The organism is Azonexus sp. MM2026_4, assembly GCF_055901855.1.
The window spans coordinates 1,242,972-1,299,435 of record NZ_CM148380.1 but is presented as its reverse complement, the minus strand read 5'-3'; the positions used below and the strand labels follow the sequence as shown (position 1 = coordinate 1,299,435).

Here is a 56,464-nt window from a genome sequence, read left to right as displayed (position 1 = left end):
ACCGCTGCCGCCGTATTTGCGGGTCATCGAGTTGTCGGCCTGCTCGAAGGCGGTGAACAGTCGCCGCTGCGCTTCCGGGGCGATGCCGATGCCCGTGTCCTCGACTTCGAAGCGCAGGGCCACGTTGCCGTCGACGACGTCGCCGGCCTGACAGCGCACGGTGACCTGGCCGTGGTGGGTGAATTTGATCGCGTTGCCGCTCAGGTTGAGCAGGACCTGACCCAGGCGCAAGGGGTCGCCGATCAGCGACAGGCTCCTGATCCGCTCGCTGACTTCGATGTGCAGCGCCAGCCCCTTTTCGGCGGCACGCAGGGCGGTCAGGCTGTGCAGGTTGTCGAGCACGCTGCCGAGCCGGAAATCGGTCTCCTCGAGCTTCATCCGGTCGGCTTCGATCCGGGAGATGTCGAGGATGTCGTTGATCACGTGCAGCAGGTGCTTCGAGGCGCCCTCGATCTTGCCCAGTTGCTCGCGCAACTGGCGGTCGCCGGTCTGGCGCAGGATCATGCTGGTCATGCCCATGATCGCGTTCATCGGCGTGCGCAGTTCGTGGCTCATGTTGGCGAGGAAGGTGCTCTTGGCGCGGCTGGCGTCCTCGGCGCTTTCCTTGGCCTGGATCAGGGCGGCGGTGCGTTCCTCGACCAGCGCTCCGAGATGGTCGCGGTGACGGTGCAGTTCCGCTTCCGTGCGTTTGCGTTCGCTGATGTCGCGGAAGGCGCTGACCGAACCGCCGGTTGCCCGGCCGACCGGGTCGCGGAGCGGCCGGGCGGCGATCTCGACGTCGACCAGGCTGCCGTTGCGATGCCGGAACAGCAGTTCGCCATGGAAGGCGCGGCCGTTGCGCACCGCCTCGAACAGCGGGCACTGGGCCAGCGGCAGCGGGTTGCTGCCGTGGTTGTGGAAGATGTCGTGGCCGATGGCGCCGATCACTTCCTTGGTCGAATAGCCGAGGATTTCGGTGAACGCCGGGTTGACCATCGTCACCCGGCCGCCGCGGTCGAGCACGTAGATACCGTCGGCGATCGTGTCGGTGATCGCGCGCAGCCGTTCCGCCTCGCGCGCCTGGCGTTGCCGCATGTGCCAGAGACGTGCGGTCAGCGCCGAAATGATCAGCAGGCCGAGGACGCTGACCAGGATCTGCCACTGGTAGCGCTGCCAGACGTCGCGCATGCGGAAATCGGCTTCCTCGTAAGGCGGCAGGCGCAGGGCGCGGGTCAACTGGTCGATGTTCTGGTAATCGCCGGGAATGGTGAAGCCGTGGATGCCCATCGTCTGCGCCACCGCCATGTCCGGCGTGATCAGCAGCAGCGCCCGGTTGATGCGCTTGACGACGTCTTCCGGCACCTTGGGCAGCGCGGCGAAGGCCCATTCGGGATAGAGCCGGGTCGAGGTGACGAAGGGGAAGCCGGCGAACTGCTGCCGGTTGATGACGCGCAGCGCGTCGGGCTGCAGCTTCCCTTCACGCGTCAGGCTTTCCAGGATGCCGGTGCGCACGAAGCCGACCTCGGCTTCGCCGGCCAGCACCGCGCGGATCACCTTGTCGTGGCTGCCGAAGGCGATCAGTTCGGCGTCATCGGGCAGTTCGATGCCGGCCAGGTGCAATTCGTAGGCCTGCGTCTGGTAGCCGCCGAGGAACATGGCGCCGGCGCCGGGTGTCGCCAGCCGGGTGCCGCGGATGTCCTGCAGGCTGCGGATGGCGCTGTCGCTGCGGGTGACGATGACGCCGCCGAGCTGGGCGGTGGCCAGGCCATTTTCCAGAGTCTGCAGGGTGGCCATGGCGCCGGAGAGGCGGTTGCCGTGGCGCAACTGGATGTAATGCGCCGGGTTGGTGAACACCAGGTCGATGCGCCCGGCGGCGATCGCCGCGTTCATCTCGGCGTGGTCCAGGTATTCGACGCGGACGACGTGGCCGGCGGTGGCGCCGCTCAGGTAGACGCCGAACATGTCGAACTTCTCGGCCATCACGGGTTTCGGGCGGTAGGCGAAGATGCCCAGGGTCAGGGTTTCTTCCGCCTGCCCGCACAGGGGCAGGGCGGCCAGGAACAGCGCCAGCCAGAATTTCATCGTTCTCCCGTTTCGCCGTTTCGGCTTGTCGATTCGCCTGAAGGCCTTGGTTTTGTAGGGGTATTGTAAGCCTGTTGGCTGCGCCGGGGTGTCCGTATAATCGGCCGACCATGATCGATACCCTGTTCCTGCCGCTGGCGCTCGCCTTCATCATGTTTTCGCTCGGCCTGGCGCTGCGCGCGGACGATTTTCGCAGCGTCGTCGTCCATTGGCGGGCGCTGCTCATCGGCCTCGCCGGCCAGATCCTGATGCTGCCGCTGCTGGCCGGTGGGCTCGGTGTCGGCCTCGGTCTGTCGCCGACCATGCTGCTCGGCCTGATGCTGATCGCCGCCAGTCCCGGTGGCGTCAGTTCCGCCTTCCTGACCCATCTGGCGCGCGGCAACACCGCGCTGTCGCTGGTCGTCTCGGCGCTCAGCAGCCTGCTCGCGGTGTTCAGCCTGCCGCTGGTGATCAACCTGCTGCTCGGCTGGCAGGCGAGCGCTGTAGACGCCGCGCCCTTCAGCCCGGGCGACATGCCGCTGGGCAAGCTGCTCGGTGGCGTCCTCGTCGTCACCACGCTGCCCATCGTCGTCGGCATGCTGCTGCGTCTGCGCTTCAAGCTGATCGGCGAGCGCGGCGAACGCATCGTCGGCCGGCTGGCGACCGGCTTCTTCGTCGCCATCGTCGTCGTCACCTTCGTTTCGCACCGCGCCACCATCATCGACGGATTCCCCGAAGTCGGCACCGCCACCGTTCTGCTCAACCTGCTGACCATGCTCGGCGGCGCCTTGCTCGCCTGGGCCGGCGGCCTGCAGCGCCGGGAAACGATCGCCATCAGCCTGGAATGCGGCCTGCAGAACGCCGGTCTCGGCATCTTCATCGCGCTGGCCGTCTTCCAGCGCCCGGAGCTGGCGGTGCCGAGCGTCGTCTACGCGCTGACGATGAACCTCGGCGCCTTCATCTTTCTCGCCATCGTCCGCGCCCAGCGCTCCCGCGCCGGCCTCGGCGCGGCCTGATGCCAAACCCGGAAAGCCTGTCGCTGTCAAGGTCTTGGCGTTTTCCGGAAAATCGGTAGAATGCGCGCCTCGCACACGGAAACGCGGCAGTAGCTCAGTTGGTAGAGCGATACCTTGCCAAGGTATAGGTCGAGAGTTCGAGACTCTTCTGCCGCTCCACAGCCTTTCCGTTCCGGCGTCCTTAGCTCAGTTGGTTAGAGCGCCACGTTGACATCGTGGAGGTCGATGGTTCGAATCCGTCAGGACGCACCACTGCGGTGGTTTTCCCACTTTTTCCCGATTTCTCCGCCGGCCGGGCTGCTACGATGCGCGCCATGAGTCTCTATCAGGACATCGCGGCGCGTACCGAAAAGCTGATCGGCGAGGGCATTCTGCGTCCGGGCGAGCGCCTGCCGTCGGTACGCCAGGCCTGCCGCACGCACGCGGTGAGCCCGATCACCGTGACCCAGGCCTATGCCTTGCTGGAAAGCCGCGGGCTGATCGAGGCGCGGCCGAAATCCGGCTATTTCGTGCGCGCTCGCCTCGGCCAGAAGCTGCCGGAACCGGCGATGACGCATCCGGCCGGCGGTGCCACCGAGTTGCAGGTCAGCGATTTCATCTTCCAGATCCTCGACAGCGTCCGCGATCCGGGCATCGTGCCGCTCGGCTCGAGCTTTCCGGCGGCAGCGCTGTTCCCCTTCGACAAGCTCGGGCGTTTCCTCGCCGGGGCCGCCCGCCGGCTCGATCCGCAGTCGACGCTGAGCGACCTGCCGCCGGGCAACGAGGAGTTGCGCCGGCAGATCGCGCTGCGCTACCTGGCGCAGGGCGCCTCGGTGTCGCCGCAGGAGATCGTCGTCACCGCCGGCGCGATGGAAGGCCTCAACCTCTGCCTGCAGGCGGTGACCCGGCCGGGCGACCTGATCGCCGTCGAGTCGCCGACCTTCTACGCCGGCCTGCAGGCGAGCGAGCGCCTCGACCTGCGCGTCATCGAGATTCCCAGCCATCCGCGCGAGGGCGTCAGCCTGGCGGCGCTCGAAGCGGCGCTGCGCCAGCATCCGGTGAAGGCCTGTCTGTTCATGCTCAACTTCGCCAACCCGACCGGCAGCCTGTTATCCGACCCGCGCAAGCAGGAACTGCTGCAACTGCTGCGCTGCCACCAGGTGCCGCTGATCGAGGACGACGTCTACGGCGAGCTCTATTTCGACCGCCAGGCGCCCTTGTGCAGCAAGGCCGCCGACAGCGACGGCCTGGTCATGCACGTCGCCTCGTTCTCCAAGTGCCTGGCGCCCGGCTACCGGCTCGGCTGGGTCGCCGCCGGCCGCTACGCCGAGGTGATCCGCCGGCAGAAACTGGCGACCAGCCTGGCGACCTCGGTGCCCGTGCAGATTGCGCTTGCCGATTACCTGCGCCAGGGCGGCTTCGACAAGCACCTGCGCCAGTTGCGGCGGCGTCTGGCCGAGCAGGAGGCGACGCTGGTCGCCGCCGTCGAGCGGCATTTCCCCGACGGTACCCGGCTGGCCCGGCCGCAGGGCGGCTATTTCCTGTGGCTCGAACTGCCGCCGCAGGTCGATGCGCTGCGCTTGCACCGCGAGGCGCTGGCGCGCGGCATCAGCGTCGCGCCGGGGCCGATCTTCTCGGCCAAGCGCGAGTTCGCCCACCACCTGCGGCTGAATTTCGGCCATCCGGTTGGCGACGCCCAGCTGGCGGCAGTGGCGACCCTGGGCCGCCTGGTCGCGGCCGCGCTGTAGCCGCAGCATCGCACTGATCAGAGCACAGGTTCTTATCGAAGTTGACCACTGAGTCGCATCAACTTGACCGGCTCGAATCGAGCCTAAGCGGAAATTGACTGTTTCAGAAAGCGGCAGTCGAACGCTCTGCTCGCGGGCCGCCCTGGAGCGAAGCCGTCGGTCTCCTCGAAGCGCGGCTTAGGCGTCACCTCGATGAACCTGTTTGGCGTTTGGTACCGACATGGTGCGGACCTTTACCAACTGAGCTTCGAAAGTAGTAGGAACCGCCAAAGATCATGGACCACCCGAATTTCTCGTCGATTTCCAACCGGCCTACGCCTCCGCGTTGCACGAAGTGGTGGAGGTCGTTTACTTCGTCCTTGTACTGCGGGTTCACGCCGTCCCCTGCGATATAGTAAAGAACGAACAGGGGGCAACATGGATCGCCATCGGGTAAGAATATGTCGCTGAAGGAATACGCGACGCACTGCCAGAGGAGATCCCTTGCTTTTGTGTCGTGTTTCTTCTTGTCAGTTGCATTGAAGATTTTCACTTCAACGACTGCGAACCCATCGTCAAAGCCTCGTTCGAGTAGGTGAGGTCGTGGCTGCAAAACAAGATCGTAATGGACGGATTCGCCACCGTGTTTGTGGCGTCCGCTCCAATGCTCGTGAACGAAGAAGTCGGTTCCGAGCGTTACGGAAAGTGTCTTTCGATACTGGGCTTCACTGTCGGCCATCTATGACGCCCAACGATGAAAGTAACCGGACGCCGCGCGGGGCGGGCAAAGGAAGCCTAAAGGCGGGTGTTCGGCGGTGCGGTTGACTGGACGGTTAGCCGTGATGGCCCACATGGTTTTTTCGCCAGTAAAGAAAGACCACATAAACAAGCACGAGCAAAATGCCAAGCCATGAAGGCGCCCACAGTTGCTGGGCAATGGAAGCTGGGATATCAAAGCCACTGCCTTCACGAACAGAGCAAACATGAATGCCCCGAATTGTGGTTTGTGAAAAATAGGTTGGAATGAACTGAGCACCGAGAATCAATGTTGCGACATGCGGTACAGCCAACAGACTGTAAGGCCGCCCCAATTTTGAGCCGGCAGCAGCAACAGCAAGGCCGACCAAGCCAATTGGAGCGAGCACAAAGAGGCCAGCAAGCCAAGGGTCATCGTCGCCTTGGGTACAGGTGCCAAAAAGCGGCCCCGCAATACCGATCAGCAAAGCCAGACTCAATAGCCAACCAAAGATAGTCCGTGCGCGCATGGCAAGACGACTAACAGCCATTTACGAGCAAAGATGCCAAAGGCATTGTCAGTAATACGGACACGATTGGATCGTCGCTAAGGTTTTGAATGACATGGAGATTATCCGATGTCGGTCTCTTCATCAACCAGCAATCATACGGACAGAGTCGATGTCCGGTATGAGGCTGGTTCTTGATGGTCTGCTCCTGGCCGGGTGCTGCCAGAGAGCTTCTGGTCACGATGACGATATTGCGTGGTCAGCCGGGATAAGTTTGGGCGGCCAACGCCATCGAGATTCCGCAGTAGCCGCCTAGAGCGTCGCCCAGCGGGCGAATTCGGCTCCGAACCGGGCGAGCAGCATCAGCGCCACCGGCACCGCCAGCACGAAACCGGCCAGCACGCGGCGGATGAACGGATGCGCCAGCGGCGCTTCGAGGAAGCAGTGGCAGATCAGCCACCCCTTGACCCAGACGATCGCGGCGACCAGCCAGGGCAGCGCCGGCGAGCCGTGCAGCCAGCGGCCGAGCAGCAGGCTGGCGAAGGTCAGGGCGAGCAGCGCCAGCCAGGCCAGGGTCGGCGCCAGCAGGCGCGGGGCGGGGGCGGTCTGGGTCATGGTTCAGGCGAGCACGTAGAAGAAGGGAAAAAGCACCAGCCAGATCAGGTCGGTGGCGTGCCAGTAGCTGGCCAGCGCCTCGAGCCCGCCGTGGTCGTCGGCGTCGTAGGCGCCGGCGAGGTGGCGGGCGAGCACCCAGAACATGCCGAGGATGCCCCAGAGCGCATGCACCAGGTGGTTGAAGGTCTGGTAGTAGTAGACGGTGAAGAAGATGCCGGATTCGCCGTTGATGCCTTGGGCGAGGTTCCAGCGGATCTCGAGGAACTTGGCCAGCGGGTAGCCGAGCGCGACCAGCAGGCCGCCGCTCAGCCCGTGCAGCGACTGCCGCCGGCGACCGGCGCGGATGGCCTACACCGAGCAGGCGATCAGGAAGCTGCTGCTGAGCATGAGCAGCGTGATTGCCGTGCCGGCGGTGCGCGACAGGCGCTCGGCGCCCTCGGCGAAAGTCTCGGGGAAATGCGCGCGGGCGACGAAGTAGACCGTGAACAGCACGAGAAACTCGACGAACTCGCAGCAGATGCCGACCCAGATTCCCTTGTCGCCGGGGATGCGTCCGCCCGGCGCGGCGTGTGTGGCGAGGGCCGCGCTTGCCATGATCTTGCGTTCCGGATTGCGATACCGCCATCGTGCCATCGCCGGCGGCGGCGCACAGGGACAGATGGCGCGAATGGCGATCGGTACAGGGGGCTGGTAGGTCAATCTGTGCCTATAACAAATCGCAGTTTCTGAATCTGTTCCTGTCTGGCGGCCGGTGGTCTACTGGCGGCCGTCAAACACCGAGGAGCGGGAGCATGAACAAGCCGGTCAGCAAGGTCAGGGAAGCCAAGCTGGAGTTGTATCGCAAGCACGGGAAGATCCACGCCCGCTCGGTCGAGGGCCGTTTCAACCGCTGGCGCTGGGGCATGGTCTGGTTCACCCAGGCGATCTTCTACGGCCTCTGCTGGCTGCCCTGGGAGAGCGCGAGCGGTTCGCGGCAGGCGGTGCTGTTCGACATCGCGCACGAAAAGCTCTACCTGTTCGACCTCGTGCTCTGGCCGCAGGATGCGCTGCTGCTCGCCTTCGCGCTGATCCTGGCGGCCACCGCGCTGTTCCTGACGACGGCGCTGGCCGGCCGGCTGTTCTGCGGCTTCGCCTGCCCGCAGACGGTGTACACGATGCTGTTCACCTGGATCGAGGCGCGCGTCGAAGGCGATCACCTCGCCCGCCTGAAGCTCGACCGCAGCCCGACCGGGCCGCGCAAGCTGGCGCTGCGCCTGACCAAGCACCTGCTGTGGGCGGCGCTGGCAGGGTGGACGGCGATCACCTTCGTCGGCTACTTCACGCCGATCCGCGAGCTGCTACCCAGCCTCGCGGCGCTGTCCACCGGCCCCTGGGAAGCCTTCTGGCTGATCTTCTACGCCGCCTTCACCTACGTCCAGGCCGGGCTGGCGCGCGAGGCGGTGTGCCAGCACATGTGTCCCTACTCGCGCTTTCAGGGTGTGATGTTCGACCCGGCCACGCGCAACGTCGCCTACGATCGCCAGCGCGGCGAACCGCGCGGCAGCCGCGGTGCCGGCCAGGGCGACTGCATCGATTGCGGCATCTGCGTCGAGGTCTGCCCGACCGGCATCGACATCCGCGACGGCCTGCAGTACCAGTGCATCAACTGCGGCCTCTGCATCGACGCCTGCGACCGGGTGATGGACCGGATCGGCGCGCCGCGCGGGTTGATCCGCTTCGCCTCCGAGAACGAGCTGAGCGGCCGTGCCGGTGCCGGCTGGCGGCAGCGGCCGCGCCTGGCGGTGTACGCCGGCGTTCTCGTCGTTATCGCCGGCCTTGCCGCGTGGACGCTGGCCGAGCGCTCGCTGCTGCGCGTCGACGTCCTGCGCGACCGCGGCGCGCTCGCCCGCGAAACCGCCGACGGCCGGATCGAGAACGCCTACACGCTGAAGCTGGTCAACATCGCCGACCGGCCGCGCCGCTTCACTGTTGCGGTCGCTGGCCCGCTCCCGCTGGAAATCGTCGGCGCCAGCGAGTTCGCGGTCGGTGCCGGCAGCCTGGTCCCGGTCGCGGTCACCGTCGCCGCGCCGGCCGGCGGGCAGCGCTCCGGCATCGTGCCGATCCGCTTCGCGGTCAGCGCCGTTGACGAGCCGGCGCTGCGCGTCGGCGAGGCGAGCAGCTTCGCGCTGCCATGAGCCGCCACGACGAACCGGCGCCGCCGCTCTGGCGGCGCGCCGACGGCCGGCCGCTGGCCTGCGTCGAGAAGATCCGCGTCCTCGACGACAACTACCGCGAACTGGCGCAGATGCTGCGCGACGCGCTCGCCGACGGCATCCTGCTCGGCTGCGCCGAGAGCGCGCTGCGGGCGGCGCTGCACGAACTGGTCGAGCGCGTCCGCCCGGACTTCTGAGGCGGGCGGATTGTGGTTAACCACAATTCGGAAAGCCACAATTCCGCAACAAACGCCTTGCCACCATACTCGCGGCCCATCGGTCGGGGATGGGGTTCCCGACATGTCCTTTAACATCGGGGGAATACAGTGAAGAAGATTTTTCAGAGCCTTTACGTCCAGGTGCTGATCGCCATCACGATCGGCGTCCTGCTCGGGCACTTCCATCCGGAAACCGGCGCGGCGATGAAGCCGCTGGGCGACGGATTCATCAAGCTGATCAAGATGATCATCGCGCCGATCATCTTCTGCACCATCGTCGTCGGCATCGCCGGCATGGAAGACATGAAGAAGGTCGGCAAGACCGGCGGCCTGGCCGTGCTCTATTTCGAGGTGGTCAGCTCGATCGCCCTCATCATCGGCCTCATCGTCGTCAATGTCTGGGCCCCCGGCGTCGGCATGAACGTCGATCCGGCCTCGCTCGACACATCGGCCATCGACAAGTACGCGGCGCCCGGCCAGATGCAGACGACGACGCAATTCCTGCTGAACATCATCCCGACCAGCGTCGTCGATGCCTTCGCCAAGGGCGACATGCTGCAGGTGCTGTTCTTCTCGGTTCTTTTCGGCTACGCGCTGCACGCCTTCGGCGAGCGCGGCAAGCCGGTCTTCGAGTTCATCGAGCGCCTGTCGCACGTCTTCTTCCGCATCGTCGGCGTCATCATGAAGGTCGCCCCGGTCGGTGCCTTCGGCGCCATGGCCTACACCATCGGCAAGCACGGCGTCGGCAGCCTGGCCCAGCTGGCCAGCCTGATGGGCGCCTTCTACCTGACCTGCGTGCTGTTCGTCTTCGGCGTCCTCGGCACGATTGCGATGGCGCACGGCTTCTCGATCTGGAAGCTGATCAAGTACATCAAGGAAGAGTTGTTCCTGGTGCTCGGCACCTCGTCGTCGGAATCGGCGCTGCCGCGCCTGATGGCGAAGATGGAAAACGCCGGCGCCCAGAAGTCGGTGGTCGGCCTGGTTGTCCCCACCGGCTACTCGTTCAACCTCGACGGCACCTCGATCTACCTGACGATGGCGGCGGTCTTCATCGCCCAGGCGACCAACACCCCGCTCGACCTGTCGCACCAGATCACCCTGCTGCTGATCCTGCTGCTCACCTCGAAGGGCGCCGCCGGCGTCACCGGCAGCGGCTTCATCGTGCTCGCGGCGACGCTCTCTGCCGTCGGTACCGTGCCGGTCGCTGGCCTGGCGCTGATCCTCGGCATCGACCGCTTCATGTCGGAAGCCCGCGCGCTGACCAACTTCGTCGGCAACAGCGTCGCCACGCTGGTCGTCGCCAAGTGGTGCGGCGCCCTCGACCAGGAACGGATGACTGCCGTGCTCAACAACGAAACGCTGGACGAGGCCGACCACCCGGAACTGGTCCTCGACGACGCGCCGGCGCCGGATATCGCGCACACGCCGCAGCCGGCCACCGCCCACCACTGAGCGGCCAACGATCTCCTCCAGCCCCCGTGCTGCTTGCGCCCCGTCCCTGCCGACGGGGCTTTTTTTCGCCCACCGCGGCAAGCCGGCTTGAGCCGGGCAGGGCTTAGGATTACATTGGCGATGACCGCCTGCGCGGTCATCCCGATGTCCTACGAGCGCCGCCGTGACTTCCAGCAACCATTCCCTGACGCCCGACGCCGCCGGCAACATCCAGTGGCTGGCCAGCCTCAGCCAGGATTTCGCCGCCTCGCTGTCGATGCCCGAGACGCTCGACAACGCCATCGCCCAGATCATGAGCTACCTCGAGGTCGAGGCGGCGTCGATCTTCCTGCTCGACCCCGGCGAGGCGACGCTGACCTGCCTGGCCTGCGCCGGTGCCGTCGATATCGGTGGCCTGACCGTCGCCAACGGCCAGGGTATCGTCGGTCGCGCGGTGAGCAGCGGCCAGCCGCAGCTGGTGCGCGACGTTGCCACCGACGGCGATTTTTCCGGGGCGATCGACGCCCTGACCGGTTTCCGCACCCGTTCCATCCTGTGCGCGCCGCTACAGGTCAAGGGCCGCATGCTGGGGGCGCTGGAAGTGATCAACAAGCGTGCCGCCGACGCCAACTTCGATGCCGGCGACTGCCAGCTGCTGCAGGCGCTGGCCGGCGTCGTCTCGCTCGCCATCCACAATGCGCGGATGGCCGAGGCGCTGCTCGAGCAGGAGCGGATGCGGCGCGACCTCGACCTCGCCCGGGAAATCCAGCGCGGCCTGTTGCCGCAGTCGCCGCCCGGTTTTCCGGTGTGCGCGATCAACCTGCCGGCGCTCGAGGTTTCCGGCGATTTCTACGACTTCTTTCCGCTGCCCGACGGCCGCATCGTCTGGGGCCTGGGCGACGTTTCGGGCAAGGGCATGAACGCGGCGCTACTGATGGCCAAGACGATCAGCCTGTTCCGCTGCCTGGGCAAGCGCGAGCCGGACATCGGCCGCCTGCTCGCCGACCTCAACGACGAGATCGCCGAAACCGCGTTGTTCGGCATGTTCGTCACCATGGTGCTGGGCACCTACGAGCCGGCGAGCGGCGCGGTGCGCCTGGTCAATGCCGGCCACCAGCCGCCGCTGTTGCGACGGCGCGACGGCAGTTACGCCGAGTTCGCCGCCGCCGGGCCGCCGCTCGGCGTGCTGCCCGGCATGAGCTACGAGGCGGTGACGCTGCAACTCGATGGCGGCCGCCTGTTCGTGTTTACCGACGGCGTCACCGAGGGCCTACGCGAGGACGGCAGCATGCTCGGCCTCGCCGGCCTGCAGGCGATCTTCGACGCCCACGCCGGCGCCGAAGCCGCCGCCCAGCTGGCGGCGGTGGCCGACACCCTGCAGGCCGGCGGGCGCCGTCTGCGCGACGACCTGACGCTGCTGGCGATTGCCCCGCCGCCCTTGCTCGACCGCGAATTCCCGGCCGAATCCGGCGTCCTCGCCGAGGTCCGGGCGACGCTGGAGGTGGCGCTGAACGGTGTCGGCCTCGCCGCCGAAGCGGTCGGCGAGCTGGTGCTGGCGGTCAACGAGGCCTGCATGAACATCATCCAGCACGGTTACGCCTACGCCGAAGGCCAGGTTTTCCGCTTGCGCCTGTGGCGCGATGCCGGCATGCTCCAGGTGCACCTGCTCGACCACGGCCGTCCGGCCAGGCTGGACGACCTCTGTCCGCGGGCGCTGGACGACCTGCGCCCGGGGGGGCTGGGGGTGCATTTCATGCGCCAGTTGAGCGACGGCATCGCCTACCTGCCGCCGCCGCCGGGCTACGATAATCTGTTGCAGATCAGCAAACGACTCAAGGCATGAGGGACAGGGTGGAAATCACGACGCGCAAGGCGGGGGAATACGACTGGCTGGGCATTTCCGGCGACGTGGATATGCACGCCGCGCCGCAGGTGCGCAAGGCGCTGCTCGACGCCTTGCAGGATAAGAACGGGCTTCTCGTCGATCTGGCCGAAGTCCGCTACATGGACAGTTCCGGCGTCGCCTGCCTGGTCGAGGCGTTCCAGACGGCGCGCCGCCAGGGCAGCCGTTTCGCGCTGCTGGCGGTGGCGCCGCCGGTCCTTGCGGTGTTGCGTCTGGCCCGGCTGGACAAGGTATTCACGCTCTACGCCACGGTGGACGAGGCGCTGGCCGGTGGCCGCTGAGTTCCTGAGCCAGCGCGTCGAGGCGCTCGGCCGCCGGACGGCGGCGGCGCTGGCCGAATTCGGCTATATCGCGGCGCTCCTTGTCGAGGCCTGCTACTGGCTGTTGCTCGGCCACTGGCGGCGGCAGCCGGTGCGCCTGCCGGCGGTTTTCCGCGAGGCGGTCGGGGTCGGCGTGGCGGCGATTCCGGTGGTCGGCCTGGCGGCCTTCGCCACCGGCATGATGCTGGCGATCCAGGGCGTCTACACGCTGCGCACCTTCGGCGCCGAGGAACAGGTGGTGATCGGCGTCGCCCTCTCGGTGGCGCGCGAGTTCGGGCCGCTGATCACCGGCATCTTCGTCGCCGGCCGCTCCGGCTCGGCGATCGCCGCGCGCATCGGCACCATGCAGATTTCGCAGGAGATCGACGCCCTGCGCGTGATCGGCATCAACCCGGTGCGCTACCTGGTGGCGCCGATCCTCGCCGCCATGCTGCTGACGCTGCCGGCGCTGACCGTGCTCGCCGACCTGCTGGCGCTGCTCGGCGCCGCGCTCTACTGCGCCGGCGACCTCAACCTGCCGGTCGGCATCTTCTTCGAGCGGACCTTCACCATCCTGCGCGTCGCCGACGTGCTCGATGGCCTGACCAAGAGCCTCTTGTTCGCCGTCGTCGTCACCCTGATCGGCGCCAGCAACGGTTTCTCGGTCACGGCGGGCGCCGAGGGCGTCGGCCGGGCGACGACGCGTTCGGTGGTGCTGTGCTGCATCGCCATCATCCTGGTGGACATGGTGTTCACCTTCTTCACCAGTCGCTGAACGATGAGCGCCGACGATTCCGCCTTCGAATACGCGATCGAGGTCGAGCACCTGGTCACCCACTACGGCGCGCGCAAGATTCTCGACGACATCAATTTCAGCGTCCGCCAGGGCGAGATCATGGTCATCATGGGCGGCAGCGGTTCCGGCAAGAGCACGCTGCTGCGCCACCTGCTCGGCCTGCACCGGCCGACCTCGGGCAGCATCCGCCTGCTCGGCCACGACATCACCCAACTGAGCGCCGACCAGATGTACGACCTGCGCAAGAACATGGGCGTTGCCTTCCAGGGCGGGGCGCTGTTCAACTCGATGACGGTCGGCGAGAACGTCGAACTGCCGCTGCGCGAACACACCCGGCTCGACGACAACACGATCCGCATCATGAGCCGGATGAAGCTCGAGGTGGTCAACCTCGCCGGCTTCGAGGACCTGATGCCGGCCGAGCTGTCCGGCGGCATGATCAAGCGCGCGGCACTGGCTAGGGCGATCGTCATGGACCCGCGCCTGCTCTTCTTCGACGAGCCGTCGGCCGGCCTCGACCCGGTGGTTTCGGCGGAACTCGACGAACTGATCCTGACCCTGCGCGACGCGATGAACATGACCATCGTCGTCGTCACCCACGAACTGGAAAGCGCCTTCAAGATCGCCGACCGCATCACCGTCCTCGACCAGGGACGCATCCTGATGTCGGACAGCGCGGCGGCGGTGCGCGCTTCCGACCACCCGCGCATCCGCGCGCTGCTCGACCGCACGCCGCGCAGCGACGCGGTGGACGCCGACGCCTACCTGGAACGACTGACCCGGGAGATTTTCCGAGCATGAAACGCGACAACGTCAATTACCTGCTGGTCGGCAGCTTCGTGCTGCTCATGGGCATCGTCCTGCTCTACGCGCTGTACCGGATCACCGGCCAGGCGGCGAGCGGGGCGCCCTTCGTCACCCATTTTCACAACGTCGCCGGGATCAAGGCCGGCTCGCCGGTGACCCTCGACGGCTACGCCATCGGCAACGTGGCGAGCATCGAGCCGGTGCGGCGCGATGGCCGCAACGCCTACCGGGTGACGCTGCAGTTACGCGAAGCGGTCGCCATCCCGGCCGACAGCCGGGCGCGCATCACAGCGCCGGGCATGCTGGCGGCGCCGCTGGTCGATATCCGCAGCGGTGCCAGCCAGGAGATGCTGGCGGCCGGCGCCGAACTGCCGGGCGAAGCCGGCGGCAGCCTCAGCGAGTCGGTCGCCGGGCTGGCCGGCGACCTGCGCGCCCTGGCCAACGACGGCATCCGGCCGCTGGTCGAGCAGATTGCCGGTCGCGTCAACCGCGTCGGCGGCAGTATCGAGGAAAACCTGCCGGCGACGCTGCGCGAACTGCGCTCGGCGATGACCCGCCTGAACGCCACGGCCGGCCGTGTCGACGACATGTTCTCGGCGCAGAACCGTCAGCACATGGAAGGCATGCTGAAGAACGGCCACGACGCCTCGCTGCGCATCGCCCAGCTGTCGCAGGAAATCCTCGGCGCCAGCCGCGAACTCGAAGGCCTGCTCAAGGACTCCCGGCTGATCGTCGCCGGCAGCGGCCAGGACCTGCAGCAGTCGCTGCGCCACGCCGACGCGCTGCTCCACCAGCTGGAAGCTGCCGGCCGCAACCTCAACGAATTCAGCCGCACCATCCGCAACAACCCGGCAGCGCTGATCCAGGGCCGGCCGCCGGTCGATGCCGCCACCGCCCAGGGAGAAAAACCGTGATCCGTCTGCTGGCCATCCTCGTCCTCCTCGCCGGCCTCGCCGCCTGCGGCGGCAATGTCGCGCCGGCGCCGCAGGAGCAGTTCTACCGCCTGCAGGCGGCGCCGCTCGCCGACGCCGGTGCCGCCGGCCTGGCGGTCGGTCGTTTCACTGCCGACAGCATCTACGCCGAGCGGCCGCTGGTCTACGGCGACCCGGGCGATCCGCATACCTCTCGTCAGTACCACTACCACCTGTGGCTCTACCCGCCGGCGCAACTGGTGCGCGACCACCTGGCGCAGACGCTGGGCGCCCGCCAGGCGGATTTCGCCGAACGGCGGATCGAGGGCCGGGTGCTGCGCTTCGACCGCGTCGGCCGGCAGGCCGTGGTCGAACTCGAACTGCGCGTCGTCCAGGGTCGGGAGGCGATCTTCGACCGGCGCTATGCGGCCGAGGAAACGGCCAGCGGCGACGGCCTGCGTGCCCACGTCGAAGCCAGCGAGCGGGCCCTCGCCACGATCTACGGCCGCTTCCTCGCCGATCTGCGCACCCGCCGCTGAGCAGCGGCGGCGACTTCTGCGATAATCCGTTGCCATGCTCGCCTTCCTCCTCCGCCGCCTGCTCTACGCGATCCCGATCCTGATCGGGGTGAACCTGATCACCTTCGCGCTCTTCTTCGTCGTCAACACGCCCGACGACATGGCCCGCATGCAGCTCGGCATCAAGCGTGTGACGCCGGAAGCGATCGCCCAGTGGAAGGCCGAGCGCGGCTACGACAAGCCGCTGTTCATCAACGGCGCGGCGCCCGGGCTGGCGACGCTGACCGACACCATCTTTTTCGAGAAGTCGGCCCGTCTCTTCGTCGGCGATTTCGGCCGCGCCGAGGACGGCCGCGACATCGCCCGCGAGATCGGCACGCGGATGGGGCCGTCGCTGGCCATCGCGCTGCCCACCTTCGTCCTCGGCCTGTTCGTGACGATCAGCCTGGCGCTCACCCTGGCCTTCTTCCGCGCCACCGCCTTCGACGTCTGGGGCGTCGTGCTGTGCGTCGCGGCGATGTCGATTTCCGGGCTGTTCTACATCATCGGCGGCCAGTACCTGTTCGCCAAGGTCTTTCGCCTGGTGCCGATTTCCGGCTACGGCGACGGGCTCGACGCCTGGCGCTTCCTGGTCCTGCCGGTGGCGATCGGCGTCGTCGCCGGGATCGGCGCCTCGGCCCGCTGGTACCGGACGATCTTCCTCGAGGAAGTCTCGAAGGACTACGTGCGCACCGCGCGCGCCAAGGGATTGAACGAGACCGTCGTCTTCTTCCGCCATATCCTGAGGAACGCGCTGATCCCGATCCTGACCGGCGTCGTCGTCGTCATCCCGACGCTGTTCATGGGCTCGCTGCTCACCGAATCCTTCTTCGGCATTCCCGGTCTCGGTAGCTACACGATCGACGCCATCCAGGCGCAGGATTTCGCCGTCGTGCGCTCGATGGTCTTCATCGGCTCGGTGCTCTACATCGTCGGCCTGATCCTGACCGACATTTCCTACACCCTGGTCGATCCGCGGATTCGCTTCTCATGATGGGCCTGCAGATCGTCGTCCTCTGGTCCGACCTGCTGGTCTGGCTGTTGCTGGTCTCCGGCGTCGCGATCAGCGTGCTGATCGCCCGCACGCCGCTGCTGCTCGCCGCCTGGCGGCGGGTCGGGCGCAGCCGCGCCGGCATGGCCTCGGCCACCGTGCTGCTGCTCTTCCTGGTCATCGGTTTGCTCGATTCGCTGCATTACCGGCCGGCGCTGGCCGGTGCGCCGGGCGACAAGGCGCAGTATTCGATCGAGGTGCTGTCGGCGCTCGACGCGCTGGCCGGTCCGCTGCGCACGGAAAACGAGAAGACCTATTCGGCGCCGCTGGCGACCCGGCTCTATGCCAAGGAGACGGTGGAGCGGCCGGGGCTCGGCACGCTGCGCGAATTCCCGCGTCTCAAGTTCGGCGGCGCCCACCTCGGCGAGCGCGAGGACGAGGCGATGGCCGACATCGCCTTCCGCGCCTCGCTTGGCGCGGCGCTCGGCGTTCTGGTCTGGCTGGCCGTGGCCGGCGCCAGCGCGGCGGCGGTCGGCGGCTGGCAGAAGATCCGCCGCCGCGAAACCGTCTTCGCCTGGGATGCCGTGCTGCTGACCTTGCTCGTCCTCTGCCTGACGCTCGGACCGCTGTTCGCGCTGGCCGGCCACTACCATGTCTTCGGTACCGACAAGGTCGGCCAGGACGTGCTCTACCAGATTCTCAAGAGCGTGCGCACGGCGCTGATCATCGGCCTGGTGACGACGCTGGTGATGCTGCCGGTGGCCGTGCTGCTCGGCATCGTCGCCGGCTATTTCCGGGGCTGGGTCGACGACCTGATCCAGTATGTGTACACCGTGCTCAATTCGATTCCCGGCGTGCTGCTGATCGCCGCCGCCGTGCTGATGATGCAGGTGATCATCGACACCCATCCGCAATGGTTTGCCACCGCCGCCGAGCGCGCCGACCTGCGCCTCTTGGCGCTCTGCTTCATCCTCGGCATCACCTCGTGGACCGGGCTGTGCCGGCTGCTGCGCGGCGAGACGCTGAAACTCAGGGAGCTCGAATACATCCAGGCGGCGCAGGCTTTCGGCGTTTCCAGCGGGCGCATCATCCTGCGCCATATCCTGCCCAACCTCATGCACATCGTCATCATCGCGCTGGTCATGGATTTCTCCGGCCTCGTGCTGGCCGAGGCGGTGCTTTCCTACGTCGGCATCGGCGTCGATCCGACGATGACCAGCTTCGGCACGATGATCAACAACGCGCGCATGGAACTCGGCCGCGAGCCGGTCGTCTGGTGGTCGCTGATCGCCGCCTTCGTCGCCATGTTCATCCTGGTGCTGGCCGCCAACCTGTTCGCCGACGCGGTGCGCGACGCTTTCGATCCGCGTGCCGCATGATCCTTGAGTCAACGCCGAGTCCGAGCCGATGTCCGAACTGATCCATCTCGCCGATTACAAGCGCCAGGGGCCGGAAGCTGTCCAGGCGCTGCTCGCCAGCGAACTGGCGCCGGGCGTCACGGTGCATGCCGCGGCCTGGGTGTTCGCCATGCCGGAAGCCGAGTTCGAGGCCAGCGATGCCGATCCGGACCGCATGGCCGAACTGCTGCACGAGGCCGGGCTGGCCTTCTTCAGCGGCAACGACGACCAGCCGCCCAACCTCGTCCTGCGCGACGCCGACCGCTTCCGCCGCCATTTCCGCCAACTGGCCTGTCGCGAGGCGGCGCTCACCGCGCTCGGTACCGGCATCCTGATCCGGCGCGATCCGGCGCGCTGCGTTTGAGTTCACCGTCACCGATTCCCGCCATGGCCGATACCCCCTTGCTCACCGTGACCGATCTGCGCCTCGGCTTCCTGGCCGGAGAAAGGCTGCTCTACGCGGTCGACGGCATTTCCTTCGCCATCGCCCGCGGCGAAACCTTCGCCCTGCTCGGCGAATCGGGCTGCGGCAAGTCGGCCACCGCGCAGGGCATCCTGCGCCTGCTGCCGACGGCGGGGCGGATCGCCGGCGGCTCGGTGCGCTTCGCCGGGAGCGAGCTGCTGGCCTTGCCGGAAGCCGAGATGCGGGCCTATCGCGGCGGGCGCATGGCGATGATCTTCCAGGAGCCGGCGACCAGCCTCAACCCGGTGCTCACCGTCGGCTGCCAGATCGGCGAGGTGCTCGAACGCCACCGCGGCCTGGCCGGCGCGGCGGCGCGCCAGCGCATGCTGGAACTGCTGCGCCAGGTCGGCATCGCCGATCCGGAGCGGCGCCTCGACGAATATCCCTTCCAGCTTTCGGGCGGCATGAAGCAGCGGGTGATGATCGCCATCGCGCTGGCCGGCGAGCCGCAACTGCTGATCGCCGACGAGCCGACGACGGCGCTCGACGTCACCGTGCAGGCGCAGATCCTCGACCTGCTGGCCGGCCTGCAGGCGGCGCGCGGCATGGGCATGCTGCTGATCACCCACGATCTCGGCGTGGTCGCCCGCATGGCGCAGCGCATCGGCGTCATGTACGCCGGCGAGCTGGTCGAGGTGGCGAGCCGCGAGGATTTCTTCACGACGCCGCGCCATCCCTACACCCAGGCGCTGTTCGCCGCGTTGCCCGAGGTCTCGCGGCGCGGCACGGCACTGACCACGATCCCCGGCCAGGTGCCGGCGCTGGCGGCGATGCCGGCCGGCTGCCGTTTCGCCGGGCGTTGTCCGCAAGTCATGCCGGTCTGCCGCGAGCGGTCGCCGGACTGGCGCGAAGCGGCGCCCGGGCACGCCGTGCGCTGCCACTGGCAGGGCAGCGCGTTGCCCGGCATGGCGCCGGCGGCGCTGGTCGCCGCCGAATCAGCGGTCGCCGCGCCCCTGCTCGAAGTGGCCGACCTGAAAGTACATTTCCCGATCCGCAAGGGCATCCTGCAGCGCGTCGTCGGCCACGTTCGCGCCGTCGACGGCGTTTCGCTGGCCATCGCGCCGGGCCGCACGCTGGCGCTGGTCGGCGAATCCGGCTGCGGCAAGACGACGGTGGGCAAGGCGCTGCTGCAACTGATCGCGCCGACCGCCGGTAGCGTCACCCTGGCCGGCCGCCAACTGGTCGGCGCCGACCGCCGCGCGCTGCGCGCCGCCCGCCAGCAGGCGCAGATGATCTTCCAGGACCCGTTCGCCTCGCTCAACCCGCGCCTGCGCATCGGCGAGATCATCGCCGAGGGAATTGCCGCGCTCGGCGTCGCCGGCGACCCGGCGGCGCTGGTGGCGGCGCTGTTGCAGCAGGTCGGCCTGCCGGCCGACGCGGCGCAGCGTTTCCCGCACGAGTTTTCCGGCGGCCAGCGCCAGCGCATCGCGATTGCCCGTGCGCTGGCGGTGCAGCCGCAACTGCTGGTCTGCGACGAACCGACCTCGGCGCTCGACGTCTCGGTGCAGGCGCAGATCCTCAACCTGCTGAAGACGCTGCAGGCGGAGCTGGGCGTCGCCTACCTGTTCATCACCCACAACTTCGCCGTCGTCGAATACCTGGCGCACGACATCGCGGTGATGTACCTCGGTCGCATCGTCGAACAGGGCAGGGCGGAAGAGGTGCTCGGCAAGCCGCGCCATCCCTACACGCAGGCGTTGCTGTCGGCAGTGCCGGTGCCGCGTCTCGACGCTGTCGGGCAGCGCATCGCGCTGGCCGGCGAGACGCCGTCGCCGGCCAAACCGCCGGTCGGCTGCCATTTCCATCCGCGCTGTTCGCGGGCGACTGAAGTCTGCCGTCTGCGCTACCCGGAAACCATCGCCGTTTCGGCGACGCACACGGTCGCCTGCGTACTGGCCGGTTGAGCGCCCTCCGCTACTTGCCGGAGCGCCCCTAGCGTTTCTTCTTCTTGCCGCCGCGCGGCGCCGGTTTCTGGCTGGTCTTGCTGCTGCGCGCCTTGCTTGCCTTGGCGCCGCCGGCTGAGCTCTTGCCGGCCGAGGATTTCTTGTCGCGGGCGCTGGCGCCCTTGCCCTTCTTCCCCTTCTTGCCCTTGGCCCGGGGTTCGGGGGCGATGATGGCCGGCGACGATTCCATGCCGAGCATGCGCTGCAGGCCTTCCTGGCTGCCATTGCCGGGAACCAGCAGCTTCGAGCCGGCGGCCAGGCGGACATTGCCGGGCAGGCCGTTGGCCTGGATCAGCTCGCGGCTGCTGACGCCGAGCTGGCTGGCGATGTCGTTGACCCGTTGCGGCGATTTCACCGCGTAGGCCTGCCACTGCGTCAGCGGCGCCTGGTGGCTGGCGAGGTTGGCGTTGAACAGGGCGATGCGGTCGGCTGGCAGGATCAGCGGCGTGTGCGCCTTGATGATCGGCCGGTTGTGCGAGGGATTGAGGTGGCGGAATTCCTCGACGCTCATGTTGGCCAGGCGGGCTGCCGTCTTCACGTCCATCGGCCGCGGCGCGGCGGCGGTGGCCAGGTAGGGCTCGTTGGGAATCAGCGGCAGGTTGAGGCGGGCGAAGGTTTCCGGGTTGCCGATGATGTTCTTCAGCGCCTGCAGCTTCGGCACGTAGTGCCGGGTTTCCTTGGGCATGCGCAGGTTCGGGTAGTCGGTCGGCAGGCCGCTCGCGGCGTTGCGCTCGACTGCCCGCTTGACCGCGCCTTCACCCCAGTTGTACGAGGCCAGCGCCAGGTGCCAGTCGCCGTGCATCTCGTAGATGGTCTGCAGGTAATCGAGGGCGGCATTGGTCGAGGCGAAGACGTCGCGCCGCTCGTCCTGCCACCAGTTCTGTTCCAGGTTGAAGCGGCGGCCGGTGGCCGGGATGAACTGCCACAGCCCGGAAGCGGCGGCCGGCGAATGGGCCATCGGGTTGAACGAACTCTCGACCATCGGCAGCAGCGCCAGTTCGGTCGGCATGCCGCGCTCTTCCAGCGCCTCGATGATGTGGTGCAGGTAGGGACGGCTGCGCTCGATCATCTGCCGCAGCATGCCGGGGCGCGCCATGTACCACTGCTGGTAATGGAGGACCAGGTCGTCGTTGAGGTCGGTCATCGCAAACCCGTTGCGCACCCGTTCCCAGAGGTCGGAAGAGCGCAGGGTGAGGTCGATGGTCAGCGGCAGTTCGTGCTGCGGACCGAGTTCCATGATGTTGAGGCCTTCGCCCAGGGGCGGGAAGGACGACGGAATCGAGGTCTGCAGACGCGGGTGAACTTCGAGGTCGGCGCTTGCGGCAAGCGGTATGACGAACGCGGCAATTCCCGCGCACACGCCGCAGAAGCGGCGGAGCAAGGGCGGGAAGAGGGAATGGGACATTGACCGGTGCTCCATGCGCGAACGGGTTCGGCAAAGGGCGCAATTATAACTGAGGTCAGAGTCAGGGGTTTTTTCGAAAACGTAAATTGGCGATTAGCGGTCGCCGCGACCCCAGCTAAACCAAAGTCTAATGGCCGGCCGTGGCCGGGAACGATAGCTTCGCCGTCCTGGGGTGCAGGCGACGCGCGTTCGCCTGGCCATTACCGGTGATTGGTGCCGCCGGCACGGATGTATTGCTGAGGGATTCGATGGTTTTCGATAATTTCGGGGGAGTTTCCCGCTTCGGCCAGTGGTCGTTGCGGCAGCGGTTTTCGCTGGCGATCTGGACGATCGTCGTGGTGATCGCGATCCAGGTGTATGGCATCCGCTTGCTCGGCAAGGCTGCCACCTTTCATTATCTCGAGCGCAACCACATGGAACTCGCCCTGCGGATCGACGCGGTGCTGGGGGCGGTGGAGCAGGCGGCAGGGAATGCCGCGACCATGCGCGTCGAAAATCTCGTCGGGATGTTGCGCGATGCCCGCGCTCTGGCCGTGCAGGCGGGAGACGAAACCTTCGCTGTGGAGAAGGCGGTGCTGGGCCTGTTCGGTTTCGCCCCGCTGATCGAGTTGCCGGCCAGGGACATCGCCGACGTGGACGGCATGCTGGCCATCCTCGCCGCCGATGCGGCGGCGAGCGGTCCCTTGTCGCGCGACCTGGCCGTCCGTTTGCGTCCGGGCATGGATGCAATGATGCGGAATTCCCGCGATTTCGCGCCGCTGACCTTTCGCGCTTCGCAGTTCATCAAGATCAACGCCGCGCTGTTGTCGTTTCTCTGTGCGCTGGCGCTGATCCTGACGGCGACGGGACTGCGCCGGCGCATCCTGCTACCGCTGGCGGCGGCGGTTGCCTCGGCGCAGCGGGTGGCCGCGGGCGACCTGAGCGAGAAGCGGGAGGTCGTCGGCAGTGACGAAGCGTCGCAGTTGATGCGCGCCCTGTCCGAAATGAACGCCAGCCTGGCCGGGCTGGTCAGCGCTGCGCGCCGCGATGCCGGGATGATCGCCGAGAGCGCGACGACGGTGCGCCAGCAATCGGAATCGGGCGCCGCCGGGATGGCGGCGCAGAACGACGCGGTGACCCGGATTTCGAGCACGATCGAGGAACTGGCGGTGAGCATTTCGGTGGTCGCCGAGCGAGCCGGCGAGGTCCGGCGCTGCTCGGCGGAAAGCCTGTCCTGTTCCCGCAGCGGCTGGGATCACCTGCAGTTGCTGGCTGCCGATGTTCAGGAAACGCAGCAGGCGGTCGCAGAGATCCGGGTCACCACGGAGGCCTTCATGCGCAATACCGGTTCGATCTCGACCCTGACACAGCAGGTGAAGGCGATTGCCGAGCAGACCAACCTGCTGGCCTTGAACGCGGCCATCGAGGCGGCGCGGGCCGGCGAGTCGGGCCGCGGTTTTGCCGTGGTGGCCGACGAAGTGCGCAAGCTGGCCGAGCAATCCCGGCGTTCGGGCGAGGACATCGAAAACCTGACCCGCCGGTTGTCCGAGAACTCGCAGTCGGTGTCCCGTTCGGTGGAACGCGGGGTCGAGACGCTCGGTAATGGCCAGGCATCGCTCGCCAACACGGTGCGGGCGCTGGAAACGGCGATCGGGCGCGTCGGCGAGGCGAGCCGCGGAATCGACGAGATCGAGTTGTCGGTGAAGGAGCAGGCGGTGGCCGGCAACGAGATTGCCCGCAACATGGAAAGCATCTCGGCGGCGCTGGAGGCGACGACGGCCAGCCTGGCCGTCAACCTGCAGGAGGCGCGGGGGCTGGACCGGCTTGCCGAACGACTGACCGCGTCGGTCGGCTCCTTCCGCATCTGATCGATGATGGCGGGCCGGGCGCAGCGCCCGGTGCGCGAGCCTGGGCGTTGGCCCGGTGGGGCCCGCATGCAGGCGGCTTTCCTTGGCCGCAAACCGATCAGTTTGCGGTTCATAATGGAGTTAGACTTATGCCATGCAAACCCGGATAACTTTTCTCGGATGGCTCGTGGCGCTGGCGCTGCTGCCGACGCTTGGTTGCGGCGGGGCGGATGGCGCTGCGCCGGGGCGCGTCGTGCGCGTCGGCCTGTACGAAAATCCGCCGAAAATCTTTGCCACGCCGCAGGGCAAGGCAGCCGGGCTGTTTGGCGAGTTGATCGAACCGATCGCCCGCGACGAACACTGGCAATTGCAGTACGTCCGCTGCGACTGGGTCAAGTGCCTCGAAGCCTTGCAGCAGGGCGAGATCGACCTGATGCCGGACGTTGCCTTTTCGGTCGAGCGGGCCAAGATCTTTTCGTTCCACAAGTTCTCGGTGGCGAGCAGTTGGTCGCAGGTCTATGCCCACCCCAAGCGCAGCATCCAGGCGCTGCCCGACCTTGCCGGGATGCGTATCGCCGTGCTCGACGGCGGCATCCAGGCGTCTTTCATCGCGCAGTTGCTCGATAACGGCGGGATTTTCCACCAGTTGGTCAAGGTCAAGTCGCTCGACGAAGGCTATCGCCTGGTCAGCGACGGAGAGGCCGATGCCGTAGTCACCAACAGTTTCTTCGCCGCGCGCAATGGCCAGCAGTATCGGCTGATCGAGACGCCGATCGTCTTTCTCCCGTCGACCCTGTATTTCGCCACCGCCAAGGGGCAGAACAGCGAGTTGCTCGACGCCATCGACAAGCACCTGGTGGATTGGCGGCGCGACGCCGGCTCGCCCTATTTCGACGCGCTGCACCGGGCGATGGCGATGCCGCCGGAAGTCCTGGCGCCGCGCTGGCTGCTGTGGTCGCTGGGGATCGGCGGCGGTGCGCTGCTGCTCCTGCTGGCGGCGAGTTTCCTGCTGCGCCGGCAGGTGGCGCTGCGCACCGGCGAACTGGAGGCGGAGCGCGCCAACCTGGAACTGCAGGTCAGCCAGCGCACCGCCGAATACGTCGCCGCCAAGGAGGAAGCCGAGCGTCTGACGCGGGTGAAGAGCGAATTCCTGGCCAACATGAGCCACGAAATCCGCACGCCGATGAACGCCGTCCTCGGCATGCTCTACCTGGCGCTGAAAAACGTCGAGTTGCCGCCGACCGTGCGCAACCAGCTGAGCAAGGCGCAGGGGGCGGCGCATTCGCTGCTCGGCATCATCAACGACATCCTCGATTTCTCGAAGATCGAAGCCGGCAAACTCGAAATGGAGGCGATCGAATTCGGCCTCGATACCGTGCTCGAGCGGCTTGCCGATGCCATCGGCTTCCAGGCCGAGCACAAGGGCGTCGAGTTCCTGATCCGCTACGATCCCGGCATCCCGTCGCGGCTGATCGGCGATCCGCTGCGCCTGGGCCAGATTCTGCTCAACCTGTGCGGCAATTCGGTCAAGTTCACCGAGCAGGGCGAGGTCGAACTGGCGTTTCGTTGCGTCAGCGCGAACGACGACGAGGTTACCCTGCAGGTCTGCGTGCGCGATTCCGGCATCGGCATGACGCCGGAAATCCAGCGCCGGCTGTTCGAGAAATTCACTCAGGCCGACCAGACCACCACCCGTCGCTTCGGCGGTACCGGGCTGGGGCTGGCGATCAGCAAGAACCTGGTCGAGATGATGCATGGCCGGATCTGGGTCGAGGATTCGCAGCCCGGCGTCGGCACGACGATCTGCTTCACCGTTCGCCTGCCGATCGCCCAGGCCGCCCAGGCGCACCAGCGGGCGCTGGTCGAGCAGGCCGGTCCGTTGCTGCAGGGCATCCGCGTGCTGGTGGTCGACGACAGCGAGGCCTCGCGCGAGATCATGGCCGAGATGCTGCGCTTCTTCCGGCTCGACGTCAGTATCGCCGCCAGCGGCGCGGCCGCCTTGACCGCCTTGCGTTCGGCAAGCAGCGCGCCCTACGACCTGGTGCTGATGGACTGGCACATGCCGGGCATGAATGGCGACGAAGCGACGCAGCGCATCCACAGCGATCTCTCGCTGCCGCGCCAGCCGAAAATCCTGATGGTCACCGCCTACGGCCGCGAGGATGTCTTCAAGCGCTCGGAACAGGCCGGCATCGACGCCTTCCTGATCAAGCCGGTGTCGCCGTTGACCCTGCTCGACACGATCCTGACCGTGCTCGGCCGCGGCCGCATTTTCGGTAGCGATGGCGGGCAGCCCGAGGACGGGCGGCGGCCGGGGACGCCGAACCTCGCAACCAGCGGCCAGTTGGCCGGCGCCCACCTGCTGCTGGTTGAAGACAACGAAATCAACCGCGAATTCGCCAGCGAATTGCTGCGCGGCGAAGGCATCGTCGTCGATACGGCGGAAAACGGTGAAATCGCGGTCAGCAAGGTCCGGCAGCAGGATTACGACGCAGTGCTGATGGACATCCAGATGCCGGTCCTGGACGGGCTGGACGCGGCGCGCCAGATCCGGGCGCTGCCGGACGAGAAATACTCTCGCCTGCCGATCATCGCCATGACCGCGCTGGCCATGGCCCAGGACGCCGAACAGAGCCAGGCGGCGGGGATGAACGATCACGTCACCAAGCCGATCTCGCCCGACCGGCTGATGGCGGTCCTCGCCAAATGGGTTGACCGCTCCGCCCGCCCCGTGCCGGCGCCGCTGGAAGCCGCGTCGTCGCAGGGCGAGATCCCGGACGACCTGCTGGCTCAGACGGCTTTCGACGCCCGCGAAGGGGTGCGCCGGATCGGCGGCAAGGTGGCCTCGTATCGCAAGCAATTGCGGCGTTTCCGCGAAAACTACGCGGATGCGGTGAGCCTGCTTCGGCAACGTCTGGCCGAAGACGGCACGGTCGCCGCCGAGGCCCATTGCCACGCGCTCAAGGGCGTTACCGGCAACCTCGGGGCGCACGCGCTGTACGAGAAATTCACCGCCATCGACGACCTGCTCAAGCGCGGCGTGACACCCGCCCCGGAACAGCTCGACGAGGTGGAGACGCTGCTGCTGCAGGCGATGCAGGCCATCGATTCGCTGACCGCGCTGGCCGCGCCGGTGCTTTCGCCGGCCGCCGCGCCGCTGACGCGCGACGCCCTGCGTGCCTTGCTCGATCGGCTGGCTAATGCGCTGGAGTACGATCTTGGCGCCGCCGAGCCGCTGCTCAACGAACTGCGCGCCGGGGTGGCGGGGACGCCGCTGGCGCCGGCGGTCGATGCCGTTGCCGCGCGCGTCGATGTCTTCGATATCGACAGTGCGGTCGCCCAGTTGAAGAAAATTGCCCTCGACGAGAGTTTGCCGTCATGACCCCCGCCGCCAGTGAAACGACCGGCCTGCGTCCGCGCATCCTGATCGTCGACGATGTTCCCGAGAACCTGCACGCGCTGATCGCCATTTTGCGCGACGACTATGCGATCGTCGCCGCCACCAACGGCGAAAAGGCGCTGGAACTGGCGCAGGCGCAGCCGCAGCCCGACCTTGTCCTGCTCGACATCAAGATGCCCGGCATGGATGGCTACTCGGTGCTTTCCGCGCTGAAGATCAACCCCGTCACCACCGAGATTCCGGTGATCTTCGTCACCGCGCTCGCCGAGGCGGCCGACGAGGCGCGCGGCTTTTCGCTGGGGGTGGCCGACTACATCACCAAGCCGGTCAATGCCGATTTGCTCAAGGCGCGGGTGCGCAACCAGCTGGAGTTGAGGCGCTACCGCAAGCACCCGGTGCTGTTCGACATCGCCGCCCACGCCGATCCGACGCATCCGCCGACCCTGCTCGTCGTCGATGACGTCCCGGAGAACATCCACGAACTGCTCGAAGCGCTCAAGGATGAATACACGATCATGGTCGCCAACAGCGGCGTCAAGGCGCTCGATGTCCTGCACGGCAACGTGCTGCCCGACCTGATCCTGCTCGACATCGTGATGCCGGAAATCGACGGCTACGAAACCTGTCGGCGCATCAAGGCCTTGCCGCAGGGCAACCGGATTCCGGTGATCTTCGTCACGGTGATCGACGCCACCGAGGAAAAGGTCCGCGGCTTCGATCTCGGCGCCGCCGACTACATCACCAAGCCCTTCGACATCGACGAGGTGCGGGCGCGCATCCGCAACCACCTCGAACTGGCGCGCCTGCGCCGCTTCCTCGAGGATCTGGTGGCCCAGCGCACGGCGTTGCTCCAGGTCAGCGAGGAGAAGTACCGCACCCTGGCCTACCGCGACCCGCTGACCGGTTTCGCCAATCGCGTCCTGTTCGCCGAGATGCTGCAGCATGCGATCCTGCATGCGGAAAACAGCCAGAGCCAGTTCGCGCTGCTCAACATCGATCTCGACAACTTCGCGATGATCAACGAGAGCCTCGGCCACAGCCTGGGCGACCAGTTGCTGATCGAGGTCGGTCAGCGCCTGCAAAGCCTGCTGCCGGAAAGCGACGCCATCGCCCGCACCGCCGGCGACGAGTTCAACGTCATCCTCGACTGCAGCGGCGAAGCGCCGGCGATCGATCTCCACGCCCAGCGGATGATCGACGCCCTGGCCACGCCCTTCGTGCTCAAGGGGCAGAGCGTCTATGTCGGCGCCAGCATCGGCATCGCCGTTTTTCCCGGCGATGGCGGTACTGTCGAAACCCTGCAGAGCAATGCCGATGTCGCCCTGCATCAGGCCAAGGTTCTGGGCCGGGGCGGTTTGCGTTTCTTCTCCCCGGAAATGGGGCTGCGCGCCAAGCAACGGTTGCAGCTCGAAGCGGAACTGCGCCAGGCGCTGGCCAACGGCGAGTTGCGCGTGCATTACCAGCCGCAGGTCGACCTGATCAGTGGCGAAATCGTCGGTCTCGAGGCCCTGGTCCGCTGGCAGCATCCCGAGCGCGGCCTGGTGTCGCCAGCGGAATTCATCCCGCTCGCCGAAGAAAGCGGGCTGGTGGTGCCGCTGGGCGATTACGTGCTGCGCGAAACCTGCCGGCAGATCAAGCAGTGGACGGACAGCGGGCTGGCGTCGCGGCAGGTCGCGGTCAATGTTTCGGCCGTCCAGTTGAGTCGCGGCCGGCTCGTCGAATCGGTCAGGGAGGTTCTGGCGGAAACCGGCATTCCCCCGCAACAGCTCGAACTCGAGATCACCGAGAGTTTCGTGATGGCGGACCGGGATCAGTCCTTCAAGGTGCTCGCCGAGCTCAAGGCGCTCGACATCCGCCTGTCGATCGACGATTTCGGCACCGGCTATTCCTCGCTCGGCTACCTGCAGCGGCTGGAAGTGGACAAGCTGAAGGTCGATATCTCCTTCGTCCGCGACATGACCACCAACCTCGGTAACGCGTCGATCGTCAAGGCGGTCATCGCCCTCGGTCACAGCCTCGGTCTCGAGGTCGTCGCGGAGGGCGTCGAGGAGAGCGGGCAGGCGCGCTACCTGCGCTCGCTGCGCTGCGACGTCATGCAGGGCTACCTGATCAGCCGGCCGCTGCCGGCGGACGAGATGACACGTTTCCTGAAGTCCTACGAGCCGGCGAAGATTCCGGTCGACAACGAGGCGATGTCCACGCTGCTGCTGGTCGATGACGAGCCGGGCATCCTCAGTTCGCTGTCCCGGCTGCTGCGCCGGGAAAATTACCGGATACTGACCGCCAGCAGTTGCGAGGCGGCGCTGCGGCAGCTGGCCGAACACCAGGTCGGGGTCATCATCATCGATCAGCGGATGCCCGGCATGAGCGGCACCGAACTGCTCGCCCGCGCCCGGACCATGCACCCGAAGACGGTGCGCATGGTGCTTTCCGGCTACACCGCGCTGGACAGTCTGACCGAGGCGATCAATCGCGGCGAAATCTACAAGTTCCTGACCAAGCCCTGGGACGATGCGGAAATGATCCATACCGTCCGCGACGCCTTCCGGCATTACAGCGAATCGATCGACACCGCGGCCAGCTGAGCACGCTTGCGGCGGCGCTCAGTGCCGCCCGCCATGGCGCTCGCCATTTTTCTCCCGGAACTCCCGGATCGTTTGCAGGAAGGCGTGCAGTAGCGGCGAGCTCTCGTCGCTGCGGTAGATGCAGCTGAGGTTGACGACGGCGTCGGGGGCGTTGGCCAGGCGGCGGTAGACGACGCCGGGGACGCTCAGGCTGCTGGCCGCTTCCGGGACCAGGCTGAGGCCGAAGCCGGCGGCGACCAGGGCGACGCTGGTCGGCGCATCGCCGACTTCCTGGGCGACCTGCGGTTCGAAGCCTTCACCGGCGCACAGCGCCCAGACCTTGTCGATGAAGCTGGGACGGGCGCCGCTCGGGAACAGGATGAGCGGCTGGCCGGCCAGCTCCTTGAGCAGGATCGCCGGCTTGGCGGCGAGCGGATGGGTCTCGTTGACGGCGACCATGATGCTTTCCAGCATCACCGGTTCGCTGGCGATGTCGGGCAGCGGCGCCAGCATGCGGTTGAAGCCGGCGATGATGCGGTGCTGGCGCAGGGCTTCGATCTGCTCCTTCTTGCTCATCTGGTGCAGGGCGATGCGCACGTTCGGGTGGCTGGCGCGGAAGGCGTGCAGCACCTTGGGAATGACGTCGAGGATGCCGGAGCCGAAGATGCCGATGTCCATCTTGCCGCGCTTGCCCTGGCCGGCCTCGCGGACGCGCTCGCCGGCCTGGGTCATCAGGTCGCGGATGTTGCGGGCGTCGCGCAGGAACATCTCGCCGGCCTCGGTCAGTTCGACGCCGCGCGCCGTGCGCAGGAAGAGCTGGGTGCCGAACTCCTCCTCCAGTTGCTGGATCTGCCGCGTCAGCGGCGGCTGCGAGATGTGCAGGCGGTTGGCGGCGCGGCCGATGTTGAGTTCTTCGGCGACGGCGATGAAGTACTTGAGTTGGCGGAATTCCATGCCGCGTGCTCCGTCAGCCGCCGTCCTTCTTCTTCAGGCGGTATTGCAGTTGCGGCCGGGTGATGCCGAGCGTGCGCGCGGCGCCGGCCAGGTTGCCGTCGGCGCGCTTGACGGCTTCGTCGATGAGGCGGGTTTCCAGGTCGTCGAAGGCGATGCCGCTGTCGAGGATGGCGGCGATCAGGTCGTTGCCGCCATCCGCCGTCGGTTTCTGTTCGAGGCTGCCGGCCTGGCTGATCCGGGTTTCGTGGAAATCGCCGGCGGCGACGTTGGCGAACAGGTGCTCGATCTCGATCCAGCCGCCGTTGGGGGCGAGGATGATGCCGCGTTCGATCATGTTCTCCAGTTCGCGCACGTTGCCCGGCCACTGGTAGCGCTTGATCGCCTGCATCGCCTTGTCGCTGACGCCGAGCAGCTTCTTCTCGTAGAGCGTGCAGAAGCGGGCGAGCATGGCGTCAATCAGCGGCGGGATGTCGGCGATGCGTTCGCGCAGCGGCGGAATCTGGATCGGGTAGACGCTCAGGCGGTAGTAGAGGTCGGAGCGGAAGCGGCCTTCCTTGACCGCGGTCTGCAGGTCGACGTTGGTGGCGGCGACCAGGCGGATGTTCAGCTTGCGCACGCGGTCGTCGCCCAGGCGCTCGATCTCGCCTTCCTGCAGCACGCGCAGCAGCTTGGCCTGGGCGGCGAGCGGCAGTTCGCCGATCTCGTCGAGGAACAGGGTGCCGCCGTCGGCGCGTTCGAACTTGCCCATGCGCGAGGTCTGCGCGCCGGTGAAAGCGCCTTTCTCGACGCCGAACAGTTCGGATTCGATCAGGTCGTTGGGCATCGCCGCGCAATTGACGGCGACGAACGGCCCCTGCTTGCGGTTGCTCATCTGGTGCAGGGTGCGCGCGAAGCGCTCCTTGCCGACACCGGTTTCGCCGAGCAGCAGGACGGTGACCTGGGTGCCGGAGGCGCGCGTGACGAGGTCGTAGGCGTGCTTGAAGCCGACCGAATTGCCGACCAGTTGCGGCGTCTGCACCTGCTGGGCGATGGTGGTGCGCAGGTAGTCGACCTGGTGACGCAGTTCGAGCAGGTGGTTGAGCATCGAGTCGGATTCGAAGTAGCCGGCGTGTTCGCTGGCGTCGTCCCATTCTTCCAGCGGCTTGCCGACGATGCGGCAGTTGTTGTGGCCGCAGGCGACGCATTCGACTTCCTTGAACAGGATGAAGCGGCCCATGAAGGCCGAGGTGTAGCCGGAGGCATAACCGATCTGCGACCAGCACACCGGTTCGTCGGAGCGGCCGAGTTCGCGCAGGTGGATGTCCTGCTCCCAGGAGTTCTCCCACAGGAATTCGCCGTAGAAGCTGCCTTTTTCGAAATCGATCGCCATCTCGACCGGCGTCACGCGCACCACGCCTTCCAGCATGTGCAATTGCGGGCCGGTGAAGAAGGCGTCCTGCAGCGACTGGTTGCCGCGGATGCGCTTGGCCAGCTCGGCGTCGCTGACGCCGGCGGCGTAGCCCATGCGGGTCAGCAGGCGGCGCGCGTGTTCCTTGCCGACCGAGCCGACCAGCTCGCGGCGCAAGGCGCCGAGGGCCGTGGTGTGCATCAGCACCATGCGGTTCTCGGCCAGCCAGATCGTCCCGTCCTTCTCGCAAAATTTGACCAGGTTGCGCAGGTCGTTCGATTCCGGGTATCGGATGATGGTCATTTTGTCTCTCTGTCCTGGGCTTGCCCGGTTGGGTCTGGCCTCTTCTTGTGAAGTGCTGGCGCCGGCAGAGGCGCCGTAATTTTCTCGAGATTATTTCACGGTTTCCCTTTTCGTGGGTCATATCGCAATACGTAATTCCGGTTTCGCCGCCAGACCTGCGCAATTGATCATTTGATTAATCAAAGGGAAATCGTTTCACTAGATCGTAACGATGCGCTGCAGCATTGCGCCGGTCGGTTTTCGCTGATTTCAATAAAAACAAAGCTTTGTCTCTCTGGCACGCTCCTTGATAAGAGAAGGTCCGGCAGCGATGTGCGCTGTGCGGATTTCAGGAGACAGAAAATGGGGCAGCAAGCGAAGCAGGGCAGCACGTTCGACGCCGGGCGTCGTTACGTCCGGGTCTGCAGGCGTCGTCCGGACGGATTCATCGAATTCGAGTTTGCGATCGGCGATCCGGAGCTGGCCGTCGAACTGATGTTGCCGGAATCCGCCTTCCACGAGTTTTGCCTGGCTAACGAGGTGATCGTGCTCGATCCGGCGACGTCGGAGCAGGGCGACTGGGTTTCCCGGTTGAACGACGCTTCGCGCCAGGGCTTTGAAGACGCAGTTTGACGAAGTTTCAAAAACCCCGTTCGCGGGAATAACGACAGGAGACAAACATGCAGATTGATCTGCGCACCGTGGCAATCAAACCTTTGCGCCACACCTTCGACCACCTGGTCGAACGCTTCGGCGACAAGCCGGCCAGCCGCTACCAGGAAGGCAGCTACAACATCCAGCAGGAACACATCTTCCACTACCGGCCGAGCTGGGACGCCGACAACGTGCTGTTCGACAAGAAGCGCACGAAGATCCGGATGCAGGACTGGTACGCGCTGAAGGACCCGCGCCAGTACTACTACGGCTCCTACACCATCGCCCGTGCCCGGCAGCAGGAAGCCGCCGAATCGAGCTTCGAGATGATCGAGGATCGCGGCCTGGCCGAACTGATTCCGGCCGAGCTGCGGCAGACCGCGCTCGACGTCCTGGTGCCGATGCGCCACGTCGAGTGGGGCGGCAACATGGGCAATTCCTACATCGCCGCCTATGGCTACGGCACGGTGATCACCCAGCCCTGCCTCTACCACGCGATGGATCACCTGGGCGTCGCCCAATACCTGACCCGCATCGGTCTCGTCCTCGACGGCCCGGACGCGCTGGAAACCGCCAAGAGCGCCTGGATGTCGTGCCCGAACTGGCAGCCGCTGCGCGAGCACGTCGAGAACCTGCTGGTGCTGCAGGACTGGTTCGAAATCTTCGTCGCCCAGAACCTGGTCCTCGAAGGCCTGCTCAACCCGCTGCTCTACGACCACCTCGACGCCGACTTCTCGGCCAAGGGCGGCACCGCGATCTCGATGATGACCCGCTTCATGGCCGAATGGTTGACCGAGACCGCCAAGTGGGTCGATGCCCAGATCAAGGTTGCCGCCGCCGAATCGCCGGAGAACAAGGCCGTTCTCAGCGACTGGGTCAAGCACTACCGCGCCGCCACGCTCGCCGCGCTGGCGCCGATCGCCGCCCGCGCCTTCGGCGAACCGTCCGCCGATGTCCTCGCCGACGTCACCGCCGAATTCAATGCCCGTTGCGCCAAGCTTGGCCTGGCCGTCTAGGAGTTTTCATGTCTACCGTATTCATCGCCTTTCAAACCAACGAGGACACCCGGCCGATCATCGAGTCGATCCTCGCCGACAACCCGCATGCCGTGCTCGACGAGCAGCCGGCCATGGTCAAGATCAACGCCGAGGGCCGCCTGGTGATCAAGCGCGAATCGATCGAAGAGCGCATCGGCCGCGATTTCGACCTGCAGGAGTTGCAGGTCAACCTGATCACGCTCTCCGGAAACATGGATGAGGACGACGACCAGTTGACGCTGGCCTGGAAAAACTGAGCAAGGAGAACTCTCATGGACATGAAAGCCACCAAGAAAAAGCTGGGCCTCAAGGAAAAGTACGCCCACATGACGCGCGGCCTTGGCTGGGAAACCAGCTACCAGCCGATGGACAAGGTGTTCCCGCAGGCTGCCTTCGAAGGCATCAAGATTCACGACTGGGACAAGTGGGAAGACCCCTTCCGCCTGACCATGGACGCCTACTGGAAGTACCAGGCCGAGAAGGAGCGCAAGCTCTACGCGGTGCTCGACGCCTTCGCCCAGAACAACGGTCACCTCGGCATCACCGACGCGCGCTACCTGAATGCGGTCAAGCTGTTCCTGACCGGGATTTCGCCGCTGGAGTATGTCGCCCACCGCGGCTTTGCCGCGGCCGGCCGCAACTTCCCCGGTGTCGGCCCGCGCGTCGCCTGCCTGATGCAGTCGATCGACGAGGTCCGCCATGCGCAGACGCAGATTCACGCGCTGTCCAACTACAACAAGTTCTACGAAGGTTTCCATGCCGGCGCCACGCATCAGATCGAACGCGTCTGGTACCTGTCGGTGCCCAAGTCCTTCTTCGACGACGCCTTCAGTGCCGGCCCCTTCGAATGGATGATCGCCATCGGCTTCTCCTTCGAATACGTGCTGACCAACCTGCTGTTCGTGCCCTTCATGTCGGGTGCCGCCTACAACGGCGACATGGCGACCGTCACCTTCGGCTTCTCGGCGCAGTCCGACGAAGCCCGGCACATGACGCTCGGCCTCGAATGCATCAAGTTCATGCTCGAACAGGACCCGGACAACCTGCCGATCGTCCAGAAGTGGATCGACAAGTGGGCCTGGCGCGGCATCCGCGTGCTCACCCTGGTCGGCATGATGATGGACTACATGCTGCCGAAGCGCGTGATGAGCTGGAAGGAAGCCTGGGAAATCTACTTCGAGCAGAACGGCGGCGCGCTGTTCAACGACCTCGCCAAGTACGGCATCAAGGTGCCGGAGTGCATCACCCAATGCACGGTCGACAAGGAACACATCTCGCACCAGGCCTGGGCCACCTTCTACCAGTACGCCCACGCCTCGGATTTCCATACCTGGCTGCCGAACGACGAGGAAATGGACTGGTTGTCGGCCAAGTACCCGAACACCTTCGACAAGTACTACCGGCCGCGCTTCACCCAGTGGCGCGAAATGGCCGACCGCGGCGAGCGTTTCTACAACAACACGCTGCCGATGCTGTGCCAGGTCTGCCAGATTCCGATGGTGTTCACCGAGCCGGACGACCCGACCAAGATCTGCTACCGCGAATCCGACTACCAGGGCGAGAAGTACCACACCTGTTCGGACGGCTGTAAGCACATCTTCGACGACGAACCGGAGAAGTACATCCAGGCCTGGCTGCCGGTGCACCAGATCTACCAGGGCAACTGCTTCCCGGAAGGCACCGACCCGACCGTCGAAGGTTTCGATCCGATGCTCAAGGTGCTCGAGTGGTACCACATCCAGAACGGCAAGGACAACATGGACTACGAAGGTTCCGGCGACCAGGCCAACTTCGCCGCCTGGCGCGGCATGGCAACGCAGAACACCTGATCGATCAGAAACGGGGGCCGGTGTGCCCCCGCTTACAACAAAAGGAGACAAACATGGCTGTCAAAGCCCTCTACGATTACAACTACCCGGCCGCCGATACCCAGGACAAGTTCCACGGCAACCAGCTGCTCTACGTCGGCTGGGACGACCACCTGATGTTCTGCGCCCCGTTCGCCTACTGCCTGCCGCCGGAGACGAAATTCTCCGAACTGGTCGACAAGCACCTGGCGCATTCCTACAGCCGTCACCCGGACTGGGCGCAGATCGATTTCGCCAAGGCTGTCTGGCTCAAGTCCGGCCAGCCCTTCCAGCCGGACATGAACAAGACGCTGGCCGAGCAGGGGCTCAAGCACAAGGATGTGCTGCGCCTGCAGACGCCGGGTCTGAACGGCAACGGCACGTATTTCTGAGCCGGGGGCGGCATGAGCTACGAACTGACCATCGAACCGCTGGGCCAGACGATCGAAGTCGAGGATGGCCAGACCATCCTCGACGCCGCCCTGCGCGCCGGCATCTACCTGCCGCACGCCTGCTGCCACGGCCTGTGCGCGACCTGCAAGGTGCAGGTCACCGACGGCGAAGTCGATCACGGCGAGGCATCGACCTTCGCGCTGATGGATTTCGAGCGCGAGGAAGGCAAGTGCCTGGCCTGCTGCGCCCGTCTCGAATCCGACGTGGTGATCGAAGCCGAGATCGAGGACGATCCCGACTCGCAGAACCTGCCGGTCGAGGACTACGCGGGCGAGGTGGTCAGGATCGAAGCGCTGACGCCGACCATTCGCGGCATCTGGATCAAGCTGGACCGGCCGCTGCAGTTCCAGGCCGGTCAATACATCAATCTGGAAGTCGAGGCCTTCCCCGGCCAGTCGCGCGCCTTCTCGCTGGCCAACGCGCCGGACGGCGGCGATGTCGTCGAACTCAACGTCCGCATCGTGCCGGGCGGCCAGGTCACCGCCTGGCTGCACCAGCAGTTGCAGGTCGGCGACCGGCTCAAGCTGAGCGGTCCGTACGGGCGCTTCTTCGTCAAGAAGTCGGCCAACGTCCCGCTCATCTTCATGGCCGGCGGTTCCGGCTTGTCCAGCCCGAAATCGATGATCGAGGAGCTGCTCGGTGAAGGCTGCACGCTGCCGATGACCCTCGTCTATGGCCAGCGCAACCGCGCCGAACTGTACTACGACGCCGAGTTCCGGGCCCTCGCCGAGCAGTACCCGAACTTCAGCTACGTGCCGGCGCTCTCCGACGAGCCGGCCGGGTCGGACTGGGACGGCGCGCGCGGTTTCGTGCACGAGGCAGCCAAGGCCCACTTCGCCAACGACTTCCGCGGCCACAAGGCCTACCTGTGCGGCCCGCCGGCGATGATCGAAGCCTGCGTCACGACGCTGATGCAGGGCCGGCTGTTCGAGCGCGACATCTACATGGAGAAGTTCTTCTCGGCGGCCGATGCCTCGCAGCAGTTGAAGAGTCCGCTGTTCAAGAACATCTGAGCGGGAGCGCGGCGATGATCTATTTCAACGTGCTGATCGAGGAAACCGGCGAAAGCTATCGCTGTTCGCCGGCCGAAACCCTGCTCGCCGGCATGGAGCGCCTCGGCAAGAAGGGCATTCCGGTCGGCTGCCGGGGCGGCGGCTGCGGCGTCTGCAAGGTCGAGATCACCTCGGGCAGCTACGCCAAGCGGGTGATGAGCCGGGACTACGTCAGCCTCGAGGACGAGGCGGCCGACCGGGTGCTGGCCTGCCGCGTGCGGCCGACCAGCGACATCACGCTGAAGGTGCTGGGCAAGATGGCGAAGAACGTCTGCCGCCTGTCGCCGGCCCAGCCGGGCGTGGCGGCGGTGCTGTGACGGTCGCCGTCAGGCCGGTAGCTTGCGGTTGAGTTCCTCGCTGGGAATCGCCTGCACCGAGCGGAAGGTCATCAGGATGTGCTCGGCGAGCAGGGCGGCGGCCCGGTCGGCGTCGCGGTTGATGGCGGCGTGCAGCAGGGCTTCGTGCTCGGCGTGCACGTCGCGGGGCAGCGGTTGCAGGTAGAGCGACAGGCGCCGGTAGCGTTCGGCCTGGTAGTAGAGGATGGAGAGGAAATGCTTGAGCCAGCGGGAAGGACAGGCGGCGATCAGAACCTCGTGGAAGATCCGGTTGCGTTCTTCCCATTCCTCGCGGACGTCGCTGCCGATGCGCTTTTCCTCGGCCTTGGCGAGGCGGTGGAAGGCGGCCACCAGGCTGGCTTCCCAGGCATCGTCGCCGATCGCGATCGACTGCCGGAGCGCTTCGCACTCGAGCATGACGCGGGTCCGGGTGATGTCGTCGAAATCCTCGAGCGACACCGGCGAGACGCGGAAGCCGCGCTGTCCCTGGCTGACCACCAGGGCGTCGGCGATGAGCAGGGAGAGCGCCTCGCGCAGCGTGCCGGCGCCGACCCCGTAGTTGTCCTTGAGGTGCTCGACGCGCAGCTTCTCGTCGGGCGCCAGCTTGCCTTCGATGATGTCCCGGCGCAGGGCGCGGTAAGCCGATTCGACCAGGGTCTTGGGCTCGGCGGACAAACCTTCGGCGGCGGCGCTGATGTTCATGGTGGGTGGCTGGGTGATCAAGGATGAAAAATTCTAACCCGCAAAGAAAATTTTCGGGTTAATTAAAAAATCTCGAGAAAATGCGTTGACATCGAGATTGGTTGTAAATATCGTTATAGTAAATCGATTGCAGGAATTTTTCGGTAATCACACACAAGAAAGAGGAGCAGACAAATGGCAATGACAGGTGTACTTCGTCCCGGGCACGCACAGATGCGGGTTCTCGACATTGACGAAAGCGTTGATTTCTACTCGAAGGTGCTGGGCTTGATCGAAACCGGTCGCGATGCCCAGGGCCGCGTTTATTTCAAGACCTGGGAAGAACGCGATCACCACAGCGTGATCCTGCGCCAGGCCGATACCGCCGGTATCGACTTCTTTGCCTTCAAGGTCGATAGCGATGCGACCCTGGCCAAGCTGGAGAAGGATCTCAACGCCTACGGCGTCGCCACCAAGCGCATCCCGGCCGGCGAATTGCTGGAAACCGGCGAGCGCGTGCGTTTCACCCTGCCGACGGGGCACGACATCGAGCTGTATGCGCACAAGACGACCATCGGCAACGACATGGGTGACCTCAATCCGGAAGCCTGGTGCGCCAACGCCGAAAAGGGCATCGCCCCGATCCGCCTCGATCATGCGCTGCTCTACGGTCCGGACATCGAGAAGGCGCAGGCCATCTTCCAGGACGTGCTGGGCTTCTTCCTGGTCGAGCACATCGCCCTCGACGACAACCAGGATCTGGCAATCTGGCTGTCCTGCTCGACCAAGGCGCACGATATCGCCTTCGTCCGCCACCCGGAGCCGGGCAAGCTGCACCACGTTTCCTTCCTGCTCGAAACCTGGGAGCAGGTTCTGCGCGCCGCCGACATCATGTCGATGAATCGCGTCTCGATCGACATCGGCCCGACCCGCCACGGCGTCACCCGCGGCACGACGATCTACGCCTTCGATCCGAACGGCAACCGCTTCGAGACCTTCTGCGGCGGCAACTATGCCTACCCCGATCAGAAGCCGACCAAGTGGACGATGGACGAAGTCGGCGCCGCCGTCTTCTACCACGACCGCAAGCTGAACGACCGCTTCCTGACGGTGGTGACCTGATGCAAGTCGCCGCCAGCCAGCCGGGCATCACCGCCGAGGCGGCCGCGGCCGCCTGCAGCGCGGCGGTGGCGCATGCCGTCGCCCGCGGCTGGCGGATCAACGTTGCCGTCGTCGACCGCGGCGGCAACCTGATGGCCTTCCTGCGCCAGCCGGGTGCCTTCATTCACTCGATCGGGATCGCCATCGACAAGGCCTACACCTCGGCCAGTTTCGGCTTTCCGACCAAGGCCTGGATGGGGGCGATCGGCCACGACGACGGGATGAAGCTCGGCTTCGCCAACCAGCCGCGCCTGATCGTCTTCGGCGGCGGCCTGCCGGTACCGGGCGAGGGCGGCGAGTGGATCGGCGGTATCGGCGTCTCCGGCGCTTCCGAGGCCGAGGACGAGGAATGCGCAAGGGCCGGCCTCAGCGCCATCGGCCTCGCCTGACAACAAGAAACCTACAAGGACCCATAGGGAATGAAACAGATACTGAACTTCATCAACGGCGAATTCGTCGCCACCGGCAAGCAGTTCCAGAAGCGCTCGCCGCTCGACAACAGCCTGATCGGCATGGTGCACGAGGCCGGCAAGGCCGAGGTCGACGCCGCCGTCGCCGCCGCCCGCGAAGCGCTCGACGGCCCCTGGGGCAGGATGACTGTGGTCGAGCGCACCGACCTCCTGAACAAGGTCGCCGACGAGATCAACCGCCGCTTCAACGAATTCCTCGACGCCGAGTGTGCCGATACCGGCAAGCCGAAGAGCCTCGCCTCGCACATCGACATCCCGCGCGGCGCCGCCAACTTCAAGATCTTCGCCGACGTGATCAAGAACGCGCCGACCGAGTTCTTCGAAATGGCGACGCCGGACGGCAAGGGCGCCATCAACTACGCGATGCGCCGGCCGGTCGGCGTGGTCGGCGTCGTCTGCCCGTGGAACCTGCCGCTCTTGCTGATGACCTGGAAGGTCGGCCCGGCACTCGCCTGCGGCAACACCGTCGTCGTCAAGCCGTCGGAAGAAACCCCGTCCACGGCGACCCTGCTCGGCGAAGTGATGAACGCCTGCGGCGTGCCGAAGGGCGTCTATAACGTGGTGCATGGTTTCGGCCCCGATTCGGCCGGCGAATTCCTGACCACCAACCAGGACGTCAGCGCCATCACCTTCACCGGCGAGACGCGCACCGGCGCCGCCATCATGAAAGCCGCCGCCGACGGTGCCCGGCCGGTGTCGCTGGAAATGGGCGGCAAGAACCCGGCCATCGTCTTCGCCGACGCCAACCTCGACGTCGCGATCGAGGCCACGCTGCGCTCCTGCTTCTCCAACTGCGGCCAGGTCTGCCTCGGCACCGAGCGCGTCTATGTCGAGCGCCCGCTGTTCGATACCTTCGTCGCACGCCTCAAGGAAGGCGCCGAGAAGCTCAAGCTCGGCGTACCGGGCGACGCTTCCGCCAACATGGGGCCGCTGATCAGCCAGGAACACCGCAACAAGGTGCTCTCCTACTACCGGAAGGCGGTGGACGAGGGCGCCACCGTCGTCACCGGCGGCGGCGTGCCCGAGATGCCGGGCGAACTGGCCAACGGCGCCTGGGTGCAGCCGACCATCTGGATCGGCCTCGACGAGAACGCCGCGGTGGTGCGCGAGGAAATCTTCGGGCCCTGTACGACGGTGATGCCGTTCGACAGCGAAGAGGAAGTCATCAAGCGCGCCAACGGTACCGACTACGGGCTGGCCGCGTCGGTGTTCACGCAGGACGTCAATCGTGCCCACCGCGTCGCTGGCCGCATCGAAGCTGGTCTGGTCTGGGTCAACAGCTGGTTCCTGCGCGACCTGCGCACGCCGTTCGGCGGCTCGAAGAACTCCGGCATCGGCCGCGAGGGCGGCGTGCATTCGCTCGAGTTCTATACCGAACTCAAGAACGTCTGCATCAAGCTGTAAGGCGCATCGGCATGTCCGCCAACTCTCCCGAAATCGGCCAGCGCATCGTCGCTGCCGGCATCGACACCAACTACCACGATGTCGGCGCTGTGTCCGACAATGGGGTGCCGGTGCTGCTGATCCACGGTTCCGGTCCGGGGGTCACCGCCTGGGCCAACTGGCGGCTGGTGTTGCCCGAACTGGGCAAGACCTGCCGCGCCATCGCGCCGGACATGGTCGGCTTCGGCTATACCGAGCGGCCGGCCGGCATCGCCTACGGGATCGATGGCTGGGTCGCGCACGCCATTGGCTTGCTCGACGCGCTGGGCATCGAACGGACCGACCTGATCGGCAATTCCTTCGGCGGCGCCATTGCGCTGGCGCTGGCCATCCGCCATCCGCAGCGGGTACGCCGGCTGGTGCTGATGGGCAGCGTCGGCGTGCCCTTCGCGATCACGCCGGAACTCGACGCGGTCTGGGGCTATCAGCCGTCGCTGGCGGCGATGCGGGGTCTGCTCGACATCTTCGCCCACGACCGCAGCCTGGTCACCGACGAACTGGCCGAACTGCGCTACCAGGCGAGCCTCCGCCCCGGCTTCCAGGAGTCGTTCGCGGCGATGTTCCCGGCGCCGCGCCAGCGCTGGGTCGATGCGATGGCCAGCGCCGAGGCGGACATCCGGGCGATCAAACACCAGACGCTGATCATCCACGGCCGCGACGACCGGGTCATCCCGCTGAGCAATTCACTGACCCTGAACCGCTGGATCGACGACTCGCAACTGCATGTCTTCGGCCGCTGCGGTCACTGGGTGCAGATCGAGCACAGCGCCGATTTCAACCATCTGGTCGGCCATTTCCTGGCCGGCTGATTCAAGGAAAAGACGATGGAACAAGCACAAATCACGCAACTGGGCGACGAGCTCTACGCGGCGCTGGTCGCCCGCCAGACGGTCAGTCCACTGACCTCGCGCGGTCTCGACATCACGATCGAGGACGCCTACTACATCCAGCAGCGCATGCTGGCCCGCCGCCTGGAAAACGGCGAGAAGGTGATCGGCAAGAAGATCGGCGTCACCAGCGCCGCGGTGATGAACCTGCTCGGCGTGCATCAGCCGGATTTCGGCTACCTGCTCGACGGCATGGTGTACAACGAGGGCGAATCGATCCCGATGGATACGCTGATCCAGCCCAAGGCCGAAGGCGAGATCGCCTTCCTGCTGAAGAAGGACCTGCAGGGGCCGGGCGTCACCGCTGCCGACGTGCTGGCGGCGACGGAAGGCGTCATGGCCTGCTTCGAGATCGTCGATTCGCGCATCCAGGACTGGAAGATCAAGATCCAGGACACCGTCGCCGACAACGCGTCCTGCGGCGTCTTCGTCCTCGGCGACCAGTTGGTCGACATCAGCAAGGTCAACCTGGGACTGTGCGGCATGGTGCTGGAAAAGAACGGCGAGATCGTCGTCACCGGCGCCGGGGCGGCGACCATGGGTCACCCGGTCAACGCCATGGTCTGGCTGGCCAATACCCTGGGCCGCCTGGGCATCGCGCTGAAGGCGGGCGACATCGTGCTGTCCGGCGCGATGGGCGCCATGGTGCCGGTGGTCAAGGGCGACAGCCTGCGCGTGACGATCGGCGGCATCGGCGGCTGCTCGGTGCGTTTCGTCTGAGGCCGGCGATGGATCTGCAGATCAACGGCAAGACCGCGCTGGTCACCGGCTCGACCGCCGGCATCGGCTTCGCCATCGCCGCCGAACTGGCGCGCGAGGGGGCGGTCGTGGTCATCAACGGCCGCCGCCAGGCCGGCGTCGATGCGGCGCTCGGCCGCCTGCGCGAGCAGGTGCCGGGCGCCCGCGTCAGCGGCGTCGCCGCCGACCTGGCGAGCGCCGAGGGTTGCGCGCAACTGTTCGCCGCCTGCCCGCAGGCCGAGATCGTCGTGAACAACCTCGGCATCTTCGACCCGGCCCCTTTCGAGGCGATTGCCGACAGCGAATGGCAGCGCTTCTTCGACACCAACGTGATGAGCGGCGTGCGCGTCGCCCGCCACTACCTGCCGGCGATGAAGGCCGCCAACTGGGGCCGCATCGTCTTCATCTCGAGCGAATCCGGCATCAACACGCCGGGCGAGATGGTGCATTACGGCATGACCAAGTCGGCCCAACTCGCCGTCTCCCGCGGCCTCGCGCAAAGCTGTGCCGGCACCGGCGTCACGGTCAATGCCGTGCTGCCCGGCCCGACCCGCTCCGAAGGCGTCGCCGACTTCTTCGGCAAGCTCGCCGCCGACGCCGGCATCGGTCTTGACGAGATGGAGCGTCGCTTCTTCGCCGAGGGCCGGCCGACTTCCATCCTCAAAAGAATGATCGCTCCCCCCGAAGTGGCGGCGCTGGTCGCCTACGTCTGCAGCGCGCGAGCGTCGGCGACGACCGGCGCGGCGCTGCGCGTCGAGGGCGGCGTCGTTTCCACCATGTGTTGACCCTGACAACAAGGACTATCCCCATGACCCAGAAAATCAAATGCGCCCTGATCGGTCCCGGCAACATCGGCACCGACCTGCTTTACAAACTGAAGCGCAGTCCCTTCCTCGAACCGGCCTGGATGGTCGGCATCGACCCCGAATCGGAAGGCCTCAAGCGGGCCGCCGAGATGGGTCTGAAAGTCACCGCCGAGGGCGTCGACGGCCTGCTGCCGCACGTCCTGGCCGACAATGTGCAGATCGCCTTCGACGCGACCAGCGCCTACGTGCACGCCGAGAACAGCCGCAAGCTCAACGAACTGGGCGTGCTGATGATCGACCTGACGCCGGCCGCCATCGGTCCCTACTGCGTGCCGCCGGTCAACCTGGCCGAGCACGTCGGCAAGCGCGAGATGAACGTCAACATGGTCACCTGCGGCGGCCAGGCGACGATCCCGATGGTCGCCGCGGTGTCCCGCGTGCAGCCGGTGGCCTACGGCGAGATCGTCGCCACGGTGTCCAGCAAGTCGGCCGGCCCGGGTACCCGCAAGAACATCGACGAATTCACCCGCACCACCGCCGGTGCCGTCGAGAAGGTCGGCGGCGCGAAGAAGGGCAAGGCGATCATCATCATCAACCCGGCCGAGCCGCCGCTGATCATGCGCGACACCGTGCATTGCCTGACCGAAACGGCGCCCGACCAGGCGGCGATCACCGAGTCGATCCACGCCATGATCAAGGAAGTCCAGAAGTACGTGCCGGGCTACCGCCTGGTCAACGGCCCGGTGTTCGACGGCAACCGCGTTTCCGTCTATCTGGAAGTGCAGGGCCTGGGCGACTTCCTGCCGACCTACGCCGGCAACCTGGACATCATGACCGCCGCCGGTGCCCGCACCGCCGAGATGTTCGCCGAAGAAATGATCAAGGGCACGCTCAAGCTCGCGCCGACCCAAGCTGCCTGAGGAGAAATGAAATGACACTGCAGGGCAAGAAAATCACCGTCCACGACATGACGCTGCGCGACGGCATGCATCCCAAGCGTCACCTGATGACCCTCGACCAGATGGTCAGCATCGCCACCGGCCTCGACGCCGCCGGCATCCCGCTGATCGAAGTCACCCACGGCGACGGCCTCGGCGGCTCGTCGGTCAACTACGGCTTCCCGGCGCACACCGACGAGGAATACCTCGGCGCGGTGATCCCGAAGATGAAGCAGGCCAAGGTTTCGGCGCTGCTGCTGCCGGGCATCGGCACCGTCGATCACCTGAAGATGGCGCGCGAACTGGGCGTCAACACCATCCGCGTCGCCACCCACTGCACCGAGGCCGACGTCTCCGAGCAGCACATCACGATGGCCCGGAAGCTCGACATGGACACCGTCGGCTTCCTGATGATGGCGCACATGAACAGCCCGGAAGGCCTGGTCAAGCAGGCGAAGCTGATGGAGTCCTACGGCGCCAACTGCATCTACGTCACCGACTCCGCCGGCCACCTGCTGCCGGAGACGGTCAAGGCCCGCCTTGGCGCGGTGCGCGCGGCGCTGAAGCCGGAAACCGAGCTCGGCTTCCACGGCCACCACAACCTGGCGATGGGCGTCGCCAACAGCATCGCGGCGATCGAAGTCGGCGCCAACCGGATCGACGCGGCGGCCGCCGGGCTGGGTGCCGGCGCCGGCAATACGCCGATGGAAGTCTTCATCGCCGTGTGCAGCCTGATGGGCATCGAGACCGGCGTCGATGTAGCGAAGATCACCGATGTCGCCGAAGACCTGGTGGTGCCGATCATGGACTTCCCGATCCGCATCGATCGCGACGCGCTGACCCTCGGTTACGCCGGCGTCTATGGCTCCTTCCTGTTGTTCGCCAAGCGCGCCTCGGTCAAGTACGGCGTGCCGGCGCGCGAAATCCTGGTCGAGCTGGGCCGGCGCGGCATGGTCGGCGGCCAGGAAGACATGATCGAAGACACCGCCATCACGATGGCCAGAGAACGGGGACTGCTCGCATGAAACTGAACCACAACACCATCGCCGAACTGGCGGAACTGCTCGAGAACGCCGAACTGCAGGCGCACGACGTGGTCAAGATCACCGACGCCCATCCCGAGATGGACTGGGACGACGCCTACGCGATCCAGGCCGAGATCCTGCGCCGCAAGCTGGCGCGCGGCAACCGCGTGGTCGGCCTGAAGTGCGGCCTGACCTCGCACGCCAAGATGAAACAGATGGGCGTCGAGACGCCGTGCTTCGGCTTCCTGGTCAACTACTTCACGGTCGCCGACGGCGGCGAGGTGAAGATCAAGGAACTGATCCATCCCAAGGTCGAGCCGGAAATCGTCTTCGTGTTGAAGAAGGCGCTGCGCGGCCCGGGCTGCCACGTCGGCGCGGTGCTGGCGGCAACCGATTTCGTGATGCCCGGCATCGAGGTCATCGATTCGCGCTACCGCGACTTCACGTTCGACCTGAAGAGCGTGATCGCCGACAACTGCTCGTCGTCGCGCTACGTGCTGGGCGGCATGGCGGTGCCGGTGGCCGGCCTCGACCTGCGCACATTGGGCGTGGTCATGGAGAAGAACGGCCAGATCGTCTCGATCGGCGCCGGTGCCGCGGTGCTCGGCCACCCGGCGGCGGCGGTCGCCATGCTGGCCAACCACCTCGGTGCGCGCGGCGAGGAAATCCCGGCCGGCACGATGATCCTCTCCGGCGGCATCACCGAAGCGGTGTCGGTCGCGGCCGGCGACCACGTCAACCTGCGCATCCAGTCGCTGGGTGGCGTCAGCCTCAAGTTCGCCTGATCCGGGAGGGAAACCGACATGCCTTTTGCCCAGATTTACCTGATCGAAGGTCGTAGCGACGAGCAGAAGAAATTGCTCATCGAGAAGGTCAGCGCCGCCATGGCCGAAGCGCTCGGCGCGCCGCTGGAGAACACCCGGGTGTGGATTCAGGACGTGCCGAAGGGGCAGTGGGGGATCGGCGGCAAGACCGCCAAGGATCTCGGCCGCTAGCCCGGCTCAAGGAAATCGCCCGTTTCCCGGAAGGCGTTTCCGGGGGGCGGGCGGAGGCCGCGGCGGCGCTCGGAACGCATACCGGTAGTGATACCTGAAGAGTATGGATTGATTGATCAAATGGTATTGGACGGTATTGGTCGATGTCGGCCATAGTCAATCCAGCATAAAAATATCGAGATTTTTTGCGGGGCGGCAGAACTGCCGCAACCAGCACGAAAACAAGTTGCAGAGGCGGGCCAAAAAATGGCGCGTTTCAAAGGAGGAGGTTTTATGGGGCGGATATCTGCCACTAGGCCATTGCCGTTGTCCACGGCGGTGGCGGTTGTATTGCTGGCGGCCTGCACGCAGGCGCCGGACATGTCGGGCATCGCCAGCGAGCGGGCGCGGCCGGTGCAGCGCTTCGACGTCAGCCAGGCCATCGCCGGCAACGGCAAGGTGCTGGTCGTCGGTACCCAGAGCGGCGTCGCGCTGATCTCGCGCGATCAGGGCAAGACCTGGGAACGGCAGGCGCTCGGCCACACTTCGCTGGTCAACATCGCGGTCTGCCGGGACCAGAGCTTCATCGCCATCGACCACTACCGCAAGCTGTGGCACGCCGATGCCGATGGCGGCAACTGGCAGTCGGTCGCCATCGAGCAGCCGCGCACGCCGCTCGCCGTCGCCTGCAGTCCGCAGGGCGGCTGGTGGGTGGTCGGCACCAACGCGACCATCGCCGGCAGCCAGGATCAAGGCAAGACCTGGCAGGTCACCGATCTCGGCGAAGACACCCAGATCACCACCCTGCAGTTCGTCGATGAGCAACGCGCCTTCGCTTTCGGCGAGTTCGGCCTGTCGCTCGCCTCCACCGACGGTGGCGCGACCTGGAAGAAGAATCCGGCGATTCCCGGCGATTTCTACCCCTACGCCGCGCTCTTCCGCGACACCGGCGAAGGCTGGGTGAGCGGCATTGCCGGCCAGATGATGCATACCCGCGACGGCGGCCAGACCTGGCAGAAGCAGGCCAACGCCACGCAAGCGCCGCTCAACCGCTTGTTCATGCATGAAGGCGTGCCCTTCGCGGTCGGCAACGGCGGCGTCGTCGCCCGCCTGGAAGGCGAGGTCTGGCGCAACGTGCCGTATCCCGACCCGCTACCGATGTTCCTCGGCGGCGGCGCTTCCATCGCCGGTCAGGCGGCGATCGTCGTCGGCGGCCCGGGCGGCCTGCTGCGCACGATCGGCACGGCCAACAACAAGTAGAACAGGGACAAGCATCATGGTCAGCCAACTCCGTCATTCCATCACGCATCGCCTGCACGTCGGCGAAGAGTGGATTTTCCGCAACCCGAAGATCGTCCTTTCGATCATCCTGGCAGTCACTTTCCTGTTCGGCCTGGCCCTGCCCAAGCTGCGCATCTTCACCGACTTCTCCGACCTGCTGCCGCAGAACCACGCCTACATCAAGGTCTATAACCGGCTGAAGGAAAACTTCGGCGGCGCCAACATGATCATCATGGCGGTCGAGGTCGAGCAGGGAACGATCTTCAACGACGACACGCTGGCGCTGATCCACGAGGCGACGCAGGGCGTCGACAACCTGCCCGGGGTCAACCACAACCTGGTTTCCAGCCTGACCCACCGCACCGCGCGCAAGGTCTTCCTCGACGACCAGGGCGGCTTCGCGTCCGAGTCCTACTATGACCCGCTGCAGCCGACGCGTACCGTCGCCGAGCTGGAACGCCTCAAGAACGACGTCATCGCCAGCCCGACGATCTACGGCCTGCTCGTCTCGCCCGACCTCAAGGCGGCGCTGATCAAGGCCCAGTTGAACGAGGCCGGCATCGACTACGCCGCCACCTTCGCCGCCCTCCAGGAAGTCCGCACCAAGCTGGAGAAGCCGGGCCACAAGATCTACGTCACCGGCAACCCGGTGCTCACCGGCTGGGTTTACACCTACCTCAACCAGATCGTCGAAATCCTCGCCTACACGCTGGTCCTGCTGGCGACCCTGCTGATCGTCTATTTCCGCCGCTTCTACGGCGTCGCGCTGCCCTTGCTGGGGATCGCGCTGTCGTCGATCTGGGGCCTCGGCTTCATGGCGATCATGGGCATCAACCTGGAGCCGCTGTCGCTGCCGATTCCCTTCCTGATTGCCGCCCGCGCCACTTCGCACGGGGTGCAACTGGTGGTCCGCTATTACGAGGAGCTGGCGCTGGTCAAGAACGGCCCGCAGGCGGCGCGCAACGCGCTCGACGCGCTGTTCCGGCCCGGCTCGCTGGCGATCATCGTCGACGCCGTCGGCATCGCCGTGCTGGTGCTGGGTGCCGCGCCGTTCAACCACAAGCTCGGTATCGCCGCCGGCTTCTGGGGCTTCGCGGTGATCTTCACGGTGCACTTCATGGTGCCGCTGGCACTGACCATCCTGCCGGCGCCGAAGAAGCACGAGAACGGCAACGAAGGTATCCGCCAGTTCCTCGGCAAGGCGATGGCGCTGACCGGCGGCACCGACGGCGGCGCCCGCTCGATCCTGATCCTGACGCTGATCGGCGCGATCGGCGCCACCTATCTGGTGGGCAAGGTGCAACTCGGCGAATCCGAGCCGGGCTCGCCGCTGCTCCACCGCAACCACGACTACAACGTGTCGACGACGGCGATCAACACCCGTTTCCCGGGTTCCGAGGAACTGCACGTCATCGCCCGCACCGACGAACCCGGCGGCATCAAGCGGCCGGAAGTGATGGGGGCGATCGAGCGCTTCCAGGCGCACATGCTGTCCGACCCGACGCTGGGCGGCACCAAGGCGATTCCCGGCGTCGTGCGCGTGGTCAACAAGCTGATCCACAACGACGATCCGCGCTGGATGCAGCTGCCGGACAGCCAGGACGAGATCGGCGGCCTGATGTTCACCTACATGGCCTCCAGCCCGATCCCCGGCGCCCTCAAGGAGTTCGTCAGCCCGGACGAGAACGAGGCCGACATGGTGTTCTATTACAAGGATCACCAGGCGGCGACGATCAACCGCATCGTCGCCTTGGCGGAAGAGGGCATCCGCAAGATCGAGGCCGAAGTGCCCGGCCTGCACATCGAACTGGGCGGCGGCATCATCGGCGTCACCGCCGCCGGCAACCAGGCGCTGCACACCGACCACATGATCATCATCCCGGCCGTCATGCTGCTCGCCTTCGTCATCGTCATGGCCTACTACAGCTCGCTGCACGCCGGCTGGCTGATGGTCCTGCCGATGCTGTTCGCCACCCTGATGACCTATGCCTTCATGGGCGCGCTCGACATCGGCATCAACGTCAATACGGTGCCGGTGATCGCCGTCGGCGTCGGCGTCGGCATCGACTACGCGGTCTATTTCATGGACCGCATCCGCGAGGAGTTCGCCGTCCTGCGCGACATCAAGCAGTCGGTGATCAACGCCGTCGCCACTACCGGCTACGCCGTCAGCTTCACCGCGGCGACCCTGATCGCCGGCGTCGTGATGTGGATCTTCATGTCCGACCTGCGCTTCCAGTCGGACGCCGCGATCCTGCTGTCCTTCATGCTCATCGTCAATGCGATCGCCGCCGTGCTGATCGTGCCGTCCTGGTGCGTCGTCTTCAAGCCGAAGTTCGTCACCGCGGTGCATTACGACGAGGACGGCGTCCTGGAAAACGACTAACAAAACCCGGCTAACCGGGGAACAGCAAAACCTTTGTTCACAACCAGATGGGGGATCAAAAACATGGAGACACTCAGTAACGGAGCATGGCAGCGCAGCCTGCTCGCGATCGCGGTGAGCTGCGCCTTCGCCAGTCCGGCGGCGGCCGACGACCTGCCGGCGATGGGCGAGGAAAGTTCGCCCTGGCAGGTCAACGTGACCTATGAAAACCATACCGTGCGTCGTGAAAACGCCGGTCTGGCCAAGTTCCGCAACACCCTGCAGGCCGAGCTCGACAAGGAGGTCGGCAACGGCTGGAAGGTGCACAGCATCGTGCGCGGCAGCTGGGACGGCGTCTATCGCATGAACAGCGACGAGTACGGGAACAAGGCGGGCGGTTCGATCATGTCGCAGACGTCGACGCCGGGCGGCTTGGTCGACGTTCCCTGGGGTTACGGCCTGGGCCATGCCGATGTTTCCGGTTTGCTCCAGTTTCTCGGTGCGCCGGCCGCCGTGGCCAATCAGAACACCTTCCTCGATCCGGCGGATCTGCTGGCGCGCAACCCCAATGCCGGGCTCCGCGTGCTGGGGGATCGTTGGCACAAGATCAATGGCGGCGTCTCCTTTGCCGTACCGGTCCGTCCTTGTGATGTAGACAAGCGCGGTTGCCGCGATTTTGGCGGTTACGGCAACCTCAAGCGTTCGGAGCTGGAAGCGCCGGAATTCAACGACCGTCTCGACTTCCTCCGCGAACTCTACGCCAAGAAGGATTTCGACCTCGGCGACGGCAAGAGCCTGTTCGTCAAGGTCGGTCGGCAGCAGGTGGTGTGGGGCCGCACCGACCTGTTCCGCGTCCTCGACGTGATCAACCCGGTCGATTTTTCGCGCAACAACATCTACGACGAACTGTCCGACATCCGCATCCCGATGTGGATCGCCCAGTTCGAGTACCGGATGGGCGCCAGCGACACGATGCAGGATCGCAACCTGCAGTTCGTCTGGAACTTCGACAAGTTCCGCCCGAACAACCTCGGTCAGTGCGGTTCGCCGAATTCGATTCTGGATGCGGGCTGCTTCTTCCGGGGCATGGCCAATCTCTGGGACAACGGTGGAACGGTCGCCAATTTTGCCCAGCCCCCGGCTGCCGCAGGTGGCGTTCCGGGACTCAATCTCGCCACCAATTTCGGTCCCGGCGTCATTGGCTTGCGTGATGTCCATCTGCCGGAATGGAGCCTGTCGAACACCCAGTTTGGTATGAAATACGAAGGTGTGACGATGGACGGCCTGTCCTTCTCGCTCAACGCCTTGACCTACCGTTCGCAACTGCCGTCGCTGCATGGTGGCAAGGGGGCAACCAATGCGTTTACCGGTCAGACCGCTTCCGCCTGGCCCTACCTGATTGCCTTCGACATGCATTTCCCCCGCGTCAACCTGATCGGCGGCTCGATGGACTTCCAGGTGCCGGCGGCCAATGCCGCGGTGCGCATCGAGGCGGCCTACACCGATGGCGAGGAGTTCGCCAACACCAATCGTCCCGAGCTGTATTCGAAGAACAACGTCTTCCGTTCGGTGATCGGCGTCGACCGGCCGACCTTCATCCCCTTCATCAGCGAAACGCAGGCGACGCTGATTTCCGGGCAGTTGTTCTACCAGCACATCTTCGACCATGAATGGAAGCGCGGTTCGCTTGGGCCGGTCGGCATGCCCGACTGGGAAGACAACGTGATCGGCACCCTGCTGATCAAGGCCTTCCTGAAGAACGGCATGATCAGCCCGCAGATCATTTTTGCCCGCGATTTCAAGGCCCGCGCAACGGCGATCGCACCGCAGGTCGAGATGCACCTGAGCAACGACCTGAAGATCACCATCGGCGCCAACTACAAGCTGGCCGAAGGCCGCAGCCGTTGGGAATTCGACGATTGCCGCGCCTGCAATCCGTTCCCGGCCTACACCGCAGGGGTGTATGCGGGAGACCCGATGCAAGCATTTTCCCGTGGTCTTGGCGGCCTCGAACCGCTCGGCCGCTTCCGCGCCGGTCCGATCGGTGCGGCATTCAAGGAAAACGACCTGTTCATCAAGCTGAACTACAAGTTCTGACCCCAACCGGAGGAGACATTTCATGAAAAAATCACTGCGTAAATTGCTGCCGCTGCTCTTCGCCGCCAGCTTCGGTACCGCCCAGGCGGCCACCGAAGCCGACGTCGAAACCACCTTCAACCCCTACAAGGCCGGCATGCCCGCCTTCGCCGGACTGAAGGCGGGGATGACGATCAACAAGGGCAACGTCAACCAGTTCAAGGACATCCTGGGCGCTGGCGTCTTCAAGCTGATCAAGGAAGGCATGTTCGAAATGAAGGTGGGGCCGACCACCCAGTTCAGCATTTCCAAGGCCTACGTCAACGCCACCCGCGCCAACCTCAACAAGACCCAGCTCGGCGCCAAGCCGGGCGACATGATCAGCGGCTACGTCGCCGGCCGGCCCTTCCCGGAAGAGCCGGACGCCAAGGACCCGCGCGCCGGCGAAAAACTCGCCTGGAACTACAAGTACGGCGTGAACTGGGGCGACGGCGCGATCATCTCGCCGTTCTACTGGAAGTACCGCAACATGCAGACCGGCAAGGTCGAGAAGGAAATCACCTGGGACTTCCATTTCCTCAACTTCATGCACCGGACCAAGGACGCGCCGATCCCGGAAATCACGCCCAACCCGTCGGGCATCTTTCGCGCCATCTACGTCAAGGCGCATGCGCCGGCCGACCTGAAGAATACGCAACTGCTGATCCAGCGTTTCGAGGACGATGCCAAGCTTGACGACGCCTACCTCTACCTTGGCTTCCAGCGCCGCGTGCGCCGCCTGGCGCAAGGGCAGGCGACCGACTCCTTCCTCGGTTCCGACCTGATGATCGAGGACTTCGAAGGCTACAACGGCCGCGTTTCCGACATGAAGTGGACCTACAAGGGCACCAGGAACGTCATGCTGCCGATGTGGAACCACAACGAGCTGAAGCTGGCCACCGACATGCCGGCCGAGTCCGATGGCTACAAGTACGTCGATTTCGCCGGCCAGGGCGGCTGCTTCGCCGAAGGTACCTGGCAGTTGCGCAAGGTCTATGTGCTCGAGGCGGTGCCGGTCAACCCGAACCATCCAGTCAGCAAGCGCGTCTTCTACATGGACGTGCAGTTGCAGAACCTGAACGGGGCCAACGAGATCTACGACCGCAAGGGCGAGCTGTGGAAGGTGTTCATGGTCGGCAAATCGCATGCCGATCAGCATCTGCCGATCAACAAGGGCGCCGGAATCGGCGTCGACGATGCGTTCTCGATGGTCAACGTCCAGTCCAAGCATTGCACGACCGGTCAGTTCAAGGGCCAGGTGGATCCGAAGAAGAACCCGCCCCGCCTGTTCCAGGTCCAAAACTTGCGCGGCGGAGACTGAGTCCGCCGTCACCCAACACCCCATGCCGGGTGTCTCTGCGGGAGGATGCCGAATCTGGCAACCACCACATTTTTCGGGGGCCGCGCGCCCCCGTTTTTTTTGACGGAGGTCTTCATGTCCGACGCGATACTTTCCGGAATGCGCGTGCTGATCACGCAATCCCGCGATTTCATGGGGCCGGCGCTGGGCGAGGTCTTCGCCGCCGCCGGCGCCGAGGTGCTGGCTGACGACAGTTCGCCGGTGCTCCCGGAAGCGGCCGCGCAGATCATCGCGGACGCCGGGCGGATCGATGCCCTGATCCTCAACCTGGCGCTGCCGGCGCCGTCTACCCGTGCCGAACAGGTCGGCGACGACGAGTGGCGCGCGGTGTTCCGGGTGCTGGTCAACCCGATGCAGCAACTGGTCAGGGCGGTGTTGCCGCAGATGATCGAACGGCGGGCGGGGAAGATCGTCCTCATGGGCAGCGCCGCGGCGCTGCGCGGCATGAGTGGCCGTACCAGCTACGCCGCGGCGCGCGGCGCCCAATTGGCCTACATCCAGGCGCTCGGCGTCGAGGTCGCGGGGCAGGGCATCCGGGTCAATGCCATCGCCCAGAACTTCGTCGACAACCCGACCTACTTCCCGCCGGAAGTCCAGGCCCGGCCCGAGTTCCAGGAAAGGCTGCGCTGGCAGGTGCCGCTCGGCCGGCTGGTGATGCCCCACGAGGACGCGTCGTTCGCCGCCTACCTGTGCAGCGCGGCGGCCAACTGTTTCGTCGGCCAGATCTTCCCCATGTGCGGCGGCTGGGTGCCGCGTTAGCAGCCTGTCGGACTTGATGGGTCGCAGCGAAAAAAGTGGGAGACGAGGACAGTTTTTCACGGGTTTCAAGCGAATAGTCGTTCTATTCGCGCAGAAACACGGGGAAAAATGAACCGTCTTCCCACTTTTTGCAGCCGACTTGGTCAAGCCCGACAGGCTGCTAGGGCGTCAGGCAGCGTCGGCGGCGAGCGCCTGCAGCGCCTGTTCGAGGCCGCCGCGGACGATGCGCAGGGGAATGCCGAGCATCAGGTTGAGCGGCAGCCCGTGGTTCTCGACGCTCATTCCGTCGCCATCGACCAGCCGCTCGCCAAGGTGCAGCAGGTCGCAGCCGAGATGGCCGGCCAGTCGGTCGGCCAGCGGCCGGTCGTCGTCCACGTAGGCGAGCACCGGCTTGCCGGCCGCCACCGCGTAGCCGACCTCGAATACCGTTCCCGAATCCGGCTCGAAACCGCGGAACGGGTTGAGGTTGGCGATCACCAGATCGGCGGCGGCGATCTGGGCGAGGTTGGCGCGGTAGATATCCGCTGCCGTGGTCGCTTCGTTATCGAGCGGAAGCAGTGCCCGGTGGCCGTGGCTGGCGACCAGCCGACGGGCGGCTTCGGCGTGGGCCAGGGCGTCGGGACGGAAGACATCGGGGCCGGCAAGATAGATCTGCATGGCGAATGACCTGATTTTTCTTGGATAGCCATCAATTTACCCCGGCTTACCCGGATTAACCCAGGCTGCGCGGAAAATTCACCGCTATCGACAACAACGATGAACAACCATGAGCTTTCCCGGACGCCCCCTCGCAATCTTCCTCCTCGCCTTCAACCTCGTCGCTTGCGCCCCGCTGGGCGGCCCTTCCGGACCGGGGGAGCGGCCGGACATGCCGCCGGGTCAGGATGCGGAAGATGGCGCGATGCCGATGGCCGATCCGTTCCAGGAAAAACTGGCGCGGCTGGCGGCGGCGCTCGCCCTGACCCCGGCACAACAGCCGCTTTGGGACGACTATCAGGAAACGCTCGGCGCCTTGCTCGCCGATCAGGCTCGCGGTAGCGCCCAGCGGGCCAGTCAGTCGGCGGTGCAGCAGATTGCCGGCAAACTCGACGTGGTACGCAATCGCCTGTCGGCCATGGAGGAAATCCAGGACGCCGCGACCAGGCTCTACCAGACGCTCGATCCACGCCAGCGCGAAGTCGCCGACCGCATGCTCGCTGCCACCGTTCCCTCGCTCGATGCCGGATGCGCCGCGCCGGGCACGAGGCGGGCACGGGGTGGGCGCCCGATGGGCGGTGGCGGTCCGGGGCGTGGCAACGGAGGGCCGGGTCAGGGCGGTGGCCCGATGTGGTGATCCCGGGGCGGCGGTCATCGGGCTGTCGTCAGCCTGCAACGTCAACGGGCTAGCATTTTCTGCCCGAAACTGGCCTGTTGAACGGAAAAATGGTGCAGCGCACAAAAAGCGCTTGACTCCATTCAGTCGATGTATAGAATTGAGTCATGCTGCATTGCACCATGTTGATGGTGTGAGTCCCGCAGGACTGTTTCAAGACCGATACGCCCCCAACCATCCAGGAGATTCATCATGATCAAGCCCGAAGAGTTCGCCAAGTCCGGCTTCAATTTCGCCCTGTTCTTCGCCAATACCGCTTTCGACGGTATCGAGCGTCTGGCCGTCCTCAACCTTGCCGCCTCGCGTTCGGCTTTCGAAGCCTTCGTCAGCAACGTCAACACGCTGCTCGGCGTCAAGGATTTCA

The 56,464-nt window shown here is 65.8% G+C and carries 51 protein-coding genes, 2 tRNA genes and 1 pseudogene (2 of these 54 only partly in view); 44 read left to right on the top strand and 10 right to left on the bottom strand.

Annotation, left to right across the window (positions count from 1 at the left end; translation table 11 throughout):
- Positions 1-2,061, bottom strand: partial view of a PhnD/SsuA/transferrin family substrate-binding protein gene (locus tag AC0KWY_RS06025; RefSeq protein ID WP_474028734.1) — the 5' portion only. It extends 561 nt beyond the left edge of the window; the window shows 2,061 of its 2,622 coding nt (coding positions 1-2,061); its start codon is at positions 2,059-2,061; the stop codon falls past the left edge of the window.
- Between the two features lie 110 nt (positions 2,062-2,171).
- Here AC0KWY_RS06025 and AC0KWY_RS06020 point away from each other — a divergent pair, with 110 nt between their 5' ends.
- The 4 genes from AC0KWY_RS06020 to AC0KWY_RS06005 all read left to right on the top strand — a co-directional run bounded on the left by AC0KWY_RS06020 (position 2,172) and on the right by AC0KWY_RS06005 (position 4,783).
- Positions 2,172-3,056 (top strand): bile acid:sodium symporter family protein, encoded by an 885-nt coding sequence (locus AC0KWY_RS06020; RefSeq protein ID WP_474028733.1) that lies wholly within the window; start codon positions 2,172-2,174, stop codon positions 3,054-3,056.
- Positions 3,057-3,139: 83 nt separating this feature from the next.
- Positions 3,140-3,215, top strand: a tRNA-Gly gene (locus AC0KWY_RS06015).
- 16 nt (positions 3,216-3,231) lie between these two features.
- A tRNA-Val gene (locus AC0KWY_RS06010) sits at positions 3,232-3,308 on the top strand.
- A 62-nt stretch (positions 3,309-3,370) separates the two neighbouring features.
- Positions 3,371-4,783 (top strand): aminotransferase-like domain-containing protein, encoded by a 1,413-nt coding sequence (locus AC0KWY_RS06005; RefSeq protein ID WP_474028732.1) that lies wholly within the window; start codon positions 3,371-3,373, stop codon positions 4,781-4,783.
- Positions 4,784-4,967: 184 nt separating this feature from the next.
- On the opposite strand, the gene AC0KWY_RS06000 is transcribed toward AC0KWY_RS06005, so the two are convergent.
- The 4 genes and pseudogenes from AC0KWY_RS06000 to AC0KWY_RS05985 form a co-directional block, all read right to left on the bottom strand.
- A complete protein-coding gene (locus AC0KWY_RS06000; protein WP_474028731.1) occupies positions 4,968-5,501 on the bottom strand; it encodes a hypothetical protein in 534 nt (177 codons plus the stop codon).
- A gap of 94 nt (positions 5,502-5,595) precedes the next feature.
- Positions 5,596-6,048 (bottom strand): hypothetical protein, encoded by a 453-nt coding sequence (locus tag AC0KWY_RS05995; RefSeq protein ID WP_474028730.1) that lies wholly within the window; start codon positions 6,046-6,048, stop codon positions 5,596-5,598.
- A 270-nt stretch (positions 6,049-6,318) separates the two neighbouring features.
- Positions 6,319-6,621, bottom strand: coding sequence for a hypothetical protein (locus AC0KWY_RS05990; RefSeq protein ID WP_474028729.1), 303 nt, complete (start codon positions 6,619-6,621; stop codon positions 6,319-6,321).
- 3 nt (positions 6,622-6,624) lie between these two features.
- Positions 6,625-7,215 (bottom strand): annotated as a pseudogene (locus AC0KWY_RS05985) (cytochrome c oxidase subunit 3 family protein).
- Positions 7,216-7,412: 197 nt separating this feature from the next.
- Here AC0KWY_RS05985 and ccoG point away from each other — a divergent pair.
- From ccoG to AC0KWY_RS05920, 13 genes are all read left to right on the top strand, one after another.
- Positions 7,413-8,795: a cytochrome c oxidase accessory protein CcoG gene (gene ccoG, locus AC0KWY_RS05980; protein WP_474028728.1), complete on the top strand. Its 1,383-nt coding sequence runs from the start codon at positions 7,413-7,415 to the stop codon at positions 8,793-8,795.
- Positions 8,792-9,010: a hypothetical protein gene (locus AC0KWY_RS05975; RefSeq protein ID WP_474028727.1), complete on the top strand. Its 219-nt coding sequence runs from the start codon at positions 8,792-8,794 to the stop codon at positions 9,008-9,010. The genes ccoG and AC0KWY_RS05975 overlap by 4 nt, the downstream gene beginning before the upstream one ends.
- Before the next feature lie 129 nt (positions 9,011-9,139).
- On the top strand, positions 9,140-10,483 hold the full coding sequence (locus tag AC0KWY_RS05970) for a dicarboxylate/amino acid:cation symporter (RefSeq protein WP_474028726.1): 1,344 nt from the start codon (positions 9,140-9,142) through the stop codon (positions 10,481-10,483).
- Positions 10,484-10,646: 163 nt separating this feature from the next.
- A complete protein-coding gene (locus AC0KWY_RS05965) occupies positions 10,647-12,305 on the top strand; it encodes an ATP-binding SpoIIE family protein phosphatase (RefSeq protein WP_474028725.1) in 1,659 nt (552 codons plus the stop codon).
- On the top strand, positions 12,302-12,646 hold the full coding sequence (locus AC0KWY_RS05960; protein ID WP_474028724.1) for an STAS domain-containing protein: 345 nt from the start codon (positions 12,302-12,304) through the stop codon (positions 12,644-12,646). The genes AC0KWY_RS05965 and AC0KWY_RS05960 overlap by 4 nt, the downstream gene beginning before the upstream one ends.
- Positions 12,636-13,439, top strand: a complete 804-nt coding sequence (locus AC0KWY_RS05955) for an MlaE family ABC transporter permease (RefSeq protein ID WP_416692224.1) — start codon at positions 12,636-12,638, stop codon at positions 13,437-13,439. The genes AC0KWY_RS05960 and AC0KWY_RS05955 overlap by 11 nt, the downstream gene beginning before the upstream one ends.
- 3 nt (positions 13,440-13,442) lie before the next feature.
- The gene (locus AC0KWY_RS05950; RefSeq protein ID WP_474028723.1) at positions 13,443-14,261 is read left to right on the top strand and encodes an ABC transporter ATP-binding protein; all 819 of its coding nucleotides are present in this window, start codon (positions 13,443-13,445) and stop codon (positions 14,259-14,261) included.
- Positions 14,258-15,181 (top strand): MlaD family protein, encoded by a 924-nt coding sequence (locus tag AC0KWY_RS05945; RefSeq protein WP_474028722.1) that lies wholly within the window; start codon positions 14,258-14,260, stop codon positions 15,179-15,181. Before AC0KWY_RS05950 ends, AC0KWY_RS05945 begins: the two co-directional genes overlap by 4 nt.
- Positions 15,178-15,717 (top strand): ABC-type transport auxiliary lipoprotein family protein, encoded by a 540-nt coding sequence (locus AC0KWY_RS05940; protein WP_474028721.1) that lies wholly within the window; start codon positions 15,178-15,180, stop codon positions 15,715-15,717. Before AC0KWY_RS05945 ends, AC0KWY_RS05940 begins: the two co-directional genes overlap by 4 nt.
- Positions 15,718-15,751: 34 nt before the next feature.
- On the top strand, positions 15,752-16,729 hold the full coding sequence (locus AC0KWY_RS05935) for an ABC transporter permease (protein ID WP_474028720.1): 978 nt from the start codon (positions 15,752-15,754) through the stop codon (positions 16,727-16,729).
- On the top strand, positions 16,729-18,105 hold the full coding sequence (locus AC0KWY_RS05930; protein WP_474029701.1) for an ABC transporter permease: 1,377 nt from the start codon (positions 16,729-16,731) through the stop codon (positions 18,103-18,105). Before AC0KWY_RS05935 ends, AC0KWY_RS05930 begins: the two co-directional genes overlap by 1 nt.
- 28 nt (positions 18,106-18,133) lie before the next feature.
- Positions 18,134-18,487, top strand: a complete 354-nt coding sequence (locus AC0KWY_RS05925; protein WP_474028719.1) for a hypothetical protein — start codon at positions 18,134-18,136, stop codon at positions 18,485-18,487.
- Positions 18,488-18,510: 23 nt separating this feature from the next.
- Positions 18,511-20,490, top strand: coding sequence for an ABC transporter ATP-binding protein (locus AC0KWY_RS05920; RefSeq protein ID WP_474028718.1), 1,980 nt, complete (start codon positions 18,511-18,513; stop codon positions 20,488-20,490).
- 28 nt (positions 20,491-20,518) lie between these two features.
- Here AC0KWY_RS05920 and AC0KWY_RS05915 read toward each other — a convergent pair whose 3' ends face one another.
- A complete protein-coding gene (locus AC0KWY_RS05915; protein WP_474028717.1) occupies positions 20,519-21,934 on the bottom strand; it encodes a transglycosylase SLT domain-containing protein in 1,416 nt (471 codons plus the stop codon).
- A gap of 248 nt (positions 21,935-22,182) precedes the next feature.
- Here AC0KWY_RS05915 and AC0KWY_RS05910 point away from each other — a divergent pair, with 248 nt between their 5' ends.
- The 3 genes from AC0KWY_RS05910 to AC0KWY_RS05900 all read left to right on the top strand — a co-directional run bounded on the left by AC0KWY_RS05910 (position 22,183) and on the right by AC0KWY_RS05900 (position 29,745).
- A complete protein-coding gene (locus tag AC0KWY_RS05910; RefSeq protein ID WP_474028716.1) occupies positions 22,183-23,781 on the top strand; it encodes a methyl-accepting chemotaxis protein in 1,599 nt (532 codons plus the stop codon).
- A gap of 166 nt (positions 23,782-23,947) precedes the next feature.
- The gene (locus AC0KWY_RS05905; RefSeq protein WP_474028715.1) at positions 23,948-27,142 is read left to right on the top strand and encodes a response regulator; all 3,195 of its coding nucleotides are present in this window, start codon (positions 23,948-23,950) and stop codon (positions 27,140-27,142) included.
- Positions 27,139-29,745, top strand: coding sequence for an EAL domain-containing protein (locus tag AC0KWY_RS05900; protein WP_474028714.1), 2,607 nt, complete (start codon positions 27,139-27,141; stop codon positions 29,743-29,745). The genes AC0KWY_RS05905 and AC0KWY_RS05900 overlap by 4 nt, the downstream gene beginning before the upstream one ends.
- A gap of 18 nt (positions 29,746-29,763) precedes the next feature.
- Here AC0KWY_RS05900 and AC0KWY_RS05895 read toward each other — a convergent pair whose 3' ends face one another.
- Both AC0KWY_RS05895 and AC0KWY_RS05890 read right to left on the bottom strand, forming a co-directional pair.
- Positions 29,764-30,678 carry a LysR family transcriptional regulator gene (locus AC0KWY_RS05895; RefSeq protein ID WP_474028713.1) on the bottom strand — a complete coding sequence of 305 codons (915 nt, stop codon included), beginning with the start codon at positions 30,676-30,678 and terminating at the stop codon, positions 29,764-29,766.
- Positions 30,679-30,691: 13 nt separating this feature from the next.
- Positions 30,692-32,368 carry a sigma 54-interacting transcriptional regulator gene (locus tag AC0KWY_RS05890; RefSeq protein WP_474028712.1) on the bottom strand — a complete coding sequence of 559 codons (1,677 nt, stop codon included), beginning with the start codon at positions 32,366-32,368 and terminating at the stop codon, positions 30,692-30,694.
- A gap of 342 nt (positions 32,369-32,710) precedes the next feature.
- Between AC0KWY_RS05890 and AC0KWY_RS05885 the strand changes: the two genes are divergently transcribed.
- The 7 genes from AC0KWY_RS05885 to AC0KWY_RS05855 are packed head-to-tail and all read left to right on the top strand — an operon-like array spanning position 32,711 to position 37,707.
- Positions 32,711-32,980, top strand: coding sequence for a phenol hydroxylase subunit (locus AC0KWY_RS05885; RefSeq protein ID WP_474028711.1), 270 nt, complete (start codon positions 32,711-32,713; stop codon positions 32,978-32,980).
- A gap of 47 nt (positions 32,981-33,027) precedes the next feature.
- The gene (locus AC0KWY_RS05880) at positions 33,028-34,017 is read left to right on the top strand and encodes an aromatic/alkene monooxygenase hydroxylase subunit beta (protein ID WP_474028710.1); all 990 of its coding nucleotides are present in this window, start codon (positions 33,028-33,030) and stop codon (positions 34,015-34,017) included.
- Positions 34,018-34,025: 8 nt separating this feature from the next.
- Complete coding sequence (locus AC0KWY_RS05875; protein ID WP_474028709.1) at positions 34,026-34,295, top strand: MmoB/DmpM family protein; 270 nt, start codon at positions 34,026-34,028, stop codon at positions 34,293-34,295.
- 15 nt (positions 34,296-34,310) lie between these two features.
- Positions 34,311-35,867: an aromatic/alkene/methane monooxygenase hydroxylase/oxygenase subunit alpha gene (locus AC0KWY_RS05870; protein ID WP_474028708.1), complete on the top strand. Its 1,557-nt coding sequence runs from the start codon at positions 34,311-34,313 to the stop codon at positions 35,865-35,867.
- Between the two features lie 53 nt (positions 35,868-35,920).
- Entirely contained in the window at positions 35,921-36,277 is a 357-nt protein-coding gene (locus AC0KWY_RS05865) for a phenol hydroxylase subunit P4 (protein WP_474028707.1), read from the top strand.
- A gap of 12 nt (positions 36,278-36,289) precedes the next feature.
- Positions 36,290-37,351 (top strand): 2Fe-2S iron-sulfur cluster-binding protein, encoded by a 1,062-nt coding sequence (locus tag AC0KWY_RS05860; protein ID WP_474028706.1) that lies wholly within the window; start codon positions 36,290-36,292, stop codon positions 37,349-37,351.
- Positions 37,352-37,365: 14 nt separating this feature from the next.
- Positions 37,366-37,707: a 2Fe-2S iron-sulfur cluster binding domain-containing protein gene (locus AC0KWY_RS05855; protein ID WP_474028705.1), complete on the top strand. Its 342-nt coding sequence runs from the start codon at positions 37,366-37,368 to the stop codon at positions 37,705-37,707.
- Between the two features lie 9 nt (positions 37,708-37,716).
- Here AC0KWY_RS05855 and AC0KWY_RS05850 read toward each other — a convergent pair whose 3' ends face one another.
- Complete coding sequence (locus tag AC0KWY_RS05850; RefSeq protein WP_474028704.1) at positions 37,717-38,427, bottom strand: FCD domain-containing protein; 711 nt, start codon at positions 38,425-38,427, stop codon at positions 37,717-37,719.
- Between the two features lie 174 nt (positions 38,428-38,601).
- Here AC0KWY_RS05850 and AC0KWY_RS05845 point away from each other — a divergent pair, with 174 nt between their 5' ends.
- The 15 genes from AC0KWY_RS05845 to AC0KWY_RS05775 all read left to right on the top strand — a co-directional run bounded on the left by AC0KWY_RS05845 (position 38,602) and on the right by AC0KWY_RS05775 (position 54,728).
- Positions 38,602-39,528, top strand: coding sequence for a catechol 2,3-dioxygenase (locus tag AC0KWY_RS05845; protein WP_474028703.1), 927 nt, complete (start codon positions 38,602-38,604; stop codon positions 39,526-39,528).
- Positions 39,528-39,956, top strand: coding sequence for a GlcG/HbpS family heme-binding protein (locus tag AC0KWY_RS05840; protein WP_474028702.1), 429 nt, complete (start codon positions 39,528-39,530; stop codon positions 39,954-39,956). Before AC0KWY_RS05845 ends, AC0KWY_RS05840 begins: the two co-directional genes overlap by 1 nt.
- A 30-nt stretch (positions 39,957-39,986) precedes the next feature.
- Positions 39,987-41,441, top strand: a complete 1,455-nt coding sequence (locus tag AC0KWY_RS05835) for a 2-hydroxymuconic semialdehyde dehydrogenase (RefSeq protein ID WP_474028701.1) — start codon at positions 39,987-39,989, stop codon at positions 41,439-41,441.
- A gap of 11 nt (positions 41,442-41,452) precedes the next feature.
- Positions 41,453-42,289: an alpha/beta fold hydrolase gene (locus AC0KWY_RS05830; RefSeq protein WP_474028700.1), complete on the top strand. Its 837-nt coding sequence runs from the start codon at positions 41,453-41,455 to the stop codon at positions 42,287-42,289.
- A 15-nt stretch (positions 42,290-42,304) separates the two neighbouring features.
- Positions 42,305-43,087, top strand: coding sequence for a 2-oxopent-4-enoate hydratase (dmpE, locus tag AC0KWY_RS05825; protein WP_474028699.1), 783 nt, complete (start codon positions 42,305-42,307; stop codon positions 43,085-43,087).
- A gap of 8 nt (positions 43,088-43,095) precedes the next feature.
- Complete coding sequence (locus tag AC0KWY_RS05820) at positions 43,096-43,890, top strand: SDR family NAD(P)-dependent oxidoreductase (protein WP_474028698.1); 795 nt, start codon at positions 43,096-43,098, stop codon at positions 43,888-43,890.
- A gap of 23 nt (positions 43,891-43,913) precedes the next feature.
- Positions 43,914-44,831 carry an acetaldehyde dehydrogenase (acetylating) gene (locus AC0KWY_RS05815; protein ID WP_474028697.1) on the top strand — a complete coding sequence of 306 codons (918 nt, stop codon included), beginning with the start codon at positions 43,914-43,916 and terminating at the stop codon, positions 44,829-44,831.
- Between the two features lie 11 nt (positions 44,832-44,842).
- Positions 44,843-45,874: a 4-hydroxy-2-oxovalerate aldolase gene (dmpG, locus tag AC0KWY_RS05810; RefSeq protein ID WP_474028696.1), complete on the top strand. Its 1,032-nt coding sequence runs from the start codon at positions 44,843-44,845 to the stop codon at positions 45,872-45,874.
- Entirely contained in the window at positions 45,871-46,659 is a 789-nt protein-coding gene (dmpH, locus tag AC0KWY_RS05805) for a 2-oxo-3-hexenedioate decarboxylase (protein ID WP_474028695.1), read from the top strand. Before dmpG ends, dmpH begins: the two co-directional genes overlap by 4 nt.
- Before the next feature lie 18 nt (positions 46,660-46,677).
- A complete protein-coding gene (locus AC0KWY_RS05800; protein ID WP_474028694.1) occupies positions 46,678-46,869 on the top strand; it encodes a 2-hydroxymuconate tautomerase in 192 nt (63 codons plus the stop codon).
- A gap of 360 nt (positions 46,870-47,229) precedes the next feature.
- Positions 47,230-48,108, top strand: a complete 879-nt coding sequence (locus AC0KWY_RS05795; protein ID WP_474028693.1) for a WD40/YVTN/BNR-like repeat-containing protein — start codon at positions 47,230-47,232, stop codon at positions 48,106-48,108.
- A gap of 16 nt (positions 48,109-48,124) precedes the next feature.
- Positions 48,125-50,515 carry an efflux RND transporter permease subunit gene (locus AC0KWY_RS05790; protein ID WP_474028692.1) on the top strand — a complete coding sequence of 797 codons (2,391 nt, stop codon included), beginning with the start codon at positions 48,125-48,127 and terminating at the stop codon, positions 50,513-50,515.
- Between the two features lie 63 nt (positions 50,516-50,578).
- Entirely contained in the window at positions 50,579-52,591 is a 2,013-nt protein-coding gene (locus tag AC0KWY_RS05785; RefSeq protein ID WP_474028691.1) for a DUF1302 family protein, read from the top strand.
- A 22-nt stretch (positions 52,592-52,613) separates the two neighbouring features.
- Positions 52,614-53,930, top strand: coding sequence for a DUF1329 domain-containing protein (locus tag AC0KWY_RS05780; protein WP_474028690.1), 1,317 nt, complete (start codon positions 52,614-52,616; stop codon positions 53,928-53,930).
- 114 nt (positions 53,931-54,044) lie between these two features.
- Positions 54,045-54,728: an SDR family NAD(P)-dependent oxidoreductase gene (locus AC0KWY_RS05775; protein ID WP_474028689.1), complete on the top strand. Its 684-nt coding sequence runs from the start codon at positions 54,045-54,047 to the stop codon at positions 54,726-54,728.
- Between the two features lie 168 nt (positions 54,729-54,896).
- Here AC0KWY_RS05775 and AC0KWY_RS05770 read toward each other — a convergent pair whose 3' ends face one another.
- Positions 54,897-55,385: a nucleoside 2-deoxyribosyltransferase gene (locus AC0KWY_RS05770; protein ID WP_474028688.1), complete on the bottom strand. Its 489-nt coding sequence runs from the start codon at positions 55,383-55,385 to the stop codon at positions 54,897-54,899.
- A gap of 109 nt (positions 55,386-55,494) precedes the next feature.
- Here AC0KWY_RS05770 and AC0KWY_RS05765 point away from each other — a divergent pair, with 109 nt between their 5' ends.
- Together AC0KWY_RS05765 and AC0KWY_RS05760 are read left to right on the top strand one after the other, a co-directional pair.
- Positions 55,495-56,061, top strand: a complete 567-nt coding sequence (locus AC0KWY_RS05765; protein ID WP_474028687.1) for a Spy/CpxP family protein refolding chaperone — start codon at positions 55,495-55,497, stop codon at positions 56,059-56,061.
- 231 nt (positions 56,062-56,292) lie between these two features.
- Positions 56,293-56,464 carry the beginning of a phasin family protein gene (locus AC0KWY_RS05760; RefSeq protein WP_474028686.1) on the top strand. It continues 380 nt past the right edge of the window, so the window shows 172 of its 552 coding nt (coding positions 1-172); the start codon lies at positions 56,293-56,295; its stop codon lies beyond the right edge, outside the window.

Coding starts and splice junctions, on each gene's coding strand:
- AC0KWY_RS05790 (WP_474028692.1), top strand. CDS start 48,125: ATGGTCAGCCAACTCCGTCATTCCATCACGCATCGCCTGCACGTCGGC.
- AC0KWY_RS06020 (WP_474028733.1), top strand. CDS start 2,172: ATGATCGATACCCTGTTCCTGCCGCTGGCGCTCGCCTTCATCATGTTT.
- dmpH (WP_474028695.1), top strand. CDS start 45,871: ATGAAACTGAACCACAACACCATCGCCGAACTGGCGGAACTGCTCGAG.
- AC0KWY_RS06005 (WP_474028732.1), top strand. CDS start 3,371: ATGAGTCTCTATCAGGACATCGCGGCGCGTACCGAAAAGCTGATCGGC.
- AC0KWY_RS05950 (WP_474028723.1), top strand. CDS start 13,443: ATGAGCGCCGACGATTCCGCCTTCGAATACGCGATCGAGGTCGAGCAC.
- AC0KWY_RS05915 (WP_474028717.1), bottom strand. CDS start 21,934: ATGTCCCATTCCCTCTTCCCGCCCTTGCTCCGCCGCTTCTGCGGCGTG.
- ccoG (WP_474028728.1), top strand. CDS start 7,413: ATGAACAAGCCGGTCAGCAAGGTCAGGGAAGCCAAGCTGGAGTTGTAT.
- AC0KWY_RS05780 (WP_474028690.1), top strand. CDS start 52,614: ATGAAAAAATCACTGCGTAAATTGCTGCCGCTGCTCTTCGCCGCCAGC.
- AC0KWY_RS05840 (WP_474028702.1), top strand. CDS start 39,528: ATGCAAGTCGCCGCCAGCCAGCCGGGCATCACCGCCGAGGCGGCCGCG.
- AC0KWY_RS05930 (WP_474029701.1), top strand. CDS start 16,729: ATGGGCCTGCAGATCGTCGTCCTCTGGTCCGACCTGCTGGTCTGGCTG.
- dmpG (WP_474028696.1), top strand. CDS start 44,843: ATGACACTGCAGGGCAAGAAAATCACCGTCCACGACATGACGCTGCGC.
- AC0KWY_RS05895 (WP_474028713.1), bottom strand. CDS start 30,678: ATGGAATTCCGCCAACTCAAGTACTTCATCGCCGTCGCCGAAGAACTC.
- AC0KWY_RS05855 (WP_474028705.1), top strand. CDS start 37,366: ATGATCTATTTCAACGTGCTGATCGAGGAAACCGGCGAAAGCTATCGC.
- AC0KWY_RS05860 (WP_474028706.1), top strand. CDS start 36,290: ATGAGCTACGAACTGACCATCGAACCGCTGGGCCAGACGATCGAAGTC.
- AC0KWY_RS05795 (WP_474028693.1), top strand. CDS start 47,230: ATGTCGGGCATCGCCAGCGAGCGGGCGCGGCCGGTGCAGCGCTTCGAC.
- AC0KWY_RS05820 (WP_474028698.1), top strand. CDS start 43,096: ATGGATCTGCAGATCAACGGCAAGACCGCGCTGGTCACCGGCTCGACC.
- AC0KWY_RS05995 (WP_474028730.1), bottom strand. CDS start 6,048: ATGGCTGTTAGTCGTCTTGCCATGCGCGCACGGACTATCTTTGGTTGG.
- AC0KWY_RS05875 (WP_474028709.1), top strand. CDS start 34,026: ATGTCTACCGTATTCATCGCCTTTCAAACCAACGAGGACACCCGGCCG.
- AC0KWY_RS05850 (WP_474028704.1), bottom strand. CDS start 38,427: ATGAACATCAGCGCCGCCGCCGAAGGTTTGTCCGCCGAGCCCAAGACC.
- AC0KWY_RS05845 (WP_474028703.1), top strand. CDS start 38,602: ATGGCAATGACAGGTGTACTTCGTCCCGGGCACGCACAGATGCGGGTT.
- AC0KWY_RS05900 (WP_474028714.1), top strand. CDS start 27,139: ATGACCCCCGCCGCCAGTGAAACGACCGGCCTGCGTCCGCGCATCCTG.
- AC0KWY_RS06000 (WP_474028731.1), bottom strand. CDS start 5,501: ATGGCCGACAGTGAAGCCCAGTATCGAAAGACACTTTCCGTAACGCTC.
- AC0KWY_RS05775 (WP_474028689.1), top strand. CDS start 54,045: ATGTCCGACGCGATACTTTCCGGAATGCGCGTGCTGATCACGCAATCC.
- AC0KWY_RS05880 (WP_474028710.1), top strand. CDS start 33,028: ATGCAGATTGATCTGCGCACCGTGGCAATCAAACCTTTGCGCCACACC.
- AC0KWY_RS05990 (WP_474028729.1), bottom strand. CDS start 6,621: ATGACCCAGACCGCCCCCGCCCCGCGCCTGCTGGCGCCGACCCTGGCC.
- AC0KWY_RS05835 (WP_474028701.1), top strand. CDS start 39,987: ATGAAACAGATACTGAACTTCATCAACGGCGAATTCGTCGCCACCGGC.
- AC0KWY_RS05870 (WP_474028708.1), top strand. CDS start 34,311: ATGGACATGAAAGCCACCAAGAAAAAGCTGGGCCTCAAGGAAAAGTAC.
- dmpE (WP_474028699.1), top strand. CDS start 42,305: ATGGAACAAGCACAAATCACGCAACTGGGCGACGAGCTCTACGCGGCG.
- AC0KWY_RS05785 (WP_474028691.1), top strand. CDS start 50,579: ATGGAGACACTCAGTAACGGAGCATGGCAGCGCAGCCTGCTCGCGATC.
- AC0KWY_RS05920 (WP_474028718.1), top strand. CDS start 18,511: ATGGCCGATACCCCCTTGCTCACCGTGACCGATCTGCGCCTCGGCTTC.
- AC0KWY_RS05890 (WP_474028712.1), bottom strand. CDS start 32,368: ATGACCATCATCCGATACCCGGAATCGAACGACCTGCGCAACCTGGTC.
- AC0KWY_RS05765 (WP_474028687.1), top strand. CDS start 55,495: ATGAGCTTTCCCGGACGCCCCCTCGCAATCTTCCTCCTCGCCTTCAAC.
- AC0KWY_RS05830 (WP_474028700.1), top strand. CDS start 41,453: ATGTCCGCCAACTCTCCCGAAATCGGCCAGCGCATCGTCGCTGCCGGC.
- AC0KWY_RS05925 (WP_474028719.1), top strand. CDS start 18,134: ATGTCCGAACTGATCCATCTCGCCGATTACAAGCGCCAGGGGCCGGAA.
- AC0KWY_RS05885 (WP_474028711.1), top strand. CDS start 32,711: ATGGGGCAGCAAGCGAAGCAGGGCAGCACGTTCGACGCCGGGCGTCGT.
- AC0KWY_RS05800 (WP_474028694.1), top strand. CDS start 46,678: ATGCCTTTTGCCCAGATTTACCTGATCGAAGGTCGTAGCGACGAGCAG.
- AC0KWY_RS05960 (WP_474028724.1), top strand. CDS start 12,302: ATGAGGGACAGGGTGGAAATCACGACGCGCAAGGCGGGGGAATACGAC.
- AC0KWY_RS05935 (WP_474028720.1), top strand. CDS start 15,752: ATGCTCGCCTTCCTCCTCCGCCGCCTGCTCTACGCGATCCCGATCCTG.
- AC0KWY_RS05945 (WP_474028722.1), top strand. CDS start 14,258: ATGAAACGCGACAACGTCAATTACCTGCTGGTCGGCAGCTTCGTGCTG.
- AC0KWY_RS05975 (WP_474028727.1), top strand. CDS start 8,792: ATGAGCCGCCACGACGAACCGGCGCCGCCGCTCTGGCGGCGCGCCGAC.
- AC0KWY_RS05770 (WP_474028688.1), bottom strand. CDS start 55,385: ATGCAGATCTATCTTGCCGGCCCCGATGTCTTCCGTCCCGACGCCCTG.
- AC0KWY_RS05865 (WP_474028707.1), top strand. CDS start 35,921: ATGGCTGTCAAAGCCCTCTACGATTACAACTACCCGGCCGCCGATACC.
- AC0KWY_RS05910 (WP_474028716.1), top strand. CDS start 22,183: ATGGTTTTCGATAATTTCGGGGGAGTTTCCCGCTTCGGCCAGTGGTCG.
- AC0KWY_RS05815 (WP_474028697.1), top strand. CDS start 43,914: ATGACCCAGAAAATCAAATGCGCCCTGATCGGTCCCGGCAACATCGGC.